50 protein-coding genes and 1 pseudogene are annotated in these 56,211 nt (G+C 71.3%); 23 read left to right on the top strand and 28 right to left on the bottom strand.

The window, feature by feature from the left end:
• Positions 1-64: 64 nt before the first annotated feature.
• From ABZ098_RS16495 to ABZ098_RS16480, 4 genes are all read right to left on the bottom strand, one after another.
• Complete coding sequence (locus tag ABZ098_RS16495; protein ID WP_356591545.1) at positions 65-1,732, bottom strand: ABC transporter substrate-binding protein; 1,668 nt, start codon at positions 1,730-1,732, stop codon at positions 65-67.
• A gap of 76 nt (positions 1,733-1,808) precedes the next feature.
• Positions 1,809-2,837, bottom strand: coding sequence for an ABC transporter permease (locus ABZ098_RS16490; RefSeq protein ID WP_356591543.1), 1,029 nt, complete (start codon positions 2,835-2,837; stop codon positions 1,809-1,811).
• 367 nt (positions 2,838-3,204) lie between these two features.
• Complete coding sequence (locus ABZ098_RS16485) at positions 3,205-4,245, bottom strand: NUDIX domain-containing protein (RefSeq protein WP_356591541.1); 1,041 nt, start codon at positions 4,243-4,245, stop codon at positions 3,205-3,207.
• A 227-nt stretch (positions 4,246-4,472) separates the two neighbouring features.
• Positions 4,473-4,667: a hypothetical protein gene (locus tag ABZ098_RS16480; RefSeq protein WP_356591539.1), complete on the bottom strand. Its 195-nt coding sequence runs from the start codon at positions 4,665-4,667 to the stop codon at positions 4,473-4,475.
• 153 nt (positions 4,668-4,820) lie between these two features.
• On the opposite strand from ABZ098_RS16480, the pseudogene ABZ098_RS16475 reads away from it, so the two are divergent.
• Positions 4,821-6,835: pseudogene (locus tag ABZ098_RS16475) on the top strand (NPCBM/NEW2 domain-containing protein).
• Between the two features lie 88 nt (positions 6,836-6,923).
• On the opposite strand, the gene ABZ098_RS16470 reads toward ABZ098_RS16475, so the two are convergent.
• Entirely contained in the window at positions 6,924-7,874 is a 951-nt protein-coding gene (locus tag ABZ098_RS16470) for an ROK family protein (RefSeq protein WP_356591537.1), read from the bottom strand.
• 195 nt (positions 7,875-8,069) lie between these two features.
• On the opposite strand from ABZ098_RS16470, the gene ABZ098_RS16465 reads away from it, so the two are divergent.
• Together ABZ098_RS16465 and ABZ098_RS16460 are read left to right on the top strand one after the other, a co-directional pair.
• A complete protein-coding gene (locus ABZ098_RS16465; RefSeq protein WP_356591535.1) occupies positions 8,070-9,119 on the top strand; it encodes a LacI family DNA-binding transcriptional regulator in 1,050 nt (349 codons plus the stop codon).
• A gap of 6 nt (positions 9,120-9,125) precedes the next feature.
• The gene (locus ABZ098_RS16460; RefSeq protein WP_356591533.1) at positions 9,126-9,950 is read left to right on the top strand and encodes a hypothetical protein; all 825 of its coding nucleotides are present in this window, start codon (positions 9,126-9,128) and stop codon (positions 9,948-9,950) included.
• On the opposite strand, the gene ABZ098_RS16455 is transcribed toward ABZ098_RS16460, so the two are convergent.
• On the bottom strand, positions 9,896-12,055 hold the full coding sequence (locus tag ABZ098_RS16455) for a protein kinase (protein ID WP_356591531.1): 2,160 nt from the start codon (positions 12,053-12,055) through the stop codon (positions 9,896-9,898). The genes ABZ098_RS16460 and ABZ098_RS16455 overlap by 55 nt on opposite strands.
• Positions 12,056-12,167: 112 nt before the next feature.
• On the bottom strand, positions 12,168-13,475 hold the full coding sequence (locus ABZ098_RS16450) for an aldolase/citrate lyase family protein (RefSeq protein WP_356591530.1): 1,308 nt from the start codon (positions 13,473-13,475) through the stop codon (positions 12,168-12,170).
• Positions 13,476-13,666: 191 nt separating this feature from the next.
• Between ABZ098_RS16450 and ABZ098_RS16445 the strand changes: the two genes are divergently transcribed.
• Complete coding sequence (locus ABZ098_RS16445; RefSeq protein ID WP_356591528.1) at positions 13,667-14,560, top strand: endonuclease/exonuclease/phosphatase family protein; 894 nt, start codon at positions 13,667-13,669, stop codon at positions 14,558-14,560.
• Between the two features lie 58 nt (positions 14,561-14,618).
• On the opposite strand, the gene ABZ098_RS16440 is transcribed toward ABZ098_RS16445, so the two are convergent.
• The 4 genes from ABZ098_RS16440 to ABZ098_RS16425 form a co-directional block, all read right to left on the bottom strand.
• Positions 14,619-15,581, bottom strand: coding sequence for an electron transfer flavoprotein subunit alpha/FixB family protein (locus ABZ098_RS16440; protein WP_356591527.1), 963 nt, complete (start codon positions 15,579-15,581; stop codon positions 14,619-14,621).
• A 72-nt stretch (positions 15,582-15,653) separates the two neighbouring features.
• On the bottom strand, positions 15,654-16,442 hold the full coding sequence (locus tag ABZ098_RS16435; protein WP_356591525.1) for an electron transfer flavoprotein subunit beta/FixA family protein: 789 nt from the start codon (positions 16,440-16,442) through the stop codon (positions 15,654-15,656).
• A gap of 225 nt (positions 16,443-16,667) precedes the next feature.
• On the bottom strand, positions 16,668-17,177 hold the full coding sequence (locus tag ABZ098_RS16430) for a flavin reductase family protein (RefSeq protein WP_356591523.1): 510 nt from the start codon (positions 17,175-17,177) through the stop codon (positions 16,668-16,670).
• Between the two features lie 208 nt (positions 17,178-17,385).
• Positions 17,386-17,799, bottom strand: coding sequence for a thioredoxin family protein (locus ABZ098_RS16425; protein ID WP_356592319.1), 414 nt, complete (start codon positions 17,797-17,799; stop codon positions 17,386-17,388).
• A 75-nt stretch (positions 17,800-17,874) separates the two neighbouring features.
• Between ABZ098_RS16425 and ABZ098_RS16420 the strand changes: the two genes are divergently transcribed.
• A complete protein-coding gene (locus tag ABZ098_RS16420; RefSeq protein ID WP_356591521.1) occupies positions 17,875-18,291 on the top strand; it encodes a DUF4395 domain-containing protein in 417 nt (138 codons plus the stop codon).
• A gap of 188 nt (positions 18,292-18,479) precedes the next feature.
• Positions 18,480-19,208, top strand: a complete 729-nt coding sequence (locus ABZ098_RS16415) for a lysophospholipid acyltransferase family protein (protein ID WP_356591519.1) — start codon at positions 18,480-18,482, stop codon at positions 19,206-19,208.
• Here the strand turns inward: ABZ098_RS16415 and ABZ098_RS16410 are convergent.
• From ABZ098_RS16410 to ABZ098_RS16385, 6 genes are all read right to left on the bottom strand, one after another.
• Positions 19,171-19,887 carry a phenylalanine--tRNA ligase beta subunit-related protein gene (locus ABZ098_RS16410; RefSeq protein WP_356591517.1) on the bottom strand — a complete coding sequence of 239 codons (717 nt, stop codon included), beginning with the start codon at positions 19,885-19,887 and terminating at the stop codon, positions 19,171-19,173. The two genes, ABZ098_RS16415 and ABZ098_RS16410, sit on opposite strands and share 38 nt — an antisense overlap.
• 7 nt (positions 19,888-19,894) lie before the next feature.
• Positions 19,895-20,467 (bottom strand): transglutaminase domain-containing protein, encoded by a 573-nt coding sequence (locus ABZ098_RS16405; RefSeq protein ID WP_356591515.1) that lies wholly within the window; start codon positions 20,465-20,467, stop codon positions 19,895-19,897.
• A 61-nt stretch (positions 20,468-20,528) separates the two neighbouring features.
• Positions 20,529-21,041 (bottom strand): GNAT family N-acetyltransferase, encoded by a 513-nt coding sequence (locus ABZ098_RS16400; protein ID WP_356591513.1) that lies wholly within the window; start codon positions 21,039-21,041, stop codon positions 20,529-20,531.
• Between the two features lie 304 nt (positions 21,042-21,345).
• A complete protein-coding gene (locus ABZ098_RS16395) occupies positions 21,346-22,416 on the bottom strand; it encodes a low specificity L-threonine aldolase (protein ID WP_356591511.1) in 1,071 nt (356 codons plus the stop codon).
• On the bottom strand, positions 22,413-23,162 hold the full coding sequence (locus ABZ098_RS16390; RefSeq protein WP_356591509.1) for an SDR family oxidoreductase: 750 nt from the start codon (positions 23,160-23,162) through the stop codon (positions 22,413-22,415). The genes ABZ098_RS16395 and ABZ098_RS16390 overlap by 4 nt, the downstream gene beginning before the upstream one ends.
• A gap of 83 nt (positions 23,163-23,245) precedes the next feature.
• Positions 23,246-24,643 carry a DUF6421 family protein gene (locus ABZ098_RS16385; RefSeq protein ID WP_356591507.1) on the bottom strand — a complete coding sequence of 466 codons (1,398 nt, stop codon included), beginning with the start codon at positions 24,641-24,643 and terminating at the stop codon, positions 23,246-23,248.
• Positions 24,644-24,914: 271 nt separating this feature from the next.
• Between ABZ098_RS16385 and ABZ098_RS16380 the strand changes: the two genes are divergently transcribed.
• Positions 24,915-25,598, top strand: coding sequence for a glycerophosphodiester phosphodiesterase family protein (locus ABZ098_RS16380; protein WP_356591505.1), 684 nt, complete (start codon positions 24,915-24,917; stop codon positions 25,596-25,598).
• 33 nt (positions 25,599-25,631) lie between these two features.
• Here ABZ098_RS16380 and ABZ098_RS16375 read toward each other — a convergent pair whose 3' ends face one another.
• A complete protein-coding gene (locus tag ABZ098_RS16375; RefSeq protein WP_356591503.1) occupies positions 25,632-26,168 on the bottom strand; it encodes a GNAT family N-acetyltransferase in 537 nt (178 codons plus the stop codon).
• A gap of 71 nt (positions 26,169-26,239) precedes the next feature.
• Here ABZ098_RS16375 and ABZ098_RS16370 point away from each other — a divergent pair, with 71 nt between their 5' ends.
• The 3 genes from ABZ098_RS16370 (at position 26,240) to ABZ098_RS16360 (ending at position 29,204) form a co-directional block, all read left to right on the top strand.
• Positions 26,240-26,632 (top strand): glyoxalase superfamily protein, encoded by a 393-nt coding sequence (locus tag ABZ098_RS16370; protein WP_356591501.1) that lies wholly within the window; start codon positions 26,240-26,242, stop codon positions 26,630-26,632.
• Positions 26,633-26,723: 91 nt separating this feature from the next.
• Positions 26,724-28,046 (top strand): diacylglycerol kinase family protein, encoded by a 1,323-nt coding sequence (locus ABZ098_RS16365; RefSeq protein WP_356591499.1) that lies wholly within the window; start codon positions 26,724-26,726, stop codon positions 28,044-28,046.
• Positions 28,047-28,151: 105 nt separating this feature from the next.
• On the top strand, positions 28,152-29,204 hold the full coding sequence (locus ABZ098_RS16360) for an aldo/keto reductase (RefSeq protein ID WP_356591497.1): 1,053 nt from the start codon (positions 28,152-28,154) through the stop codon (positions 29,202-29,204).
• 9 nt (positions 29,205-29,213) lie between these two features.
• Here ABZ098_RS16360 and ABZ098_RS16355 read toward each other — a convergent pair whose 3' ends face one another.
• The 3 genes from ABZ098_RS16355 to ABZ098_RS16345 all read right to left on the bottom strand — a co-directional run bounded on the left by ABZ098_RS16355 (position 29,214) and on the right by ABZ098_RS16345 (position 34,092).
• Positions 29,214-31,817 (bottom strand): cellulosome protein, encoded by a 2,604-nt coding sequence (locus tag ABZ098_RS16355; RefSeq protein WP_356591495.1) that lies wholly within the window; start codon positions 31,815-31,817, stop codon positions 29,214-29,216.
• A 125-nt stretch (positions 31,818-31,942) separates the two neighbouring features.
• The gene (locus tag ABZ098_RS16350; protein WP_356591493.1) at positions 31,943-32,482 is read right to left on the bottom strand and encodes a MarR family transcriptional regulator; all 540 of its coding nucleotides are present in this window, start codon (positions 32,480-32,482) and stop codon (positions 31,943-31,945) included.
• Complete coding sequence (locus tag ABZ098_RS16345; protein WP_356591491.1) at positions 32,479-34,092, bottom strand: FUSC family protein; 1,614 nt, start codon at positions 34,090-34,092, stop codon at positions 32,479-32,481. Before ABZ098_RS16345 ends, ABZ098_RS16350 begins: the two co-directional genes overlap by 4 nt.
• A 160-nt stretch (positions 34,093-34,252) precedes the next feature.
• Here ABZ098_RS16345 and ABZ098_RS16340 point away from each other — a divergent pair, with 160 nt between their 5' ends.
• The 5 genes from ABZ098_RS16340 (at position 34,253) to ABZ098_RS16320 (ending at position 37,934) form a co-directional block, all read left to right on the top strand.
• Complete coding sequence (locus tag ABZ098_RS16340) at positions 34,253-34,783, top strand: DUF5134 domain-containing protein (protein WP_356591489.1); 531 nt, start codon at positions 34,253-34,255, stop codon at positions 34,781-34,783.
• Between the two features lie 350 nt (positions 34,784-35,133).
• Positions 35,134-35,805 (top strand): phosphatase PAP2 family protein, encoded by a 672-nt coding sequence (locus tag ABZ098_RS16335; RefSeq protein WP_356591487.1) that lies wholly within the window; start codon positions 35,134-35,136, stop codon positions 35,803-35,805.
• Positions 35,802-36,320: a hypothetical protein gene (locus tag ABZ098_RS16330; protein WP_356591485.1), complete on the top strand. Its 519-nt coding sequence runs from the start codon at positions 35,802-35,804 to the stop codon at positions 36,318-36,320. The genes ABZ098_RS16335 and ABZ098_RS16330 overlap by 4 nt, the downstream gene beginning before the upstream one ends.
• A gap of 9 nt (positions 36,321-36,329) precedes the next feature.
• Entirely contained in the window at positions 36,330-37,022 is a 693-nt protein-coding gene (locus tag ABZ098_RS16325) for an HAD-IA family hydrolase (protein WP_356591483.1), read from the top strand.
• A gap of 237 nt (positions 37,023-37,259) precedes the next feature.
• Positions 37,260-37,934, top strand: a complete 675-nt coding sequence (locus tag ABZ098_RS16320; protein ID WP_356591481.1) for a helix-turn-helix domain-containing protein — start codon at positions 37,260-37,262, stop codon at positions 37,932-37,934.
• Here the strand turns inward: ABZ098_RS16320 and ABZ098_RS16315 are convergent.
• Complete coding sequence (locus ABZ098_RS16315) at positions 37,922-39,424, bottom strand: hypothetical protein (RefSeq protein WP_356591479.1); 1,503 nt, start codon at positions 39,422-39,424, stop codon at positions 37,922-37,924. The genes ABZ098_RS16320 and ABZ098_RS16315 overlap by 13 nt on opposite strands.
• 96 nt (positions 39,425-39,520) lie before the next feature.
• On the opposite strand from ABZ098_RS16315, the gene ABZ098_RS16310 reads away from it, so the two are divergent.
• Entirely contained in the window at positions 39,521-40,189 is a 669-nt protein-coding gene (locus ABZ098_RS16310; protein WP_356592317.1) for a DUF305 domain-containing protein, read from the top strand.
• Positions 40,190-40,216: 27 nt separating this feature from the next.
• On the opposite strand, the gene ABZ098_RS16305 is transcribed toward ABZ098_RS16310, so the two are convergent.
• On the bottom strand, positions 40,217-40,693 hold the full coding sequence (locus tag ABZ098_RS16305) for a DUF6214 family protein (RefSeq protein ID WP_356591477.1): 477 nt from the start codon (positions 40,691-40,693) through the stop codon (positions 40,217-40,219).
• 189 nt (positions 40,694-40,882) lie between these two features.
• On the opposite strand from ABZ098_RS16305, the gene ABZ098_RS16300 reads away from it, so the two are divergent.
• The gene (locus ABZ098_RS16300; protein ID WP_356591475.1) at positions 40,883-42,226 is read left to right on the top strand and encodes an FAD-dependent oxidoreductase; all 1,344 of its coding nucleotides are present in this window, start codon (positions 40,883-40,885) and stop codon (positions 42,224-42,226) included.
• Positions 42,227-42,319: 93 nt separating this feature from the next.
• Complete coding sequence (locus tag ABZ098_RS16295; RefSeq protein ID WP_356591473.1) at positions 42,320-43,708, top strand: nucleobase:cation symporter-2 family protein; 1,389 nt, start codon at positions 42,320-42,322, stop codon at positions 43,706-43,708.
• 112 nt (positions 43,709-43,820) lie between these two features.
• Here ABZ098_RS16295 and ABZ098_RS16290 read toward each other — a convergent pair whose 3' ends face one another.
• Complete coding sequence (locus ABZ098_RS16290; protein WP_356592315.1) at positions 43,821-45,083, bottom strand: PHB depolymerase family esterase; 1,263 nt, start codon at positions 45,081-45,083, stop codon at positions 43,821-43,823.
• Positions 45,084-45,140: 57 nt separating this feature from the next.
• Positions 45,141-46,256, bottom strand: a complete 1,116-nt coding sequence (locus tag ABZ098_RS16285; RefSeq protein ID WP_356591471.1) for a hypothetical protein — start codon at positions 46,254-46,256, stop codon at positions 45,141-45,143.
• Between the two features lie 373 nt (positions 46,257-46,629).
• Between ABZ098_RS16285 and ABZ098_RS16280 the strand changes: the two genes are divergently transcribed.
• Together ABZ098_RS16280 and ABZ098_RS16275 are read left to right on the top strand one after the other, a co-directional pair.
• On the top strand, positions 46,630-47,607 hold the full coding sequence (locus ABZ098_RS16280) for a polysaccharide lyase family 1 protein (RefSeq protein WP_356591469.1): 978 nt from the start codon (positions 46,630-46,632) through the stop codon (positions 47,605-47,607).
• Positions 47,608-47,651: 44 nt separating this feature from the next.
• Positions 47,652-48,455 carry a pectate lyase gene (locus tag ABZ098_RS16275; RefSeq protein ID WP_356591468.1) on the top strand — a complete coding sequence of 268 codons (804 nt, stop codon included), beginning with the start codon at positions 47,652-47,654 and terminating at the stop codon, positions 48,453-48,455.
• 63 nt (positions 48,456-48,518) lie between these two features.
• On the opposite strand, the gene ABZ098_RS16270 is transcribed toward ABZ098_RS16275, so the two are convergent.
• A complete protein-coding gene (locus ABZ098_RS16270) occupies positions 48,519-49,277 on the bottom strand; it encodes a PaaX family transcriptional regulator C-terminal domain-containing protein (protein ID WP_356591466.1) in 759 nt (252 codons plus the stop codon).
• A gap of 72 nt (positions 49,278-49,349) precedes the next feature.
• Here ABZ098_RS16270 and ABZ098_RS16265 point away from each other — a divergent pair, with 72 nt between their 5' ends.
• Positions 49,350-51,005, top strand: coding sequence for a DNA alkylation response protein (locus ABZ098_RS16265; RefSeq protein ID WP_356591464.1), 1,656 nt, complete (start codon positions 49,350-49,352; stop codon positions 51,003-51,005).
• A 137-nt stretch (positions 51,006-51,142) separates the two neighbouring features.
• On the top strand, positions 51,143-53,161 hold the full coding sequence (locus tag ABZ098_RS16260) for a HEAT repeat domain-containing protein (protein WP_356591462.1): 2,019 nt from the start codon (positions 51,143-51,145) through the stop codon (positions 53,159-53,161).
• 139 nt (positions 53,162-53,300) lie between these two features.
• Here ABZ098_RS16260 and ABZ098_RS16255 read toward each other — a convergent pair whose 3' ends face one another.
• Positions 53,301-53,888 (bottom strand): hypothetical protein, encoded by a 588-nt coding sequence (locus ABZ098_RS16255; protein ID WP_356591460.1) that lies wholly within the window; start codon positions 53,886-53,888, stop codon positions 53,301-53,303.
• Between the two features lie 228 nt (positions 53,889-54,116).
• Here ABZ098_RS16255 and ABZ098_RS16250 point away from each other — a divergent pair, with 228 nt between their 5' ends.
• Positions 54,117-55,259 carry an exo-alpha-sialidase gene (locus tag ABZ098_RS16250; protein WP_356591458.1) on the top strand — a complete coding sequence of 381 codons (1,143 nt, stop codon included), beginning with the start codon at positions 54,117-54,119 and terminating at the stop codon, positions 55,257-55,259.
• Between the two features lie 28 nt (positions 55,260-55,287).
• Here ABZ098_RS16250 and araD read toward each other — a convergent pair whose 3' ends face one another.
• The gene (gene araD / locus ABZ098_RS16245; RefSeq protein ID WP_356591456.1) at positions 55,288-56,016 is read right to left on the bottom strand and encodes an L-ribulose-5-phosphate 4-epimerase AraD; all 729 of its coding nucleotides are present in this window, start codon (positions 56,014-56,016) and stop codon (positions 55,288-55,290) included.
• Positions 56,017-56,211: the final 195 nt, after the last annotated feature.

Genomic DNA, 56,211 nt, shown 5'->3' with positions numbered 1-56,211 from the left:
AGGGGGTGTGCCCGCCGGCCGGGGCCGCCGGCGGGCATGGGAGGGAAGCGTCAGCTCTGGACGGTCAGCTCTTGACGTAGGCGTGGACCAGGCTGGGCTCGGCGAGGATGGGGTCCGAGATGACCCCGCCGACCTTGGAGCCCGCCAGTTCGCTGAAGTTCATGTACATCAGCGGGACCACGGCGGCGTCCTTCATGATCTGCTCGTCCAGGGCGCCGTAGGCGGTGTCGGCCTGCTTGATGTCGGTCATCTTGGCGATCTTGTCGATCTGGGAGTTGACCGCGGGGTCGTCGAGGTACGACAGGTCCTGGTTGGACTGCGGAAGCTTCGCGATCTGGCGTCCGTCGAAGAGCACGGGCAGCACGGTGGAGGCGTTCGGCCAGTCCGCGATCCAGTCGCCCCAGGTCAGGTCGTACTGGTTCTTCACGTTGTCGATGTTGCTGAAGTAGTTCGCCGCGTCGATCGGGGTGATGTTCACCGTGATGCCGATCTTGCCGAGCGAGGTCTTCACCGCGTCGCCGAAGTGCTCCAGGGTGGGTGTGTTCTCCACCGCCAGCGACATGGTGAGCTTGGGGTTGCCGGCCTGCTTCATCAGCGCCTTGGCCTTGGTGATGTCTCCGGCGGGGTTGGTGCTGTAGAGGTCGAACTTCTTGTAGCCGCCGATGCCGGGGCTGAGCATCGTGCTCGCGTAGTCGCCGTACGCCTTGCCGCCGAACGCGCCGCGGACGGTGGTCTTGTCGATCGCGTACTCGATGGCCTGGCGGACCTTGAGGTCCTTGACCCGGGTGGTGTTGATCGCGAGGTAGTTGATGCCCGGGGCCGGGATGTTGTAGAGGCGCGACTTCAGGGACGGGTCACCGGAGATGGTCGTCAGGTCGGAGCCCGCGATCGGCCACTGCATGATCGAGGTCTGGGCGCTGCCGGCGTCGGACTTGATCTGCTGGTCGATCGCCGACTGGTCCTGACCGAGCTGCACGTCGATCTCGTTGACGTTCTGCTGCCGGATCGGGTCCGTCGACTGCTTCCAGGCGGTGTTCCTGACGAGGACGAGTTCCTTGTTCTTGGTGTACGACTTGATCATGTACGGGCCGTCGGACCAGACGTGCGTGTCGTACGTGGAGCCCGTGTCGTGGGCCTTGGGCACCGCCGACCAACCGGGCATGGCGGTCGCCTGGTTGAAGTCGGTGACGGGCTGGTCGAGATGGAACACGATGGTGGACGCGTCCGGCGTCTGGATGGAGGCGAGCTCCTTGCCCGAGTAGGGCCCCTTGTAGGAGGAGCCGCCGACCAGCCACTGACTGGCGTACGGCGGGCCGCCGTTGATGTCGGGCGAGAAGAACCGCTCGACCCCGTACTTGACGTCCTGCGCGGTGACCGCCTTGCCGTCCTGCCAGGTGACGCCCTTGCGCAGATGGAAGGTCCACACCGTGTCGTTCTTGCTGGGCGTTCCGGTGTCGGTGGCGAGGTCGCCGACGAGCTTGGGCTGGGAGCCGGTCTCGTCCCAGCCGGTCAGGGTGCGCACGAGCTCCTGGTCCATGCTCGAACCCTCGGTCGTGTAGACGCGCTGGGGGTCGAGGTGGTCGAAGTCGGCGTGGTCCAGGACAGTCAGCGTGCCGCCCTTGGTCGGGGAGCCGCTCCCGGTGGTGCTGGAGGAGCCCCCGCATGCGGTGGCCCCCAGTGCGATCGCCACGGCGGTGGCCGCGAGCGCGATCGAGCGCCTTCTGCGCGTCATGAGGTAACACTCCGTTCTTGTACGGCTCGGCCGCTGCCCAAGTGGGGCCGTGCGCGCCGGTGTTGAGGGGACCGCGTCAGCCGCGGGCCGCGCGGGGATCCAGGGCGTCCCGGACGCCGTCGCCGAGGAGGTTCAGCGCCAGGACGAGCATCAGCAGCAGGACTCCGGGGACGAACAGGTACATGGGGTCCTGGAGGAAGAACTGCGAGGCGTCCGACAGGAGCGCCCCCCAGTCCGGGTTGGGCGGGATGACGCCCACGCCGAGGTAGGACAGGGCCGCCTCGGTGGTGATGTTCTGCGGGACGGCCAGCGCGAAGGAGATCAGGACCGGCGCCCACAGGTTGGGCAGCAGCTGCCGGAAGAGGATGTGCCACTTCCCGGCGCTCATGATCCGCGCGGCGTCGACGAACTCCCGCTCGCGCAGCGACAGGACCTGCCCGCGCACCAGGCGTGCGGTATAGGCCCAGGCGAACACCGCGATGTTCAGGACCAGGACCAGCAGCCGGAGGTTCTCGTCGGTGCCGCCGTGGCTGTTGGTCTGCATCGCGTTCTGGATGACGGGGGTCAGCGCGATGATGAACAGCAGCTGCGGGAAGGCCAGCATCACGTCCATGATCCGCGACAGCACGGAGTCGACCCAGCCGCCGGAGTAGCCCGCCGCGAGGCCGGCCACGACACCGACGACGGTGGACAGCACGGCCGAGGCGAAGCCGACGAACAGCGAGGTGCGCAGGCCGTAGACGATCCTGGCGAACAGGTCGTAGCCGGTGCCCGGTTCGACCCCGAGGAGGTGGGTGAGGGTGATGCCGCCCAGCGCCCCGCGCGGGAAGTTCCCGGTGTCGGGGTCGATCGCCTTGCCGTCGGGGGTGATCGGCCCCCAGCCGGTGATCGCCGTCAGGACCGGAGCCAGCAGCGCGATCAGGATGAAGAGCACCGTGATCACGAACGCGGCCATGGTGACCTTGTCCCGTCGGATGCGCCGCCAGGCCATCCGGGCGGGCGAGCGCCCGGTGATGGCCGTGCCGTCGCTCCGCGGTTCCGGCGTCGGTTCACCGGCTTGCGTGGTGCCGGTGTCGGCGGGCATCGGCTGCTGTTGCGTCGTCATCGTGCGGACGTCCCGGGTAGGTGCTGGGGCTGGCGCGGGGTTGTGGCCGTCGCCGGCGGACGGGGTCTCGTCATGGGGCTGTTCCCTGGGGGAAAGACGTCGGTCGCCGGCCGTTGTCGGCGCCGTGAGACTGAGCGGACTGTGGCAACACGCCGAGAGGCCGGTCAAGGCGGAAAATGACCGAAAAGGGGATTGTTTGCGCTCGTTGCCAAGAGTTGGCGAGGGCGAGAAGTTTCGTTAGCTCTGACATGGAGGTATCGCGACGATTCCCTTGGCGGGTTCTCGCACTCCACTTGCCTGACTCGAACGTGTCTCGAACACAGCGAAGCCCCGTCGACGGTCGCGCCGACGGGGCCCCATCCGGGTCTCAGCCGGTCGGAACCCCGGCTTCCAGGTACAGCGCCGCCCCGCGCTCCCGGGCCCGCAGCGCCCACCGCAACCGCTCGTAGCGGACCGGGGGCAGCAGCTCGGCGGCCTCCTCCTCGCTCGCGAAACACCAGCCGCGCAGTTCCGGACCCGGGAGCAGAACGGCCCCCGCCCGGGTGGAGTCGAGCCGCCCGCCGTCGAAGAGGAGGCGCAGTCCGCCGTATCCGGGAGGCGCGGGCGGTTCCCAGTCGACGACGAGGAGACGCGGTACGTCGTCCAGTCGGATGCCGGTCTCCTCGGTGACCTCGCGCATCCCGGCCCGCGCGGGCGCCTCGCCGGGCTCGACGACACCGCCGGGGAACTCCCAGCCGGCCTTGTAGGTGGGATCGACGAGCAGCACCCGGTCCTGCTCGTCGAAGAGGAGGACCCCGGCGGCCACCGTCTCGGCGGTGGGCTCCGGGGTCTGCACGATGTCGCACGCGGGCACGGTCCCGGCGCCGAGGTCCTCGGCGATGCGGACGGCCGTCTCGTACGGGGTGAGCGCACTGGTGTCGACCAGATGGGCGTCGGCGGTGAGCCAGGAGGCGAGGGCGGACCGGTAGGGCTCGATGCGGTCGTACGCCCAGTGCCCCTGTCCCATCTCGCCGAGCGGCAGGGTCGGCGGGGTCTCCCGCCCGGCTATTCGTTCACGCAGGATCGTTTCCGCCGGAGTGAGGAGAATGTGCCGGACGCTGATCCGGCGGGCGGCGAGGCCGCCGAAGATCTCGTCGCGGTACTCCTGGCGCAGCAAGGTCATGGGGACCACGAGGGTCCCGCCGAGCTCGGCGAGCATCGCCGCCGCCGTGTCGATCACCAGGCGCCGCCAGATCGGCAGGTCCTGGAAGTCGCCGACCTCGGCGAGGTGCTTGGGCGGCAGCAGACGCACGACCGCCGCGCCGATGTCCTCGGGGTCGAAGAGCGTGCTGTTCGGGATCAGTTCGATCAGTTCCCGTGCGGTGGTGGTCTTCCCCGCACCGAACGCGCCGTTGATCCAGACGATCACGGACTCCCCCTCTTCTGTTTGGCCCCCTGAGGCTTGCCCGTTCCACCCTGCCACGGAAACCAGCCGCAGATGAGGGCACACGGACACGGCACCGGGGCCCCTCGTCGGAGGAGCCCCGGTGCCGTCGGCGCCGTGCGGATGCCCGGCGCCCTTGCCCCGCACGTCGGCGGGGCGGGTCCGCTGTTCGTGGAACCGGTCGGCCCGTTCGCCCGAGCCGCGAGGTCTCGTCAGCCACCCTGCCCGAGGGCGGTCCCGTCCAGGCCGTCCAGGCTCTCGTCCGTGACGGTGTGATCGAGGGAGCTGAGGGTCTTGTCGACGTCGAGGTGGTCGAGTTCCTCGCCCAGGGCGTGCGAGGGAGTGACCGCCGCGACGACGAAGCCGGTGGCGAGGGAGGCGATGGCGAGCATGCTGCGCTTCTTCATGGCCTGATCAACGGCACCGGACGCAATGGGTCACGCTGCCGTGTGCCCGGCCGCTCCCTTCCACCACAGTCCGACACGTCCTAACGTGAACGACCACAAGATGACGCGTACATGCCGTCATGACGCCTTCCGCTGGTTCGGAGGAACGTAACGATGCGTCACCTTCACACCCGCACGACCCGCCGAAGGATGGTCACCGCACTCACGGTGCTGCTGTTCGCGGTGCGCTGGGCCGCTCCCGCGGTCGCGGACGAGGAGGGCGCGGACTCGCCCGCCCTGGCCGGCGGTCTCGCCCTCACCCCGCCCATGGGCTTCAACAACTGGAACTCCACCCACTGCCGGGCCGAGTTCGACGAGCCGATGGTCAAGGGGATCGCGGACATCTTCGTCGACAAGGGCCTCAAGGACGCCGGGTACCAGTACGTCAACCTCGACGACTGCTGGGCCCTGCCGGACCGGAACGCCGACGGCAAGCTCGTCCCGGACCCGGCCCGCTTCCCGAACGGCATCGAGGCCGTCGCCGACTACGTGCACTCCAAGGGCCTCAAGCTCGGCATCTACACCAGCGCGGGCACCAAGACGTGCAGCAACGTCGGCTTCCCGGGCGCGCTGGGCCACGAGTACAGCGACGCCCAGCAGTTCGCCGACTGGGGCGTGGACTACCTCAAGTACGACAACTGCAACAACCAGGGCGTGGACGCCGAGCTGCGCTACACGACCATGCGCGACGCCCTGAAGGCGACCGGCAGACCGATCGTCTACAGCATCTGCGAATGGGGCCAGAACAAGCCCTGGGAGTGGGCCTCGGGCGTCGGTCACCTGTGGCGGACCACCGGTGACATCAGCGACACCTGGGGCTCGATGCTGTCGATCCTCAAGCAGAACCTGCCGCTGGCGCCCTACGCGGGCCCCGGCCACTGGAACGACCCCGACATGCTGGAAGTCGGCAACGGCGGCATGACAGCCACCGAGTACCGCTCGCACTTCTCGATGTGGTCGGTCATGGCGGCACCCCTGCTCATCGGCAGCGACCTGCGCTCGGCCTCCGCGGAGACCTTCGAGATCCTCGGCAACAAGGAGGTCATCGCCGTCGACCAGGACCCGCTGGGCAAGCAGGGCGCCGTGGTCTCGTCCGAGGGCGGGCGCTGGGTCGTCGCCAAGGAGATGAAGGACGGCAGCCGTACGGTCGCCCTGTTCAACGAGTCGAGCCGCCCGCAGCGCGTCACCACCACCGCCGCGGCCGTCGGCCTGCCCGGCGCCGACGCGTACACCCTGCGCGACCTGTGGCAGCACAGGAGCTACAACACCGCGGGCACGATCTCGGCGACCGTCCCCGCGCACGGCACGGTTCTCGTACGGGTCACCGCCGACCGCAGGTGGCAGCAGTACCCGCCCGCCGCCGAACTCGGCCTGGACGGCAGCCCGTTGGTCCGGGCGGGCATACCCGCCGCGCTGACGACCACCGTCACCGACCTGGGACGCACCCCGGCCAGGCAGGTCTCCGTCCGGTTGTCCGGCCCCGAGGGCTGGGCCGTGAAGGCGACCTCGCCGACCTCCGCCGCTGCCCTGCCCACGGGCCGTTCCCTGCGCACGAGTTGGTCGGTCACCGCACCTCAGGGGACACCGACGGGGTCGTACGACCTGACGCTCAAGGCGAGTTACCGCTCACCGACCGGTGTCCGGGTCGACAGCACGCTGCCCTCGGCGCGACCGTGGTGGTCCCGCCGCCCACGGGCACCTCCGGCCTCGGTGATCTGCCGTGGCTGTCGACCGCCAACGGTTACGGTCCCGTCGAACGCGACACCAGCAACGGGGAGGCCGCCGCCGGCGACGGTCATCCGATCACCGTCGGCGCGGTCGTGTACGCCAAGGGGCTCGGGGTGCACGCGGAGAGCTCCGTCGAGTACTACACGGGCGGGGCCTGCGAGACGGTCTCCGCGCAGGTCGGCGTCGACGACGAGAAGGGCGCGGACGGCACGGTCGCCTTCGAGGTGTGGGCGGACGGCACCAAGGCGGCGGCCACCGGCGTGCTGACCAACGCCATGCCGGCCCAGCCGCTCACCGCCGACGTCACCGGCGCCCAGGTGGTCCGGCTGGTCGTCACCGACGGGGGCGACGGCATCGACTCGGACCACGCAGACTGGGCCGACGCGCGGTTGAGCTGCTGAGCGCCGCCGTACATGCGTGGCGGCCGGGCCCGTCTTCGGACCCGGCCGCCGCGTGAACGTTTCTCTCGCGCTGTCGGCCCAGGTGTCGTCAGACCACCGCGGCCGTGTCGGTCCGCTTCGCCAGCGCCGCCGCGGCCGCCCCGACCAGGCCGGCGTCCGTGCCCATCTGCGCGGGCACAATCGTCAGGCGCTGGACGAAGGACAAGGTGGCGTAGTCGGCCAGCGCCTTGCGCAGCGGTTCGAACAGGACGTCACCCGCCTTGCCGACCCCGCCGCCGACGACCGCGATGTCGATCTCCACGAGGGTCGCGGTGGCCGCGATACCGGCGGCCAGCGCCTGGGCCGCCCGGGCGAAGGAGGCCACGGCGACCGGGTCGCCGCCCCGGGCCGCGGCGGCCACCGCGGCGGCGGACGTGTCGCCGTCGGGACCGGGCCGCCAGCCGTTCTCCAGAGCGCGCCGGGCGATGTTCGGACCGCTGGCTATGCGCTCCACACAGCCGCGCGCGCCGCACGGGCAGGGGTCGCCGTCGAGGTCGACGCTGATGTGCCCGATGTGACCGGCGTTGCCGGTGGGCCCGGCGTGCAGCTCGCCGTTCAGCACCAGGCCGCCGCCGACGCCGGTCGACACGACCATGCACAGCGCGTTGTCGTGGCCGCGCGCGGCCCCCTGCCAGTGCTCCGCCGCCGTGATGGCCACACCGTCGCCGATCAGCTCCACGGGGAGCCCGCCGGCCGCCTCCTGGACTCTGCGGACCAGCGGGAAGTCGCGCCAGCCCGGCACGTTCACCGGGCTCACGGTGCCGGTGGAGGCGTCCACCGGGCCCGCGCTGCCGATGCCGAGTGCGGTGGCGCGTCCCCACAGCGGCGAGTCCGTGAGCTCGCCGAGGGTCTCCTCGACGGCACGCATCACGCTCTCGCCGTCCTCCTGCGCGGGTGTGGCGCGCTGCGCCCGGAGCAGGATCCGGCCGTGGCCGTCCACCAGCGCTCCGGCGATCTTGGTGCCGCCGATGTCGAGCGCAGCCACGAGGTCGGTGTGCATCAGTGTCAGTTCTCCCCGGTCAACCTTGAGGAATGGACAGGCCGGTCTCGCGGTGGGGGCGCTGGCCGACAGATTGCGCTGGACAGTCTCTCCCGCATCTGACAACGTTGTCCAGGCTCTATGCTCGACGCCACATCCTCATACAAAATCATGCACCGTCGCATCCCCGTCGACGACAGGACAGGACGCCGTATCGTGCCCGACACCCACAGCCGAGCAGACCGCCTCTCCACGACCCGGTACGGCAACCGCCCGACCATGAAGGACGTGGCCGCGCGAGCCGGCGTCGGACTCAAGACGGTCTCCCGGGTGGTCAACGGCGAACCGGGCGTCACACCCGAGACGGAACACCGGGTCCGGGAGGCCATCGAGGCCCTCGGCTTCCGCCGCAACGACAGCGCGCGCGTGCTGCGCAAGGGCCGTACCGCCAGCATCGGCCTGGTCCTGGAGGACCTCGCCGACCCGTTCTACGGCCCGCTCAGCCGTGCCGTGGAGGAGGTGGCCCGGGCCAACGGTGCCCTGCTCATCAACGGCTCCAGCGCCGAGGACCCGGAGCGCGAGCAGGAACTGGTCCTCGCGCTGTGCGCACGGCGGGTGGACGGCCTGGTGGTCATTCCGGCCGGCGACGACCACCGTTATCTGGAGCCGGAGCTGAAGGCGGGCGTCGCCACGGTGTTCGTGGACCGTCCGGCGGGCCGGATCGACGCCGACGTGGTCCTCTCCGACAACTTCGGCGGTGCCCGCGACGCCGTGGCCCACCTCATCGCCCACGGCCACCGGAGGATCGGCTTCATCGGCGACATGCCCCGCATCCACACGGCCGCCGAGCGACTGCGCGGGTATCGGGCCGCCATGGAGGACGCCGGCATCGAGGTGGCGGGCGCCTGGACGTCGCTGGGCGTCACCGACCCGCAGCGAGTGCGCCGGGCGGCCGAGGAGATGCTCTCCGGGCCCTCCCCCGTCACCGCGATCTTCACCGGCAACAACCGGGTGACGGTCACCGTGATCCGGGTCCTCGCCGAACACTCCCGCCGGGTCGCCCTCGTCGGCTTCGACGACATCGAACTCGCCGATCTGCTCCAGCCGGGTGTCACGGTCGTCGCCCAGGACGCGGCGACGCTGGGGCGTACGGCGGCGGAGCGGCTGTTCCGCCAGCTGGACGGCACGCTGCTGACGCCGGAGCGGATCGAACTGCCGACCCGGCTCATCACCCGGGGCTCGGGCGAGCTGCCGCCGGCGGACTGAGCAGCCGTGGACGACGTCACCCTGGAATTCACCCTGGAGGCACTCGGCCTGGCCGAGGCTCCTCGCGACCATCCGCTGCTCTACCCCGGCGCCTGGCCGACGGTCTCCGCTCTTCTCGACGGTGACCGGCTGGTGCCCCTCGACGGACCGCTGCCCCTCGACCGGTGGTGGGACGAGGGCCGCGCGCCCGTCCTCGCGGTCGGCTCCAACGCCAGTCCGGGGCAACTGCGGCACAAGATGGCCGAGTTCGCGATCACCTCGCCGATCCCGATGGTCAAGGCGCGGGCGAGAGGCGTCGACGTGGGCGTGTCCGCGCACGTGAGCCGCATGGGGTACGTGTCCGCGTCGCCCTTCGAAGCGCCGGACTCGGTACGGGAGTTGTTCGTCATCTGGCTGGACGCCGAGCAGCTCGCGGTCATCGACGCGAGCGAGGGGGTGCCGCTGCCGCACGGCAACTACGGACGGGCCTGGCTGCCCGCGCCCGAGGTGCGGGTCGAGCTGCCCGGCGGTGTCACGCTGCCGGGCGTCCACGCGTACGTCAACCGCCACGGCGTCCTGCACGACGGCACCGGCGCCCCGCGCACCCACCCCGGTCAGCGGGAGCTGCTGACCGAACTCCTGGTGGGATCGGCCCGGTTGCGGGCGCTGTTCGGCGTCACCCCGGAGGAGTTCGTGGCCCGGGCGCGCGCCGACCGGCACCTGTGTGCGGCGGGCACCCGGCTGTTCGCCGACGAGAAGCGGGTCGCGGAGTCCGGCCTGGAGCGGTACATGACGGTTCAGCAGACGGGGAGTCCCGGCACCGGCTCGTCGTTGTTCCCGCCCTTGATGTAGACGTCGCTGACGTAGACGCCGGTGTTGCCGCTGTCGTCGTCCGTCCTCGCCCACCAGACGTTGGTCCACTCGCCGGAGGTCTCGCGGCGCCCCAGGTTCGACTGGCAGAAGAAATAGTTGGTGCCCGCGTAGAGGACACCAGCCTCGGCGCCGGAGGCGGTGTAGGACTTGGCGGTCTTCCAGACGGTGCAGTTGTACTTGCCGCCGCCGATGGCGGTGCAGGCCGGGGCCGGGGCCGGAGTGCCGGCGTCGCCGTCCCCTGAGGTACCCCCGCTCCCGGAGCCGCTCCCGCCCTCGTCCCCGCTGTCGCCGCCGTCGCCGCCGTCGCCGCCGTCGCCGCTCGAGCCTCCGCCGGACTTCCCCGTCGCGGACGCGGAGGCACGGCCCGTGGGCTTGGCACCGCCCTCCTTGCCCGGCGTCGCCTTCGCGCCCGGGGTCTTCTTCCCGGCCTCCCCGTCCGTCAGCGCGGCGTTGCCGGAAGGGTCGGCGTCGGTGCCGGTGGAGGTGGCGGCGGAGGCCGCTGAACTCGTGCCGGCCGCGCTCGGGCGGGCGTCGGCCTCGGCCTTGCCCGCGTTGTTCATCAGCGCGACGACCGTGCCGGCCACCGCGAGAACGACCGTGACGGCCGCGGCGGCGAGCAGGGCACGCTTGTTGCGACGGGACGTACGGGCGGGCTCCATGGGGGCCGTGTCTCGGGACATCCCGAAGCTGTGCGCCGAAGGTCCCGGAGGGGCGATGGACGCCCCTGGGCCGTGTGCCGGACCGCCGCGCTGAGAAGGGCCACCGAAGCCCTGCTCCGGCGAACCGGCCCGTCCAGCGGCATCGTCCTGGGGAGCGGACCCCACCCACCACTGTGCCGGGGCCTCGGCCTGCCCCGAAGCGCCCGCGGCGGGCTGCCCCTGACCGTGCTGCCCGAAGCCACCGCTGCCCTGGACACCCAGTGTGCCGTGCCCGGGAGTCCCGGGCCCCGGAGCCGCCGCGTGCGCGGTCGGCTGCGCGGCCCCCGGTCCGGGTGCGGCCACGGTGCCCGCCGTCTCGTGCCGCCCGGTCCCCGGGGCCGGCTCGGCCGCCTCGGTCGCCTGTGATCCGGGTCCCGGCGCCGCCCCCGGTCTCGTCGGATCCGCCGCCCCGGAACCGGCCGATGCCGTCGCCGCCGCCGGGGCGTCGGGAGCTGTCTCGCCCTGCCCCGCTGGTCCCGCCGTACCCCGCAGGGTCGTCGTGGCACTGTCCGCCCCGGGCTCGGGCCCGTCCGCCACGGCCTGTAGCAGCGCGCGTGCCTCCTCGGCGCCCGGGCGGGCTTCGGGCCGCTTGTCCAGCAGGCGCTGGAGGACGGGCCCGAGGGGGCCGGCCCGGTGGGATTCGGGGAGCGGTTCGCCGACGATCGCGGTGAGCGTGGAGAACGTCGACGTACGGCGGAACGGCGAGGCCCCCTCGAGGGCCGCGTACAGCGTGGCGCCGAGGGCCCATACGTCGGAGGCCGGTCCCGGGTCGGCGCCCTGGGCGCGCTCGGGGGCCATGTAGTCCAGGGAACCGACGAGATGGCCGGTGCGGGTCAGGTTCGTGGCCGAGCCGTCGCCCGGGTCGTCCATGGTGGCGATGCCGAAGTCGGTGAGCAGAACGCGGCCGGAGCGGTCGAGCAGGATGTTGCCGGGCTTGACGTCCCGGTGCAGTACGCCGGCCGCGTGGGCGGCGGCCAGCGCGTCCATGACCTTGGCGCCGATGCCGGCCGCCTCACGCGGGCCGAGGGTCCCCTGCTTGCGCAGCACCTGGTCCAGGGAGGGGCCCTCGACCAGCTCCATGACGATCAGCGGGCGCCCGTCGACCTCGGCCACGTCGTGCACCGCGACGACGCCGGGATGGCGGACCCGGGCCGCTGCCCGGGCCTCGCGCTGCATCCGCAGCCGCAAATCGGCCAGTTCGGGCCCGTCGGCGTCGGTGTAGGTGCGCAGTTCCTTGACCGCGACCTCGCGGCCGAGGACCTCGTCGACGGCCCGCCAGACCACGCCCATGCCGCCGCGCCCGAGCTGGGCCACGACACGATAACGCCCGGCCAGGAGCCGACCCGCCTCGTCCTGGCCCTTTCCTTTGGTCTCCCCCGAAGACACCGCTGCCCCGTTCCTGTGACACGTCAATGCGTGCGGTACAGACTACGGGGCAGGAGTGACAACTCCAGTCGGCGGTTGCGACTGTGACAGGGCCGCTACGTCTTCCGGTGACCTAATCGCGAAGCGAGACGGTCAGATCACCGCGCCGGGGCCCCGCGTACCCCTCCAGATCGGCCCGGGTCAGGCCGGTCAGCCGCGCCACCTCGCCGATGTCGAGGGCGCCGCAGTCGAGACCGCGCAGCAGATAGCCGCTGAGCGCCTTGGCGGTGGCGGGCTCGTCCATGACGTCGCCGCCGGTCCGGTTGGCGTAGCGGGCGAGCCGGCCGGCCGCCTGCTCGAAGCCCTCGCGGTAGAACGCGAACACGGCCGCGTACCGGGTGGGGATGTGGCCGGGGTGCATGTCCCAGCCCTGGTAGTAGGCGCGGGCCAGGGCTCGGCGGGTGAGGCCGTAGTGCAGCCGCCAGGCGTCGTGGACCTTCGACGTCGGGCCGACCGGCAGGACGTTGGTGGAGCCGTCCGAGACGCGTACGCCGGTGCCGGCCGCCGCGACCTGCATGATCGCCTTGGCGTGGTCGGCGGCCGGGTGGTCGCTGGCCTGGTAGGCGGCGGAGACACCGAGGCAGGCGCTGTAGTCGAAGGTGCCGTAGTGCAGTCCCGTGGCTCGGCCCTCGGCGGCCTGGATCATGCGGGCGACCGTGGCGGTGCCGTCGGTGGCCAGGATGGACTGGCTGGTCTCGATCTGGATCTCGAAGCCGATCCGGCCGGAGTCCAGTCCGTGCGCCTTCTCGAAGGCCTCCAGGAGCCGGACGAACGCGGTGACCTGCTCGGCGTACGTCACCTTCGGCAGGGTCAGCACCAGCCCCTCGGGCAGGCCGCCGACCGCCATCAGACCGGTGAGGAAGACGTCGAGGGTCCGGATGCCCCGGTCCCGGACGGCCGCCTCCATGCACTTCATGCGGATGCCCATGTACGGCGCCGCCGTGCGGTTCTTGTACGCCTCGGCGATCAGCCGGGCCGCGCGGGCCGCCGTCTCGTCCTCCTCGGCGTCCGGGCGCGGACCGTAGCCGTCCTCGAAGTCGACGCGCAGGTCCTCGATCGGCTCGTGCGCCAGCTTGGCCCGCACGCGCGCGTAGACGGGTTCGGCGAGTTCGTCGGACAGGCCGAGGACGGCGGCGAAGGACGCGGCGTCCGGGGCGTGCTCGTCGAGGGCGGTGAGGGCCTTCTCGCCCCAGGAGCGGACGGTGTCGGCGGCGAACACGTCACCGGGGACGTAGACGGTGTGCACGGGCTGGCGGCTGCCGGGGTCTCCGGGGTAGCGGCGCTCCAGTGCGGCGTCGACCGGCGCGAGGGAGGCGCTGATCTCCTCGCTGACGGCTCCCGCGAGGCTCGTCGCCACCTGCTCCTGCTGGCCCTGACCCATCCCACACCCTCCAGTTTTCCGCTCTACGGAATCAACAATCCGTAGAGCGAAGTTATCCGCGAAGCTTCCCGACGGTCAACACCCCGTCCACAGCATGAGCAGCCGCGTTCACGCAAGGTGCCGAGATCCGCTACGCCGTCTACCGCACTCCGGCTCGAACATTCATCCTGTCCCGTCGGGAGGGAAACAACATGTCGGACACCCACAGAATGACGCGTCGCATGGGCCTCAGAACCGCCGTGGCCGCCGCCGTCACCGTGCCGCTGATGGGCACGCTGCCGGCCTCCGCCGCCAAGCCGTACCACCGCCGACTCGATGTCATGACGTTCAATCTGCGCTTCGCGAGCACCTCCGAACCCAACAGCTGGGCCGTTCGCCGCCCGGTGATGCGCCGACTGCTGCGCCAGGAGTCCCCCACCCTGATGGGCACGCAGGAGGGCCTCTACCAGCAACTGCTCGACATCCACTCCGACCTCGGACCGCACTACGACTGGATCGGCACCGGCCGCGAGGGCGGCAGCCACGACGAGTCCACGGCGATCTTCTACGACACCCGCCGCCTGGCCCCCGTCGAGCACGACACGCACTGGCTCTCCGACACACCCGGGGTCATCGGCTCGAACACCTGGGGCGCCGCGCTCCCCCGGATCGTCACCTGGGTCCGCTTCCGCGACCGGGCCGCCCGCGGACGGGAGTTCTACGTCCTCAACACCCACTTCGACCATGTGGGCCAGTACGCGCGCGAGCGTTCCGCGCAGTTCCTCGGCCAGAAGATCGCCGGGTTCGACCGGGCGTTACCGGTCCTGGTGACCGGGGACTTCAACGCCGAGGCCCACGACAACCGGGCGTACGACATCCTGCTCGCCACGGGACTCGTCGACACCTGGGACGCGGCCGCCGAGCGCGGCAAGCTGTACGCCACCTTCCACGGCTACAAACCCCTCACCCCGGACGGCGACCGCATCGACTGGATCCTCGCCACGCCCGGCACGACCGTCCACCGGGCCACCATCAACACCTTCTCGGTGAACGGGCAGTTCCCGAGCGACCATCTGCCGGTGCAGGCCACGCTCACCCTGGGATGAGCAAAGGCCCCCGCGACCGCGTCGGCGGTCACGGGGGCCTCGTACACCCGGAGCGGGATCAGCCCTTGCGGGCCTTGATCTCCTCGGTGAGGGCGGGGACGACGTCGAAGAGGTCGCCGACGACGCCGTAGTCGACGAGGTCGAAGATCGGGGCCTCGGCGTCCTTGTTCACCGCCACGATCGTCTTCGAGGTCTGCATGCCCGCGCGGTGCTGGATCGCGCCGGAGATGCCGTTGGCGATGTAGAGCTGCGGCGAGACGGACTTGCCGGTCTGGCCGACCTGGTTGGTGTGCGGGTACCAGCCGGCGTCCACCGCGGCACGCGAGGCACCGACGGCCGCGCCGAGCGAGTCGGCGAGGGCCTCGATGATCGCGAAGTTGTCGGCGCCGTTGACGCCACGACCACCGGAGACCACGATCGCGGCCTCGGTCAGCTCGGGGCGACCGGTCGACTCGCGCGGGGTACGGCCGGTCACCTTGGTGCCGGTGGCCTGCGCGGAGAAGGTCACGCTCAGCTCCGACACCTCACCGGCGGCCGGGGCGGCCTCCACGGCGGCGGAGTTGGGCTTGACGGTGATGACCGCAGTGCCCTTGGAGACACGGGACTTGGTGGTGAAGGACGCGGCGAACACCGACTGGGTGGCCACCGGGCCGGAGTCGCCGGCCTCCAGGTCGACGGCGTCGGTGATGATGCCGGAGCCGATGCGCAGCGCCAGACGGGCGGCGATCTCCTTGCCCTCGGCGGAGGACGGCACCAGCACGGCGGCCGGGGAGACGGCCTCGACGGCGGCCTGGAGGGCGTCGACCTTGGGTACGACGAGGTAGTCGGCGTACTCGGAGGCGTCGTGGGTGAGGACCTTGACGGCGCCGTGCTCGGCGAGCGTGGCGGCGGTGTCGGCGGCGCCGTTGCCCAGCGCGACGGCGACGGGCTCGCCGACGCGGCGGGCCAGGGTCAGCAGCTCCAGCGTGGGCTTGCGGACGGAACCGTCCACGTGGTCGACGTAGACGAGAACTTCAGCCATGGGAATGCTCTCCTGCGGATTGCGAAGTCTTAAGGGGCGGAAGGGGGTTTGAGCCTCAGCGGGCCAGGACCCTTAGATGAACTTCTGGCTCGCGAGGAACTCGGCGAGCTGCTTGCCGCCCTCGCCCTCGTCCTTGACGATCGTGCCGGCCGTGCGGGCCGGACGCTCCGCGGCGGAGTCGACCGTGGTGTAGGAGCCCTCCAGGCCGACCTGCTCGGCGTCCAAGTCCAGGTCGGACAGGTCCCAGGACTCCACCGGCTTCTTCTTCGCCGCCATGATGCCCTTGAAGGAGGGGTAACGCGCCTCGCCCGACTGGTCGGTGACCGAGACGACGGCCGGCAGGGAGGCCTCCAGCTGCTCCGAGGCGGCGTCGCCGTCGCGGCGGCCCTTGACGGTGCCGTCCTCGACGGAGACCTCGGACAGCAGGGTGACCTGCGGGACGCCCAGGCGCTCGGCCAGCAGGGCCGGGACCACGCCCATGGTGCCGTCGGTGGAGGCCATGCCGGAGACCACGAGGTCGTAGCCGGCCTTCTCGATCGCCTTGGCCAGCACCAGGGAGGTACCGATCGCGTCGGTGCCGTGCAGGTCGTCGTCCTCGACGTGGATGGCCTTGTCGGCGCCCATGGACAGCGCCTTGCGCAGCGCGTCCTTGGCGTCCTCGGGGCCGACGGTCAGGACCGTGACCTCGACGTCGTCGTCGGAGTTCTCCGAGATCTGCAGCGCCTGCTCGACCGCGTACTCGTCCAGCTCGGAGAGCAGACCGTCCACGTCGTCCCGGTCGACGGTCAGGTCATCGGCGAAGTGCCGGTCGCCGGTGGCGTCGGGCACGTACTTCACAGTGACAACGATCCTCAAGCTCACGCCGGCTCTCCTACTGCATCGTCATTTTCGGCTGCCTCTTGCAGGCAGCATAGGCGCCCCAAGCGGCCGATCCCGGTCGGGGCGGGCTGTGCTCCGACCGCAATATTACTCACCAGTACATACAGTTCCTGCCCGCTAAGCAAGCGCTTTGAACTGTGACCTTCGCAACGCAGCGTAATCGGAACTCGACGGCCCCGCACACCAGCGGAAGCGCTGATGAGCCGATCAGTCGCGCAGGCCGTTGAACCGGCCCTGGTGGTACAGCAGAGGCCGGCCGGAGCCCGCGGGGTCACCGAGCCGCACCTCGGCCAGGACGATGCGGTGGTCACCGGCGGGCACGCGCGTGTGCACCCGGCACACCAGCCAGGCGAGCACGTCGTCGAGGACGGGGACACCCTCGGGTCCCTCGTGCCAGGCGGTGGGCGCGGCGAAGCGGTCGGCTCCGCTGCGGGCGAAGGTGGCGGCCAGTTCCTCCTGGTGCTCGCCGAGTATGTGCACGCCCACGTGTTCGGCCCTGGATATCGCGGGCCAACTGGAGGCGCCCGTGCCGATCCCGAAGGAGAGCATGGGGGGCTCGGCGGAGACCGAGGCGAGGGAGGTGGCGGTGAAGCCGACCGGGCCGGCGTCGCCGCTCGCGGTGATCACGGCGACCCCCGCCGCGTGCCGCCGGAAGACGGAGCGCAGGAGGTCGGGAGAGGCGAGGTGAGGGGTGCCGAGTGCGGACGTGGCCGTCATGCGGGGTTCCTTCTGCGCGGAGTGTCGAGCTGGACCGTGGCTGCTCAACAGGCCGGACAGCGCGCGCTGGCGGTGCGGGCGAGGTCGACGTGGACCCGCCCGAACAGAAGGAGTTCCGTAGGCATACGGTCAGGCTGACGATAGGTGCCGTGCACAGTCAAGTCGGTTCCGGCATATGGGAGCTGCCTCACCGTGAGCCCACCCGACGTCAAACCGCCTCCCCGATCGCCGCGATGACGTCCGCCTTGCGCGGCTGACCGGTGGCACGCCGGACGACCCTGCCGTCGGCGTCGAGGACCAGCACGGTCGGCGTCTTGAGGATGTCCAGTGCACGGACCAGGTCGAGGTTCTTCTCGGCGTCGATCTCGACGTGCGCGACGCCAGGGACCATGCCGGCGACCTCACCGAGCACGCGCCGGGTCGCCCGGCAGGGCGCGCAGAAGGCGCTGGAGAACTGGACGAGCGTGGCCCGCTCACCGAGGTCCTCCCCCAACTCGGCCGCACCGAGCCGCTTGCCGTCGTCGCGCCCGCGCACCCTCACCCTCCCGTTCCGCCGCCGTTGCAGCACCCCGTAGGCGCTCGCCGCCGCGAGCACCGCCACGCACACCACGAGTCCGGTCATCATCCGCATCAGCATTCATGAGACTGCAAAGATTCCCGCCTCCCTCCAGTCTGTCCGATGCGGAATGCTTGATTCATGGACATCGACGCAAGGGGGCCGCGTTTCGGCGCGGCCGTGACGGCCGTCGTGCTGGCGGCCGTTCTGATCACGGGCAACGTCTGGCTGCTGGCCTGGCAGACGCTGGCGTTCGCGCTGGGTGCGGCGGGCGGGGTGGGTCGCTCGCCGTACGGCTGGGTGTTCCGCAGGGCCGTGCGGCCGCGGATCGGCCCGCCGACCGAGTTCGAGGCACCGGAGCCGCCGCGGTTCGCGCAGGCGGTGGGCCTCGCCTTCGCGGCTCTCGGGCTCGTGGGATACGCGATCGGTCCGCAGTGGCTCGGGCTCGCCGCCACCGGCGCGGCGCTCGCGGCGGCGTTCCTCAACGCCATGTTCGGGTACTGCCTGGGATGCGAGATGTACCTGCTCGTTCGGCGGGTGGCGGTACGCGCGGAGTAAAGGCGGCTTAAAACCCCGAGGTGGATCACCGGACGGACGTGACGAGAATCTCGCCCCCAGCGGGCACCAGGGCTGGCTCCCCGCCCGTTCTTGGGGCACGATCTGCGAGATGCCGTAAACCTACGGCTGCGTAACTTGACGCCGGGAGTCGGCCTCCCCCGGCAGAGCAGGAAGGGCTCACCCCGCCCATGGCAGAGTTTGTCTACCGCCCCGTCGTCGGATTCGCCCAGGCCCTGTTCAAGGCCTGGGATCTCAAGATCGACTGCAAGGGGTCGGAGAACATCCCGCGCTCGGGCGGCGCCGTGCTGGTGAGCAATCACATCAGCTATCTGGACTTCGTCTTCAACGGCCTGGCCGCGCTCCCGCAGAAGCGTCTCGTGCGTTTCATGGCGAAGGAGTCCGTCTTCCGCCACAAGGTCTCGGGTCCGCTGATGCGCGGGATGAAGCACATCCCGGTCGACCGCAAGCAGGGCGAGACGGCGTACGCCCACGCCCTGGAGTCGCTGCGGTCGGGCGAGATCGTCGGCGTCTTCCCGGAGGCGACGATCTCGCAGTCCTTCACGCTGAAGAGCTTCAAGTCGGGTGCGGCGCGGATGGCCCAGGAGGCCGGCGTCCCCCTGATCCCGATGGCCGTCTGGGGCACCCAGCGGCTGTGGACCAAGGGGCACCCCCGCAACTTCAAGCGCAGCCACATCCCGATCACGATCCGGGTCGGGGAGGCGATCGAGGCGTCCCGGGACAAGTACGCGGGAGCGATCACCCGCCAGGTCCGGGAGCGTGTCAACGAGTTGCTGGAAGCCGCCCAGCGGGCCTACCCCGTGCGCCCCAAGGGGCCGGACGACACATGGTGGATGCCGGCGCATCTCGGGGGCACGGCGCCTACTCCGGAGCAGGTGCGCGAGGCAGAGGCTCGGTAGTCACGTCGATCCTCGCTCCCGGACTGAACTTCTCCAGCAGTTCGGCCAGTTCGGTGGCCGCCTTCTCCACGTCGGCGTACGGCATCGGGGCCATGCTCTCCAGCAGGAAGATCCCCGAGACCGTCTCCTCCGTCAGCCTCGTGCGCGGGCCCTGGCGCCAGTTCCAGCGACGGCAGGTCACCCCGGCCTCGTCCTGCCAGATCACCTCGCCGGGGTCCGGGTGCTCGACGGTCTCCTCGCCACCGGCCACGGTCACGAAGTCCTCGTCGCCCGTGGCCCGTACGAGGCGCATGCCGCCCTGGACGCGGTCGAGGTCCTCGCCGCCGACCGGGATGAGGTGCGCGACGCTGATCGCGTTGTAGAGGTCGACCAGGACGTTGATGCGGGGCAGACCCGCGTCCGTCAGGGCCCTCTTCGCCAGCGCCTCCGCCGAGTTGCGGGTGCGTGAGGGCTTCGAGCCGAACGCCGTGTAGACCTCCCGCCAGGCCGCCATGTGCGGGTCCTCGTGCGGGGCGCGTCCGTCCAGTCGTACGGCGAGACGGCGGGCCGCGTCGTCGAGCAGCGCCGAACTGGCTTCGGTGCTGGGCCCGTTGACGAGTCCGTGGGCCTCGATGGCGAGGTGCGTGAAGCCGGGCGCGAGGGCGCGCACTTCGTCGGACACGGTCAGAGAGAGGGACATCGGTGCCTCAGAGTGTCGTGGGGAGCGTCTTCCAGAGGTACGGCCGGTCGGGGGCGGCCTTGAGGACGCTCAGGACGGCCGGGTGCGGTTCAGCGTACAGGACCGGGTGGTCCATCTCGTTGGACTCCGGGTCGGGCGTGAAGGCCAACCGTTCGCCGTCCAGGGAGAACTGGGCGTCCACGCCGGGCTTGTTGCCCCGGGGGTCCTGGCGGTGCCAGGCGCCGTTGAACCGCACGGCGACCAGGCCGTGCACCTCACCCAACTCCTGGTAGCAGAGGGCCGTCGGAATGTCCTCGGCGCGCAGCAGCGCGGCCAGCGCGTGCGCCTTGGCGTAGCAGATGCCGGTCCCCTGTTCCAGGACGTCGGAGGCCCGCCAGGTGACGCGGAGGTCGCCGGAGTCCTGGGAGTGCGGAATCGTGTCGCGGACGAACTCGAATGCCAATCGCGCATAGGCATACGAGTCGACCGCCTCCTTGGCGAGACGTGCGGCCGTCTCCCTGACCACCGGGTGGTCATGGTCGATGACCTCGTCGGCGGCCAAGTACGCGGAAAGGTCGGGGGTGTTCTGGATCAGCTCCATGCCCGCAGAGCATAGGAAGACGATCACCCGCGCGTCAATTGTTTTACGTTGGTCGGTATATTTATGCGGAGTAGCAGTGGACGGTCACCACCTGGTCCGCGCTCCACCGCTGTTCGACCGTGGCGAGCCTGGTCCAGCCCAGCCGTTCGTACAGGGCCGTCGCGGCGGCGTCGGACGCGACGACGTCGAGCACTGGATGCAGTCCGCGGTGCCGTGCCTCCTCCACCGCCCGCCCCATCAGCAGGGCACCGATCCCGTGCCCTCTCGCCCGCGGGGCGACGAACAACCGGCCGACCACGGCGGCCCGTTCCCGGCTCGTTCCGTCGCGCTCGCTCCAGAGGGCCGGCGCCAGATCGCCTTCACCGGCGCGGGAGAGGCTGACGTGGCCCGCCACCCGACCGTCCAGTTCGGCGACCCAGCTCCCCAGCGCCGCGTCCGGCGCCAGCCACTCGCCGGGCCTCGCGGGCCAGTTCACCGGATAGCCGTCGCGGTGATGGACCGCTGCCAGTGCCCGCACGCAGGCCTCGACGTCGTCATCGGTCCTCGGCCGGACCCGGGGCTTCGCTCTGTCCACACCGGCATGCAAGCACAGGCGGCCACCGACCCGGCACGCGCGTGACCGACATCCAGGGACAGCACGCCCAGGGCCTGTCGCTTGGACCAGGTCGGCACAGAGAGACTGCTGCGCTCAACCGACCCGAACGGGGCATGGTGCGTGCAGCGGCAAGGCGGCGGAGGGCGGCGACGCGAGGGGGCCCTCCCGCGCGAGGCCGTTCGAGTCCGGGGGGAGTCGGCAACCGACGACAACGCGGCCGCAGCACCCCTTCTGGGGGCGCGTGCCACGCCTCGCGACGCCGGCCCGAGTCAAACGACAGGTCCTAGCGCGCCATCTCCTCCTTCAGCGCCGCCACAAAGGCGTCCACGTCGTCCTCGGTGGTGTCGAAGGCGCACATCCAGCGGACGACGCCCGCGGGCTCGTCCCAGAAGTAGAAGCGGAAGCGCTTCTGGAGGCGCTCGCTCACGTCGTGCGGGAGCTTGGCGAAGACGCCGTTGGCCTGGACCGGATAGAGGATCTCGGCACCGTGGACGGCACGCACACCCTCGGCGAGGCGCTGGGCCATCTCGTTGGAGTGACGGGCGTTGCGCAGCCACAGGTCCTTGGCGAGCAGGGCCTCCAACTGCACCGACACGAACCGCATCTTGGAGGCGAGCTGCATGGACAGCTTGCGCAGGTGCTTCATGTGGGAGACCGCGTCCTGGTTGATCACCACGACCGCCTCGCCGAACAGCGCGCCGTTCTTCGTCCCGCCCAGGGAGAGGATGTCGACGCCGACCGCGTTGGTGAACGTCCGCATGGGGACGTCCAGGGAGGCGGCCGCGTTGGCTATGCGAGAGCCGTCCAGGTGGACCTTCATCCCGTGCGCGTGGGCGTGGTCGCAGATCGCGCGGATCTCGTCGGGCGTGTAGAGCGTGCCGAGTTCCGTGCTCTGGGTGATCGAGACGACCTGCGGCATCGCGCGGTGCTCGTCGTCCCAGCCGTAGGCCTGCCGGTCGATCAGCTCGGGCGTGAGCTTGCCGTCGGGGGTGGGCACGGTGAGCAGCTTGAGGCCGCCCATCCGCTCGGGAGCGCCGCCCTCGTCCACGTTGATGTGCGCGCTCTCGGCGCAGATCACCGCGCCCCAGCGGTCGGTGACCGCCTGGAGCGCGACGACGTTGGCGCCGGTGCCGTTGAAGACCGGGAACGCCTCCGCCGTGGCCCCGAAGTGGCTGCGGATGATCCGCTGGAGGTTCTCGGTGTAGTCGTCCTCGCCGTACGCGACCTGGTGCCCGCCGTTGGCCAGGGCCAGGGCGGCGAGCACCTCCGGGTGGGCCCCGGCGTAGTTGTCGCTGGCGAAGCCGCGGACCTGCGGGTCGTGATGGCGACGGGCGTCGGTCTTCGGGGGGTTCACGGCTTCTCGGTGAGCCACAGACGGTTTCCGTTCACTTCGGCGGCGGGCTTGTCCCAGACACCGGCGATGGCCTCGGCGAGGTCCTTGACGTCCGTGAAGCCCGCGAACTTCGCGTTGGGCCGCTCGGCGCGCATGGCCTCGTGCACCAGTGCCTTCACCACCAGGATCGCAGCCGCGGACCTCGGCCCGTCGGCGCCCCCGGCCTTGCGGAAGGCGTCGGCGAGAGCGAGCGTCCAGGCCTCGGCGGCGGCCTTGGCGGCGGCGTACGAGGCGTTGCCCGCCGTCGGCTTCGTCGCGCCGGCGGCGCTGATCAGGACGTAACGGCCCCGCTCGCTGCGCTGCAGGCCCTCGTAGAAGGCGAGGGAGGTGTGCTGCACGGTGCGGATGAGCAGCAGTTCCAGGAAGTCCCAGTCGTCCAGGCTCGACTTGATGAAGGTCTCGCTGCCCCTCCAGCCGCCGACGAGGTGGACCAGGCCGTCGACCCGGCCGAAGTCCTTCTCGATGTGCGCGGCCCAGTCGCGGGTCGAGTCCAGGTCCAGCAGGTCGACCGGCTCGCCGGTCACGGTGGCACCGCCCGACGCGTAGCGTGCCGCGTCCACGGCCTCCGCGAGTCGCTCCGGGTCGTTGTCCGCGCCGACGACGGTCGCGCCCGCCTCGGCCAGTCGCAGCAGTGTCGCGCGGCCCGCGGGCCCGCCCGCGCCGGCCACCGCGATCACGGCACCGTCGAGAGCTCCGTTCCCCACCATGTGCTTCGCCTCCTGAGCTGCCGCGGAAGCGGCCTGAGCTGCCGCCGGAACGGCCTGTGCAGTGTTCTCGGTGCCACGCTCGCTCACGCGGCGACCCGCTCGGCGTTCGCGGCCGTGATGCCCCGGGTGGAGGCGATCACATGGCGAAGCTTCTTGGAGAGGGCCTCATAGAACATGCTCAGCGGAAACTCGTCCGGAAGCACGTCATCGACGAGTTTCCGCGGCGGCAGCGACAGGTCGAGGGCGTCGGGGCCCTTGGCCCACTTGGATCCCGGGTGCGGGGCGAGGTAGGTGGAGACGAGCTCGTAGCCGGCGAACCAGTGGACGAGCTTGGGGCGGTCGATGCCGTCGCGGTAGAGCTGCTCGATGTCGGCGCAGAGCTGGTTGGTGACCTGCGGGGCGCGCTGCCAGTCGATGAACAGCTTGTTGTCGGTCCAGCGGACGACGTCGTGCTTGTGCAGGTAGGCGAAGAGGAGCTGGCCGCCGAGACCGTCGTAGTTGCGCACGCGCTCGCCGGTGACCGGGAAGCGGAACATGCGGTCGAAGAGGACCGCGTACTGCACGTCACGGGCCTGCGGGACGCCGTCGGACTCCAGCTTCACGGCCTCCTTGAAGGCGGTGAGGTCGCAGCGCAGCTCTTCGAGGCCGTACATCCAGAACGGCTGGCGCTGCTTGATCATGAACGGGTCGAACGGCAGGTCGCCGTGGCTGTGGGTGCGGTCGTGGACCATGTCCCACAGGACGAAGGCCTCCTCACAGCGCTTCTGGTCGTGGACCATCGCGGCGATGTCCTCGGGCAGCTCCAGGCCCAGGATGTCGACGGCGGCGTCGGTGACCCGCCGGAAGCGGGCGGCCTCGCGGTCGCAGAAGATGCCGCCCCAGGAGAAGCGTTCCGGCGCCTCGCGCACGGCGATGGTCTCCGGGAAGAGGACGGCGGAGTTGGTGTCGTAACCGGCCGTGAAGTCCTCGAACTTGATGCCGCAGAACAGCGGGTTGTCGTAGCGGGTGCGCTCCAGTTCGGCCAGCCAGTCGGGCCAGACCATGCGCAGCACGACCGCTTCGAGGTTGCGGTCGGGGTTGCCGTTCTGCGTGTACATCGGGAAGACGACCAGGTGCTGGAGGCCGTCCGCGCGGTTCGCGGCGGGCTGGAAGGCCAGCAGCGAGTCGAGGAAGTCGGGCACCTCGAAGCCGCCGTCGCACCAGCGTCCGAGGTCCTTGGCGAGGGCCGCGTGGTAGTCGGCGTCGTGCGGCAGCAGCGGGGACAGCTCCTGCACCGCCTCGACGACACGCCGTACGGCGGCCTCGGCGTCGGCGCGGGCGGGGGCGCCCTCGGCGTCGAAGTCGATCGACCCGTCCTTGGACTGCCATGGCCGGATCCGCTCCACGGCATCCTTGAGCACGGGCCATGCCGGGTGCTCCACCACCCTGGTCACGGGAGGAAGCTGGTCCCCCGAAGCCGCCTGCACAAGAATTTCCGTCATGTCCCATCCTCCACGGGAGAAGCTCGCGTATGGAGACCGTATACATACGAGCTTCCGCCCAGCAAGAGCGGTCACGGGAAGTTATCCTGCGCACCCCAATGGTCACCGAACTTTTTCCTGTCGAGTGCCATGAACACCGCGATTCCGGGTAACAGTTCTCGCTCCCCCACACGTCACCGCGATCCCTCGCGTACGCACGGGTCCATCACACCGTGTAGCCGTTAGGCTGCGGCTCTGCACCGAGCCGCCGTCGACGGAAGCGAGTTGAACCTTGAACTTCCTTACCATCGGTCATCGCGGAGTCATGGGTACCGAACCCGAGAACACCCTCCGTTCCTTCGTCGCCGCCCAGCAGGCCGGCCTCGACGTCATCGAACTCGATCTGCATCTGAGCAAGGACGGCGCCCTCGTCGTCATGCACGACACCGACGTGGACCGCACGACCGACGGAACCGGCCCGATCGCCGAGAAGACCCTCACCGAACTGCGCGCCCTGGACGCGGGCCGCGGGGAGCGCGTCCCGGTGTTCGAGGAGGTCCTGGACGCGGTGCGCTCGCCGCTCCAGGCCGAGATCAAGGACATCGCGGCGGCCCGCGCGCTGGCCGAGGTCATGCTCCGGCGGGACCTGGTCTCCCGGGTCGAGGTGTCCTCGTTCCACGACGAGGCGATCGCCGAGATCGGGCGCCTGGTGCCCGGCGTACGGACCGCGCTGATCGGCAGCCGGTTCGGCCCCGACATCGTGGAGCGCGCCGTCGAGGCCGGTGCGGGGACGGTCTGCCTGAACATCCGGCGGCTGACCCTGGAGGTCGTGGAGGCGGCCCGCAAGGCGGACCTGAAGATCATCGGCTGGGTGGTGAACACCCAGGACCATCTGCGGCTGGTGCGCGCCCTGGAGCTGGACGGCGCGACGACCGACTACCCGGAGATCAAGCGCACCGGCCGCTTCACGGCCTGAGCCGCGTCAGCCGCGGACAGCGCGGCAGGAACGTCACACCAGCGGCTTGACCAGCAGCTCGAACTGCAGGTCGTCGCGCTGCGGAACGCCGAAGCGCTCGTCGCCGTACGGGAAGGGCGTCATCTGACCCGTACGGCGGTACCCGCGCCGCTCGTACCAGGCGATGAGGTCGTCGCGCACGGAGATCACGGTCATGTGCATCTCGGTGACGCCCCAGGTCTCCCGGGCGATCCGCTCCGCCTCCGCGATGATCACCTTGCCGAGGCCGCCGCCCTGGAGTGCGGGGCTGACCGCGAACATCCCGAAGTAGGCGTGGGTGCCCCGGTGTTCGAGCTGGCAGCAGGCGACGACCCGCCCGTCACGCTCCACCGCCAGCAGCCGGCTGTCGGGCGACTTGATGACCGCGAGCACGCCCTCCGGATCCGTCCGCTGCCCTTCGAGGATGTCCGCCTCGGTGGTCCACCCGGCCCGGCTGTCGTCCCCGCGGTACGCCGACTCGACCAGCGCGACCAGCGTGTCCACGTCGGCGTCGGTGGCGTCACGGAACGTGAGGCCGGCGGTGGTCTCCATGGGGCACATCTCCACTTCAGGGGCACGACTGGGGCACGGTCGAGAGTAGCGCCCCCGATAGGCTCGCCCGCATGGTGCACGTACTGAGCGGCCGCGTCCTGCTGCGGCCCACGGATCCGGAGCGTTCCCGAGTCTTCTACGGCGACCAGCTGGGCCTGGCGGTGTACCGCGAGTTCGGCACGGGGCCGGAGCGCGGCACCGTCTACTTCCTCGGCGGCGGGTTCCTGGAGCTGTCGGGACGCTCCGAGGCTCCCCCGGCCGCGGATGTCCGGCTGTGGCTCCAGGTCGCGGACGTCACCGCGGCGCACGAGGAGCTGCTGGCCAAGGGCGTCGAGATCGTGCGGCCACCGGTGCAGGAGCCGTGGGGGCTGGTCGAGATGTGGGTGGCGGACCCGGACGGCACACCGATCGTGCTGGTGGAGGTGCCGGCGGACCATCCGATCCGGTACCGGCCCGGCATCTGACCGGACCCCGCGCGACGCCGTCCGTTCCACGGGCTCGGATATGCTCCGCCGATCGCCGTGGCCCCAGGGGCGCGGAGCAGTGGAGGAGCACATGAGCGTGGACCTGAACGCCCCGGCCTGGCGCGGACAGCGATGGGCCGCCAGGACGTCCCTGGCGGCCGCCGCGCTCGCGGTCCTGCTCCCCCTCGCCCACGGCGGTCTCCGCGGCGTTCTGCTGCTGGCCGCCGGGCTCGCGGGCGCGGCCGTCACCGCGGCGGCGGTGTGGTGGACACTGACCCGGCGCGGACCGGTGCGCTGGCTGGCGGCGGCGCTCGCGGCCGTCACCCCCGCCCTCGTGATCGTCCTCTTCGTGGTCGCCCTGGGGTGGGTGCTCGTGCTGTCACCGGTGCTGTGGAGCGCCGCCGTGTGGAGCGGGCGGTACGCGCTGCGCAGCACCGGCACCCGCCCGAAACGCATGAAGGAGCACCGAGCGCGGTCCGTGCGGCGGCCCTTCCTCATCATGAACCCCCGCTCCGGGGGCGGGAAGGTCGAGCGGTTCCGGCTGCGGGAGAAGGCCGAACGCCTGGGCGCGCGCGTCGTGTTGCTCGACCCCGAGGAGCACCAGGACGTGACCGCGCTGGCCCGGGCGGCCGTCGCGGAGGGCGCGGACCTGCTCGGCGTCGCGGGCGGCGACGGCACCCAGGCACTGGTCGCCGCCGTCGCCGCGGAGCACGACCTGCCGTTCCTGGTCATCTCCGCCGGCACCCGCAACCACTTCGCCATGGACCTCGGCCTGGACCGCGCCGACCCGGCGGCCTGCCTCGACGCGCTCACCGACGGGGTCGAACTCCGGGTGGATCTCGGCTTCGTCGCGGACCGTCCGTTCGTCAACAACGCCTCCTTCGGCGCGTACGCGGCGGTCGTCCAGAGTCCCGCCTACCGCGACGACAAGATCGGCACCACTCTGGAGCTGCTGCCCGATCTGCTGACCCGGCAGCGCGGACCGCATCTGACGGCGCGCGTCGACGCGACCACGATCGACCGCCCGCAGGCCGTGCTGGTGAGCAACAACGCCTACCGCACCGGTGACCCCGTGGGCCTCGGCCGCCGCGAGCGGCTCGACTCGGGGTTGCTCGGCGTCCTAGGCGTCAGGGTGGACAGCGCGGCCGAGGCGGCGGCGCTGCTGCTCGGCCCCGATCCGGAGGGCCTCGCGGTCCTGTCCGCGCGGGAGGTGGTCGTCGACGCCGACCATCCGGAGATCGAGGTCGGCGTCGACGGCGAGGCCCTGGTGCTGCCCACCCCGGTCCACTGCCGCATCGCACCCGGGGCGCTCCGGGTCCGCGTCCCGAGAAAGCGACCTGGCGTGCCGACGGCCCAACCCCGCCTGAACTGGCGCCGGTTGCGCAAACTGGCGGGGCCGGCCGGGCGCACGTGACGCGACCCCGTCGGCCGTACCCGGCTCTCCCGGAAACGGCTTGCGTTGAAGTGCGCTCCAGCTTCTAGCGTCATCCGCACGACCTGCCTGAAGGGGAAACTGATCGTGCGGTACACACTGTTCGGCAAGACCGGTCTGCGCGTGAGCGAGCTGAGCCTCGGCGCGATGGTCATGGGCGAGGATCCCGCCTACGGCTCCGACAAGGAGACCAGCGCCAGGCTTCTCGACGCCTACGCCGACGCGGGCGGCAACTTCGTCGACACGGCGGACATCTACTCGGGCGGGGCCTCGGAGCGCATCCTCGGCGAACTGCTCGACGGGCGGCGCGAGGACTTCGTGCTGGCCAGCAAGTACACGTGCGCGACCCGTACCGGGGACGTCAACTCCGCCGGCAACCACCGCAAGAACCTGGTGCGGTCGGTGGAGGCGAGTCTCGGGCGGTTGCGCACCGACCGCCTGGACATCCTGTGGGTGCACGCCCGCGACAACTTCACGCCGGTGGAGGAGGTCATGCGGGCGCTCGACGACCTCGTGCGCACCGGCAAGGTGCTCTACGTCGGGGTGTCGGACTGGCCCGCCTGGGAGATCGCGCAGGCCAACACGTCGGCGGAGTTGCGGGGTTGGACCGCCTTCGCGGGGTCGCAGTTGCGCTACAACCTGCTGGAGCGCACCCCGGAGCGTGAACTGCTCCCCCAGGCGCGGGCGTTCGGCCAGGCGGTGCTGGCGTGGTCGCCGCTGGCGGGCGGGAAGCTCACCGGCAAGTACCGGCGGGGTGAGACGGGCCGCCTGGACGCCTGGGGCGACAAGCCGAGCCCGCGGGAGGAGCGGATCGTCACGGCCGTCGTGGAGATCGCCGAACAGGGCGGCTGGAGCCCGGCCCAGGTGGCGCTGGCCTGGCTGCTCGGCCGACCCGGCAACGTGGTCCCCATCGTCGCGGCCACCAGGGAGAGCCAGCTCGCCGACAACCTGGGCAGCCTCGACGTCCGTCTCGACGCGGACGCGCTCACCCGTCTGGACGAGGTGAGTGCGGTGCCGCTCGGCTTCCCGCACGACTTCGTACGGGAGCCGGCCATCGTCGGGAACATCTACGGCGACCGCTGGCAGGCCATCGACGACCGGCGCTCGGGATACCGGCGTACCGCGACCGACGTGCTCTAGAGACGTCGTTCAGAGGGGACGCGCGTCGGCCTCCGTGGGGGCCAGCGGTGTCACCGTCACCTGGTCGATGACGGGAGCGTGCGCGGAGCGCTGACCGAACTCGTTCCTGGTGTCGCCCGCGAAGTCGGGGAGTTCGTCGGCGGTGAAGGTCAGCGTGTTGAGGCCCGGGCGCAGGGTGACCGGTATCGACAGGTTCCAGAAGTTGTTGAAGTGGAAGGTGGTGGGGAACAGGACGCGGTGCGCGGGGCCGCCGTTGACGGAGACGTCGGCGTGGCGGCAGACCGGGTCCGGGTTGTAGTGCGTGGACGGGGGCTGCTCGCCGTTGGAGTAGCGGATCGTCAGCGCGTGGCGTCCGGCGCGGTCGGCCGTGACCGTCAGGGTGAGGGCGTTCGCGGGTCCGGCGCCGACGCCGTCGACCGCCTTGCCGCCCGTGGCGTACGGGTGTCCGGTCACCCTGGCCGCGCCGGTCAGGACGCCTTCCTCGGCCGCGTACGAGGTGGTGGGCAGCAGCCCGCGCGAGGGCGCGATCCGCAGTCGGTCGACGATCAGTCGGTCCGAAGTCCCGGTCACCGTGACCTTGTTGACGCCTCCGGCCAGGAAGAGCGGTACGGCGCCGCGCTCGACGCGCCCGACCTCCTCGCCGTTGACGCTCAGCACACCCTCGCCGGGCCCGAGGACGTCGACGGTCACGGAGGCCTCGCCGTCGTCGGCCGCGTACGCCCAGAAGGTGACGGTGCCGCCCCGCGGCAGCACGGCGACTCCGGGGCCCGAGGCGCCGCGGTGCGCGTGGCTCACCCGGGCGCCGCCGCGGAGGTCCGCGAACTCGGCGTCGTACAGAGCGGTTTCGTCCTCCTCCCGCAGGACGAGGTCCAGCTTGTCTACGGACGCGTCGCCCTTGGTGACCCCGAGGTCGGGGTCCTGGGCGGCAAGGGTGATCCGGTGGCGGCCCGCGGTCAGCTCCACCCGGGTGTCGGTGTGACCCCACACCGCCGGCTTGTAGCCGAGCGGCAACCGCAGTTCGCGCGGGTCCTCGCCGTCCACGCGCAGGAAGACGTTGGTGGGACCCTGCTCGCGCACCAGGTCGGCGAGGTTGTGGGAGCCGGCGAACACCATGAGGTCGTAGGTCCCGTCCTGCGGGACCTCGACGTCGAAGGCGAGCACGCCGTCGGAGCCGGTGCGCAGACCGCCCACGTGGTAGCCGCCGGAGGTGGCGAACCGGTCGACGGCGGACGGGGACCCCTCGGGCCCGCTCTTCGAGTAGCCGCCGCCCGTGTAGGCGGCGTCCTCGGCCTCGTACGTGCGCCTCCAGCGCACCGCGGACGGCAGGAGTGCGGCCCCGTTGCCGCCCGGTGACAGGATCACCTGATACGCGGACATCGCGTCGAGGCCGGTCGGTCTCAGCGTCACCTTGCCGTCCACGACCGGCAGTTCCTCGTCCCGCAGCCGCAACGGCTGTGCACAGTCGCCCACTTGGCCCGACCAGGGAAACTCCACGAGGCGCGCGTGGACCACGGCCCCGAACACCTCCGCGTCCACGCCCTCGAACACGATGTCCGCCGTACCGTCCGCGCCCCCGAACAGGGCCCTGGCCTGGCGCTTGTCCCGGTCGAGCGTGGCCACGCCCTGGAGGGTGTACTGCACGTTGGGGTGCGGGGCGACGACCCGGACGGTGTTCCCGGTCAGCTGTCCGTAGGCGTTGTAGAGCCACCACTGGCCGTTGGCCCTGTTCGCCTCCACCGCCGAGTCGTTGAGGTTGCCGGCGATGTTCCAGTAGGCGAGGTCGGCGTCGACCTTCGACTCCTCGATCGCGGCGATCCACTGGATCATCTGGCCGGGGACGGAGACGTGGTAGTTGTGCGCGTACTCGTTGATGTTGACGGGCAGCGGGCCGATGCCCAACTCCCGCTCCAGCTGCCGGTACTCGGCGATGTTGGTGCGGACCTCGGCGGGCGAGGACAGCTCGTGCCAGGTGACGATGTCGGGCAGCACGTCGTGCGCCTTCGCGAACTCCAGGAACCCTCTGACCTCGGGGTACAGCACGCAGGTGTTGGGTCCGGCCACCCGGGCGTCCGGGTCGAGGTCCTTGATGAGGCGGTAGGCGGCTTCCCAGGCGGCGAAGTAGGGGGCCGGTTCGGTCCGCCAGGAGACCCCGTCGTAGCTCCACTCCCCCTCGCCGAACATGTTGCCCTCGGGTTCGTTGAACGGCACGTACACGACGTGGGACCTCAACTCCCCCAGGGCCAGGACGTGTTCGACCTGGCGACGGATCACGTCCAGGTGCCCGGCGAGCCGCTCCTCGCCGGTGGCACCCGGCCACTCGTACGGAAACCCGCGGTAGAAGTCGGGCAGGTAGACGTAGACGTCCTTGCCGCCCGCCGCGACGAAGGGCGGCAGGATCTCCAGGGCGTCGCCGCCGGGGTGCTGGGTGCCGTCCTGGGCCTTGGTCGTCACCGTCCGCGGGTACATGCCCTCGACCACGACACGGCTGGGCACACCGTCGCCGTAGAGGCCGTAGAGCGTGCCGCTCGCTCCCCCGTGGAAGGGTCCGGTCTCGGTGCCGAGGTCGATGGTGAGCTGGTCGGGGGCGGGGCCTTCGGCTGTCACGGCATCCATCCTTCGTTCGGCATCTCGTACGACGATCGATGATCCGCACCGACCTGGACGAACGTAGGAAGCGCGGGTCGACCGCGTCAACAGGCAGCAGGTCCCGAGACTTCCAGAACCGCAGGTCGCAGGCGTCAGGCGCGCAGCACGCCCAGGCTGCCCTCCAGGCGGCCGAGCAATTCCCCCAGCCGGGCGGCGAGTTCGTCCCGTGCCTCGGGGGTCAGGACGGACAGCACGGCCGTCTCGTACTCCAGCTGCTCGGGCAGGATCCCGTCGACCAGCTCGCGGCCGGCCTCGGTGAGCCGGACGTGGGCGACGCGCCGGTCGCGGGTGTCGCCCCGGCGCTCCACCAGGCCCCGTTCGGTGAGCTGCTTGAGGCGCTTGGTGACGGCGGCCCCGGAGGAGAAGGTCTCGCGGGCGAGGTCGCCGGGGGTGAGTTCGTGACCGGTGCGGCGCAGCGCGCCGAGCAGGTCGAACTCGGGACGGCTGAGCCCGGCCCGGCGCAGCGGGGCGTCCTCGGCCTGCTGGAGGAGGGCGGCGCAGCGGTTGACGCGGCCGATGATCTCCATGGGGCCGGTGTCGAGGCCGGGGTGGACGGTCTGCCACTGCCGGACGACGGCGGCGACGGTGTCGGTTCTCGTCGGGTCCGCCGGTCGTCCGTTCGGTGCCGTCATGCGCGTGCGCCCTCCGCTCTGTGGTGCCGGACCGTCGCGGCGAGCGTACGGTGTGCGGCCTGTTCGGCGTGCACGACCCTCTCCTGGGGCAGGTCCCGCTGCCACCATTCGCCGGACGCGGCCTCGACGGTGGCGCGCAGGTCGACCAGAGCGGTGGCGAGGCCTCGGCGGGCGCCGTCCAGGGCGCCGGGAGCGGGATGCGGCTGGGCCAGGAGGCGGGCCGCGCGTTCCCGGGCACGCTCCACGGCGGCCAGCGACTGCTCGACCCGGTCGCCCGCGCGCCGGTTGGTGACGGCGATGGCGGCGACGAAGCCGACCAGCGCCCCGACGAGGGTGTCCAGGACCCGTTCGGTGATCAGCCTGCCGGGTTCCTGGTATCCGGCGAACTCGGTGATGAGCAGGGCCATCGGGGTCACACAGACGCTGCCGAGCAAGTAGTTGCGGGCGATGAGCGCCTCGGCGCCGAAGTTGAGGGCGAGGCAGCACAGGACGAGCGCGGCGGGCCCGAGGTGGGCGAGCGGGACGACGGCGGCGAACACCAGCACCCCGACGAGGTTGCCGACGACCCGCTGGACGCCCCGGCTCCAGGTGAGGGTGACGTTGACCTGGTAGAGGGAGGCCGCGGTGACCAGGGCCCAGTAGGGGCGGCCGACGCCGAGCGCCAGGGAGGCGTAGCCGGCGAGGGCGCAGCCCAGGGCGGTGCGTACGGCGATCGGGGCGAGCATGCGCCACACCGGGTGGGCGGGGGCGGCGCGTTCGATCTCCACCCCGAGGAGTTCGTCGTCGTACGGCGCCCGCGGGACCGCTGCCGTGCCGCGCAGCTCGCGGGCCCAGGCACGGAGTCGGTCCGGGTCGGCGTCGGCGGGGGCGGCGAGGGCGACCTCGGCGCGGACGACGAGGCGGCCGAGGGCACGCCGGGTCCCGGAGCGGGATCCGGCCGACAGGAGGGTCTGCCAGGCGGCCTGGACGGCGGCATGGGCGGTCCCGCTCGCACGGGCGCGCGGGTTCTCGGCGTACGCGGCGGCCGCGTCCAGGGCACGGGCGGTGGCCCGCCGCTCCGGGCCGTGCGGCCGCAGCAGGCCGGGGGCCATCCCCACCAGCCAGGCCCAGGCGCCCGTCGCGAGGGCCAGGGCGAGGTGACCGGGGACCTGGCCGAGGCCCTGCGGGGCGAACAGGGCGGCGGAGCTGATGAAGGTGAGGACCACATGGCCGGGCGGGCCGATCCGGGTCGCGTCGCAGAGCGTCTTCTGTACGGCGGCCACCAGGGCGCCGACGGTGACCAGCACCACCGCGCTGCCGGTGAGCGAGGCGGCGACCAGGCCGACCCCCAGACCGGCGACCATGCCGAGCACCACCCAGGCCAGGGCGCGGGCCCGGGCGGCGTAGGGGCGGTTGTGGGCGTACAGCGCGCACAGGGACCCGGCCATGGTGTACATCGCCAGGTCGAGGCGGCCGAGGGCCAGCAGGGCAAGGTTGGGCGGGGCGACCGCGACCACCACGCTCAGGGCGGGCTTGAACCAGATGTCGGAGGGCCTGCCCAGGCGCAGTACGCCGGCCAGCGGGAGGGCGCGTACGCGCGGGGTGTGGGGGCGAGGGGTCGCACTGCTCATGTGGCAATACTTTAGCAGGTGTTTTACCTGTAAACGATACTCGGACCCTCCCCGTGACCTGCTGTGCTCCGTCGCACGCTCCCCGCGTACACCCTTGCGCTCGATTGCGCGCCGCACGGCCCGGGCATGCCTTGCCCGACCGTCGAGCGGGGAGGTGGGCGTGCACGGACCGGCTTCGCCCGGCTGGCTGCTGGTCGCGCTCTGCGCGGCGACCGGGGCGTACTGCCTGCTGCGGATGCGCAGCAGCGTCGAGGAACAGCGCCGGGCCGCGGGCGGTGAGGCGCTGATGGGCTTCGGGATGGCCGCGATGGCCGTACCGGCTGCCGTGTTCACCCCGCCGACTTGGGCCTGGCCGCTCTGCGCGGTGGTGTTCGGCGGGGCCGCGGTGCGCGCGCTGTGGGCGGCGCGCACGAGCACCCCTCACCTGCACCACCTGGTGGGGGCAGCGGCCATGGTCTACATGGCGGTGGTGATGGCGGCCTCCCCCGGACACCACGGCGGTTCGGGAGTGCCCGTGGTCACGGGCGTACTGCTCCTCTACTTCACGGGATACGTCCTGCTGTCCGGCGCCCGCCTGATACCGGTGACCGACGGTGGCGGCACCGGCGGCTGGGGCGACCGTCCCGAACTCTCGCGCGCGTGCCGGTTGTCGATGGGCATCGCGATGGTGGCCATGCTGCTGACGCTCTGACACGCGCGGGGACGCGCGCCTTGCTCGGCCCGAGGGTGCACCGGTTGCGGGTGTGGCCGACGGCCGCGGGCGCTCGCGGGCCGCCAGCCGAACTTCTGACGCGAGCACCGGTGTTGCCGCTCTGCGAGAAGCCATGAGTTCTGCTCGTGTCGCCGCGGAGCAGGAGCGGGGTGACGGCCGGGTGCGGTCCGCGTGCGGTCCTGGTGCGGTCCGTCCGCCGAAGCCGGGACGGGACGGTGCCGGGCGGGCGGGCATACACCCGCGGAGGACAGGGAACCCGGCAACGGACCGTCCAGCACGCCCAGCCCCGGAATTCGCCTCACACCACATCGGTCGGCGAGGATCGCACTATGCACACCCAGTCCGTCGACGCCCCGCCCCGTCCGCCGGAGCACCGGACCGCCGCCCGTGCGACCGGTGTCCTCGCCCTGTGCTCGGCGCTGCTGCTCGTCCTGGTCCTGGCCGAGTGGCATCCTCTGCTCACCGTGGACGACGACATCGCCGACACCACCCACCGGTGGGCGGTCGACGAGCCCGGACTCACCCACGCCTTCCGCATCCTGACGGACTGGGTCTGGGACCCATGGGCGATGCGCATCCTCGCGGCGGTCGCGGCGATCTGGCTGGTGTGGCGGCGCAATGCCCGCTGGATCGCCGCATGGCTGGTGGCCACATGTGCGCTGGGCACACTGGTCCAGCAGGTCCTGAAGGCCGCGGTCGGCCGCGAACGCCCCGTCTGGCCCGACCCCGTCGACACCGCGCACTTCGCGGCCTACCCGTCGGGCCACGCCCTGACGGCCACGGTCGTGTGCGGTCTCCTCCTGTGGCTCCTCCACCACTACGGCGTCGGCCGCGCGCTGTGGTTCACGGCCCTGGCACTCGCCGTGATCTCCGTCGTGGGCGTGGGCCTCACCCGCATCTGGCTGGGCGTCCACTGGCCCTCCGACGTGCTCGGCGGGTGGGTCATGGGCGCGATGCTGGTGTCCCTGGCGGTGCTGGTCCACCAGCGCTACCGGCCGTGAACGACGGCCCGGACCGGGTCTACGGCTACGTGGGCCCGCCCGAGCTCCGCTCGTCGGTACGGCCGGGCAGCGAGGGCCGGACCATCCGCTCCGCCGCCGAGCTCGACAGCTGGCTGTCCGGGCGCGGCGCGGCCGAGACCGCGGAGCCCTTCACCTTCGTCGTCGCCCTCGACGGCTTGCTTCGGCTCGCGCCCCGCAGGAGTGAGCACGTGGCCTGCGCGGGCGGCGCCGATGTGCTGGCGGCCGGTGAGATGGGCTTCGCCCCGGCCGACGGCCGCTGGGCGGTGCACGAGGTGACCAACCACTCCACGGGCTACTGCCCGGATCCCGGTTCGTGGCGGGCGGTCGGGAGCGCTCTGGACCGGGTCGGCGTCGCACATCCCGGCCGGTTCACGCACGAAGTGGTGTTCCGGCGCTGCGAGGGGTGCGGGGAGCGGTCGATCGTGCGCGAGGCGGATTTCGTCTGCGTGTTCTGCGGGGCCCAGCTGCCCGTCGAGTGGAACGCGGGCACGTAAGATCATCGTATGGCTGCCGTCCTGTTCGACTTCTCGGGGACCCTCTTCCGTATCGAGTCCACCGACTCCTGGCTGAGGGCTGTCCTCGACGAGGCGGGACTCACCCTCGCCGAGGCCGAGTTGACGCGGGCAGTGCGCGAGCTGGAGCACGTGGGGGCGTTGCCCGGTGGAGTGGCGCCCCGGGTGGCGATGCCGGACGAGCTCGCCGCCGTGTGGGGCGTCCGGGACGAGAGCGCCGAGCTGCACCGGGCCGCCTACACCGGGCTCTCGCGGCTCGTCACACTGCCGGACCCGGCCCTGCACGACGCGCTGTACGACCGGCACATGCTCCCCGCCGCCTGGCAGCCCTACCCCGATGCCGCCGAGGTGCTGCGCGCACTCCGCGAGCGCGGGATCAAGGTGGGCGTGGTCAGCAACATCGGCTGGGACCTGCGTCCGGTGTTCCGCGCGCACGGGCTCGATCCTTACGTCGACGCGTATGTGCTGTCCTATGAACACGGCATCCAGAAGCCGGACCCCCGGCTGTTCAAGACCGCCTGCACGGCGCTCGGCGTCGAGCCCCGGGACGTCTTGATGGTCGGCGACGACCGGCGGGCGGACGGCGGCGCGGCGGCCCTGGGCTGCGGCGTGCACTTCGTGGACCATCTGCCGGCGGCACAGCGGCCCGACGCGCTGCGGCCCGTCCTCGATCTGATGGGCTGAGACCGCGATCGGCGCCCGCAGTCGATGCCCGCTCGCCCTCAAGAAAGTGTCCGAAAACGGGGTGGCCACCCCGCCACGGTGGTCGCCTGAGGACACCATTGGGGCTTGTGCTCGCCCACCCTGGACGATCCCCCGCGTCGCCCAGAGCAGGCGGCAGTCCCGACCAGGCCTTTTTCGGACCGGTCCGGACGCACTGAGTATAGTTGGCTGAGAGCCAGTCAACGCAGGAGTTCCAGCATGTCCCCGCGCAGCGCCTCGGTCAACGAAGAGCTGCGCCGTCGTTCCCGGGAGCGTCTCCTGCAGGCGGCTCTGGAGCTGGTCTCCGAGCGCGGTTACGAGGCCACGACCCTCGGCGACATCGCGGACCGGGCCGGTTCGGCGCGCGGTCTGGTGTCGTACTACTTCCCCGGCAAGCGCCAGCTCGTGCAGTCCGCCGTGCACCGGCTCATGCACCGCACGCTGGAGGAGGCCCTGGAGCGCGAGCCACGGACCGAGGACGGCCGGGAGCGGATGGCCCGGGCCATCGACGCGGTCCTGGGCCTGGCCCGGGACCGGACGGTACTGATGCGCCAGCACATGGCGGGCCTGCTGGACAGCGTCGGCTTCGTGGAGTGCCCCGAGCAGCAACGCCTCGCCGAACTGCTGCGGGAGACGATGGAACGGCACGGTTCGCAGACGGTGGAGACCGACTATCCGATGCTGCGCTCCCAGCTCATGGGCGCGGTGTACGCGATGGTGCTGCCGAACGTCCCGTTGCCGATGACGACCCTGCGCGCGGAGTTGTTCACGCGCTACCGGCTCGACTGGGAGCAGGGCGTCCCGCCGGGCACCGAGGTGCCCGGCGGAACGCACGACACGGATCTGTCGCGTTTCTTCCGGACGGGCGACGAACCCGGGGGTCAGTCGAAGTAGTCCGGCTGCGTCTGGACGTTGAGCTCGCCGAGCCGCACCTTCCTGGCCGCGTCCGTCCGCTTGTCGGCGATCTTCAGGACGTCGAAGCCCTTGGCGATGTCGTTGGAGTAGATGTAGCCGTTGTAGTAGTACGCCGACCAGGAGCCGGCGGTCGTCAGCCGCTCGGTGGTCACCGGACCGCGCTCGAAGTAGCCGATCTCCTTCGGGCGCGAGGAGTCGGTGAAGTCCCAGACGGAGACACCGCCCTGGTACCAGGCCTGGACCATGATGTCCCTGCCCTTGACCGGGATCAGCGAGCCGTTGTGGGCCACGCACACCTCGACGTCCGCCTGGTGGCGGGGGATCTTGAAGTAGCTGCGGAAGACGAGCTTGCGCTTGTCGCCCTTGCCGACGATGTCGTAGATGCCGTCGGCACCGCGGTTCGGCCCGATCTCCGCGTTGCAGGTGGCCGCACCGCCGCCGCCCAACTCGTCGGTGAAGACGACCTTGTTCGCCTTCTGGTTGAAGGTCGCCGAGTGCCAGAACGCGAAGTTCACGTTGTCCTGCACCCGGTCGATGACCTTCGGGTTCTCCGGGTCCTTGATGGAGAACAGGATGCCGTCACCCATGCAGGCGCCCGCCGCCAGGTCCTTGTCCGGGAGCACCGTGATGTCGTGGCAGCCGGTGGTCTTGGCGACACCCGGGTTGGTGGGCGAACCGGGGTTGCCTCCGCCGTCCGGGCCCTCGCCGGGGAAGAGCACCGGGAAGCCCACGACCGCGGCCTTCTCCGGGGCGCTCCGCGGCACCTTGATGACGGAGATCCCGTCGTGCGGCGGCTGGCAGTCCGGGTAGGTGGCGTTCGGGGAGTACGAGGAGACGTAGATGTAGACGTTCCTGCGCTCGGGCACCAGCGTGTGGGTGTGCGAGCCGCAGGCGGTCTCCACGGCGGCGACGTACTTGGGGTTCCGCTTGTCGCTGATGTCGAAGACCTTCATGCCCTCCCACGACGACTTCTCGGTCGCGGGCTGGGTGGTGCTGCTGCAACTGCTGTCACTGCGCGAGGAGTCGGTGGAGAGGAACAGCAGGTTGCCGGAGACGGAGATGTCGTTCTGCGAGCCCGGGCAGAGCACCTGGGCGACGGTCTTCGGCGCCTTCGGGTTGCTGATGTCGAAGATGCGGAAGCCGTCGTAGTTCCCGGAGAAGGCGTACCTGCCCTGGAAGGCCAGGTCCGAATTGGTGCCGGGCAGCGCGTCCTTGGGGATGTTGACGAGGTGCTCGATGTTGTCGGAGTGGACGATCTCGTCCTGGCCGGGTATCTCGCCGTCGGCGATGGCCGCCTTCACCTCGGCCTCGGTGCTCTTGGACACCCCCTTGCCCGCCGCCGGGCCGTCCCCGGGGTCGGGGGTCGCGACGGCGGGACCGGCGGTCAGCAGCGCGGCCAGGAGACCCGCGGCGGCCGCGGCAACTCCCAGACGTCTGTGCCGGGTTCGGGACTCACTCAACAGGATCACTGTTTTCCTCCCTGTGCCGTTCATGTGGAACGGTTCACGCGTCACCGCAGTATCGTCTTCACCATGCACAGATCAACAGGGGGCAACGAACTCGTCATGAAAGGACCACGGGTGACCACTGTGCTTTTCCGCCGCGCTCCGTACGCGACGGCCGCCCTGGCCGCACTGGCAGCCCTGGCCCTCGGGGGCTGCGACTCCGACGCGGACGCGAAGTCCGCCTCGGCGACCGGGCCTTCGGTGCTGGCACCCGGCAAGCCCGGTGAGGCGAACCGCACGTTGTCCGCTGAGGACGCCCAGGAGCAGCGGACCGACGACGACACCCCGAACGCGGCGGACGTCTCGTACGCGCGGATGATGATCACGCACCACGCCCAGGCCCTGGAACTGACCGAACTCGCCCCGAAGCGGGCCGAGTCGGCGAAGCTCAAGGCCCTCGCCGAGCGGATCTCGGCCGCGCAGGGGCCGGAGATCGACGCGATGAGGGCCTGGCTGAAGGACCACGGCCAGTCCGAGAAGGGCGAGGGCCACACGCATGTCGCGATGCCCGGCATGGCCACCGAGGCACAGCTGAAGAAGCTGCGCGCGGTCAAGGGGAAGGCGTTCGACGAGCTCTTCCTCACCCTGATGATCACTCATCACGAGGGAGCGATCACCATGGCGACGGATGTGAAGGGTCAGGGCAACAACATCCGGATCGAGGAGATGGCGGACGACGTGGTGGCCCAGCAGACGAGCGAGATCAACCGCATGCGGAACATGCTCTGAACGGACCGGCCGACCCGACCGTCCGTCTCAGCGCCGTGCGTGACGTGGCGTCAGATAGCCCGCGTCGCGCGCCTGGGAGATGAGCCTGAGCGACTTGCGGCGGCTGTGCCCGGTCGCGCACATCACGGCGAGGACCGGGTCGACGCCGTCCTCCTGGGCGGCCCGGTACTCCTGCGCCACCAGCCACCGCCCCTCCGGTCCGCGCGGCCACGCGGGGCGAGCACGTCGCGGTCCGCCCGCCTCGGCCTCGGCTTCCGTCGCGGGTTCCCTTCCGGGAAGCCTCCCGCATGCCTCGAACAACGGCCCTTCGATCCAGTCCGCGAGCGCGCCCAGGTCGTCCAGCGACAGGGCCGGCACCGCGCGTACGTCCTCCAGCAAGACGCCCCCCTCGGCCACCACGGCGAGCGCGTCGACCCGGGCGCCGTCGGAGAAGACCAGCCGGACGGTGAACCACGCCATCGCGCCGTCGTCCTCCCGCACTTCCCACGCGGGCCACACGGACACGCTGCCGTCCGTCGGACAACGATCAGAAAGATTAAGAAAGGATGCTTCTAGCACACACGCAACGTAACCGCATGATCACATTCCATACGAACGGACACGCGTGCCCGGGCCACTGCGGCACCCTGTCAGAGCAGCACCGAGGGTGCGATCCTGGAGGTGTCAGCGACTCCTCTCGTAAGGAGTTCCGCCGTGCTGCGTGTCGCCGTCGTCGGCTCCGGGCCCAGCGGGTGCTACACCGCCCAGAGCCTCGTCCAGCAGGACCCCGACGTGCTCGTCGACGTCCTGGACCGGCTGCCGTGCCCGTACGGCCTGGTGCGCTACGGAGTGGCACCGGACCACGAGAAGATCAAATCGCTCCAGAACAACCTGCGGACGATCCTGGAGCACGAGCGGGTGCGGTTCGTCGGCGGTGTCGGGATCGGCCCCGGCGGGGTGCCGGCCGCGCGGCTGCGCGAGCTGTACCACGCCGTCGTGTACTGCGTGGGCGCCGCCACCGACCGGCATCTCGGGATCCCGGGCGAGGAGCTGCCGGGAAGCTGGTCGGCGACGGAGTTCGTGTCCTGGTACAGCGCGCACCCCGACTCCACGGCCGACGGTTTCGTGGCCGGCGCCCGGTCGGCGGTGGTCATCGGTGTCGGCAACGTCGCCGTCGACGTGACGCGGATGCTGGCACGCGGGACGACCGAGCTCAGCCCGACCGACATCCCGCATCCGGCACTGACCGCGCTGGCGGCCAGCCGGGTGAGGGAGGTCCACATGGTGGGTCGGCGGGGTCCCTCCCAGGCCCGTTTCACCACCAAGGAGCTGCGCGAGCTGGGTTCACTCCCGGGCACCGAAGTGGCCGTACGTGCGGAGGAGTTGGCGCTGGATCCGGCGTACCTCGACCCCTCCGCCCTGTCCGCGCCACAGCGCCGGAACGTGGAGGTGCTGCGCGGCTGGGCGGCCACGGAGTCGCGGCCGTCCTCCCGGAGGATCTCGTTGCGCTTCTTCCTGCGTCCCGTCGAAGTCCTCGCCGACGGCGGTCGCGTGGGCGCGGTCCGCTTCGAGCGGACGGTGCCGGACGGACGCGGCGGCGTGCGCGGCACCGGTGAGTTCGAGGAGATCGAGGCCCAGTTGGTGCTGCGCTCGGTGGGGTACCGGGGCATGCCGGTGGAGGGGCTGCCGTTCGACGCGGAGAGCGGCACGGTGCCCAACGTCGACGGCCGTGTCGTGCGCGGCGGTTCCCCCGTCCCGGGCGAGTACGTGGCCGGCTGGATCAAGCGCGGCCCGACCGGCGTCATCGGCACCAACCGCCCGGACGCCAAGGAGACGGTGACCTCGCTGCTCGAGGACGCCCCCGGACTCGTACACGAAGAACTGCCCGGGGACCCGCTGGACGCCCTGCGGGCGGAGGGGATCGAACCGGTGGAGTGGGCCGGTTGGTGCGCGATAGAGCGAGCGGAGGCGGAGCTCGGTGCATCCCTGGGCCGAGGCGTGGTGAAGCTCCCCGACTGGCAGTCCCTGATGAACGCGGTGCGGGGAAACGTCCACTAGGGGCCCGCCAAACCACGGCGGGCCCGTACCGGGCAACGAACCGGCAACACCCCCGAAATCAACAAACTGTTCAACACCCCTACGGTCTCGGACATGGCCCAAACCACCCCTGTGCACCCCGTCGACGACATACCCCCGGTACGGCAGCTCGCCGCCTTCGGACTCCAACACGTCCTCGCGATGTACGCGGGCGCCGTGGCCGTCCCCCTGATCGTCGGCAGTGCGATGAAGCTGTCGCCGGCGGACCTGGCGTATCTGATCACCGCCGACCTGCTGGTGTGCGGCATCGCCACCCTCATCCAGTGCGTCGGCTTCTGGCGCTTCGGCGTACGGCTCCCGATCATGCAGGGTTGCACCTTCGCCGCCGTGTCCCCGATGGTGCTGGTCGGCACGACGGGCGGCGGACTCCCCGCGATCTACGGCTCGGTGATCGTCGCCGGCCTCGCGATCATGCTGCTCGCACCGGTCTTCGGCAAGCTGCTCCGCTTCTTCCCGCCGCTGGTCACGGGCACGGTGATCCTGATCATCGGCATCTCCCTGCTGCCGGTCGCGGGCAACTGGGTGGCGGGCGGCGCCGGATCCGCCGACTTCGGCGCGCCGAGGAACATCGCGCTGGCCGTGTTCGTGCTGGCGGTGGTGCTGGGTGTGCAGCGGTTCGCGCCGGCGTTCCTGAGCCGGATCGCGGTACTGATCGGCATCGGGGTGGGCCTGGCGGTGGCCGTCCCCTTCGGGTTCACGGACTTCGACGCGGTCGGGGACACGGACTGGGTCGGCATCAGCACGCCGTTCCACTTCGGGGCGCCGACCTTCGAGTTCTCGGCGATCGTGTCGATGCTGGTCGTGGCACTGGTGACGATGACCGAGACGACCGGTGACCTGATCGCGGTCGGCGAGATGACGGACCGCCGGCTCGAGCCGCGCTCCCTGTCGGACGGCCTGCGTGCCGACGGCCTGTCGACCGTGCTCGGCGGCGTCTTCAACACCTTCCCGTACACGGCGTACGCCCAGAACGTGGGCCTCGTCGGCATGACCCGGGTGCGCAGCCGCTGGGTCGTCGCCACGGCCGGCGGCATCCTGGTCCTGCTGGGCCTGCTGCCCAAGCTGGGCGCGGTGGTCGCGGCGATACCCGCGCCGGTGCTGGGCGGGGCGGGCCTGGTGATGTTCGGGACGGTCGCGGCGAGCGGCCTGAGGACCCTCACCGAGGTGGACTTCAGGGGCAACAACAACCTGACGGTGGTGGCCGTGTCGGTGGCCATGGGCGTGCTGCCGGTCGGCGTGCCGACGATCTACGAGAAGTTCCCCGACTGGTTCCAGACGGTGATGAACAGCGGGATCAGTGCGGGCTGTCTGACGGCGATCGTGCTGAACCTGCTCTTCAACCACCTGTCGGCGAAGGGGGGGTCAGTCGCTCCCGATCCGGACGGCCTGGCGGGCGGCGGCGCCGAGGAGGGCGTCGAGAAGCCCCGGGAAGAGATCGTCTAGTTCGTCCCGGCGCAGGACGTTCCTCTCGACTCCCCTTGGCACGCCCTCCGGCGGGACGCCCGCGCACTGCGCCGGAACGTCCCGCCGGAGGGCCACTACCGCCGGTGAGTCCTCAACTCGCCGTACAGGCCGTCCCGTTGAGCTTGAAGGCACCCGGCGCCGCGCTGTTCCCGCCGTGATTCGCCTGATAGCCGATGCTGACACTCGCGTTCGGCGCGATCGTGCCGTTGTACGTCGCGTTCGTCGCCGTCACCGCGCCGGAGGACGGGGAGTACGTGGCGCCCCAGCCGTTGGTGATGGTCTGGCCGGTGGGCAGGGTGAAGGCCAGTTGCCAGCCGTTGATCGGGGTCGTGCCGGTGTTGGTGAGGGTGACCGAGGCCGTCAGACCGGTGCTCCAGGCGCTGGTCGTGGCCGTCACCTTGCAGGCGCCCGGCTGGGGTTGGGGCGCCGGGCCCGACCTGTCCAGACCGAAGAAGGTGAGCGCGCGGGCGGCCATCCCGTTGGCGTACAGGTTGTGGCCGACGCCCTGGAGGCTGATCGCCTCGACGGGGGCCCGGTCACCGGTGGCACCGTAGCGGGTGCGGGTCCAGCCGGACTGCGGGGTGTCCGTGGCCGCCGGGGTCTGGCTGACGCCGAGGACGTTCGTCCACTGCTTGATCTCCTCGCCGAAGTTGGGGTAGCGCAGCACGTCGTCCTCGGTGCCGTGCCACACCTGCATGCGCGGCCGGGTGCCGGTGTAACCGGGGTAGGCGGCGCGGACCAGGTCGCCCCACTGCTGCGGGGTGCGGGTGATGGTCCCGCCCGAGCAGGCGCTGTTCCACTCGGAGCCGTCGGTCGTGGCGAAGCAGCCGAACGGGACGCCGGAGAAGGCCGCGCCCGCCGCGAACACGTCCGGGTAGTCGCCGAGCAGGACGTTCGTCATCATCGCGCCGGAGGAGATGCCGGTGGCGTAGATCCTGGTGGTGTCGGCGGAGTAGGTCCGTACCGTCCAGTCGATCATCGACTTGATGCCGACCGGGTCGCTGCCGCCGCCCCGCTTCAGTGCCTGCGGCGAGGACACGTCGAAGCACTTGCTGGACCGGGTGACCGAGGGGTAGACCACCACGAAGCCGTAGGTGTCGGCCAGTCGGGCCCACTCGGTGCCGTTGTACATGGCCGGCCCCGAGCCGGTGCAGTAGTGCACGGCCACGACGACCGCCGGGTGCGCTGTGACGTTGTCCGGCACGTACAGGTACATCTGGAGATTGCTGGGATTCGTGCCGAAGCCGGTGATCTCGGTGAGGGTCGCCGTGGGGGCGGCCGCCGTGCGGGCCGACGCGGTGGGGACGGCGGCGAAGAGCGCCGCCGCGACTAACGCCAGCAGGGCTGTCAGCACCGAACTCAGCGGTCGTCTGGGGGTGGTGGGCACGTCCTTGCCCCTCTCTCGGAAGGATCAGCAGGATGGGTTGGTCTGGGTCGACAGGGGCGGCCGGCACGGCAGTCGGGAGCAGTCGTCGCTCACGGTCGGGGCCGGGCCCCGGTCGGGATGGCACAGTCGGCAGGGGCTGAGGGCCGAGGTCCGGTGGGCTCCCTCGTGGCTCGTCCCGCCCAGGCTGAAGTGCTTGGTCCGAGCGGGGCGGACGGGCTGAAGCGTCACGTTGTCGGAGCGGGTGAAGGTGTCCGTCTCGGTGTCGGCGCGTGGCGTCGGCGTGCCGCCCGGACTGTCGGCGGTCCCGGGACGAGCCCGTCGGCGTGCGTCCTCGCCGGCGTCCCGGACCGCCGCCGGCACCACATACCCCGGCATCATGGCTTCCGCGAGGACCTGGGGCTCACGGTCGAGGAGAGGGGCGCCCCGGCGTCTCCCACTGCCGGGATCCGTCGGTTTCTTGGACGTGGCGTACGCGGGCGAACCGGCTCGGTGGACCGGGCACGGGAGCTTCCTCGGCGCGGCTTCGTACCGGTCACCGACGCTCTGGTGGGCGGCCGGGAAGTTCAGGGGCGCCTCAGCTGCCCGGGCGCGGTCGGCGCAGCTCGCGCGGGCGGGACCCCACGCGTCGGCGATGTCCGCGGTCGGCCCGTGGACGTGCCGACGGTTCCGGTACCGGAAGGCCACCGGGTCCTTGACGGGGGCGGCCGAAGGGCCGGCGTACGGCTCGACGCCGGTCGAAGCGCCGAGGCACGGCTCCAAGGCGGTCGAAGCGCCGACGCACAGCTCCCGGCCCGCCCGATGACCGACGCCCAGCTCGAAGCCGATCGAAGCGCCGACGCCCAGCTCCCGGCCCGCCCGATGACCGACGCCCAGCTCGACGCCGGTCGAAGCGCCGACGCCCAGCTCGAAGCCGGTCGAAAGGCCGGCGCACGGCTCCGGTGCCGCCGGATGACCGACGTGCGGCTCATGGCCCTTCGGCTTGCCGGTGGAGGGCCGGCCGAAGGTCCCCGGAAGCAGGGCGGCTCGCTCACCCGCGTCCACCTGCCCGCCCCCGCCATCCCTCCCGCCCTTCCCGTCGATGAGCCTCGTGATGTCCTGGGCGAGCGTGGTGAGCACCAGGCCGCTGGCGAACGTACGCATGTGTGGAGGCAGCACCGACTCACCCCTCGATGGTCTCGGAACGTACTCGGAAGGTCTCGGAACGTACTCGGAAGGGAAGCGTCCGGCGAGCATGGTGGCATGCACATGGCCGCCATGGAAGCGCTCCCACACGTCGAAAGAATTCGCCCGCACCGACACACCCCTCCCCCGCCCGAGTGGCCGAATGTCTTCTGCGCAAAGCGTTGACCAGAAAGCGCTTGCCCTCTACGTTCCGTTCAGCGATGTGACCGACTCCGTACACCGGGGCCGCACATTGCCGCTCTGCACTGCATGCACGGTTCACCATGGAGAACAATCTTCACGTACATGACCAACCAGGTGTCAGGCAGGCACCACGAAGGGACGCACCCGCATGCGTACTCGCCCCCCACGTACACACGCGCAAAGATCCGCTCTGGCCGCCGGTGCGGCCGCGCTCGCGACGGCGGCCCTCCTGGCCATCCCGCAGCCGGCCGGGGCCGCCGAGACCTCCCCCATCGGTTTCGGCGCCGGAACGACCGGCGGCGGCAGCGCTTCCGCGGTCACCGTCTCCACGCTGAGCGCCTTCAAGACGGCCGTCACCGGAAGCACGGCGAAGGTCGTCAAGGTCAACGGTCTGATCCCGCTGAGCGGGACGGTCGACGTCGGCTCCAACACCACGGTGCTGGGCGTCGGTTCCTCCTCCGGGTTCACCGGCGGCGGGCTGCGGCTGAAGAAGGTCACGAACGTCGTGGTCCGGAACCTGAACATCAGCAAGCCCCTCGCGCCCGCCGACGGCATCGAGGTGCAGGCCTCGACGAAGGTGTGGATCGACCACAACTCCTTCTCGGCGGACCGAAATCACGACAAGGACTACTACGACGGGCTGCTGGACATCAACCACGGCTCGGACAACGTCACGGTCTCCTGGAACACCTTCAAGGACCACTTCAAGGGCTCGCTCGTCGGCCACAGCGACAACAACGCGAGCCAGGACACCGGTCACTTGAAGGTGACGTACCACCACAACTGGTTCAACAACGTCAACTCGCGCATCCCCAGTCTGCGCTTCGGCACCGGGCACTTCTACGACAACTACGTCGTCGGCGCCGAGACCGCGGTGCACTCGCGCATGGGCGCCCAGATGCTCGTGGAGAACAACGTCTTCCGCAGTACCGGAGTCGCTGTCACCACGAACCGGAACAGTGACGTGGACGGTTACGCCAACCTGCGCGGCAACGACCTCGGCGGAGCCGCCACCGAGGTCTCCCAGGTCGGCACCTTCACCACCGCTCCGTACAGCTACACCGCCGAGCCCGCGTCCTCCGTCGTCACCTCGGTGACGGGCGGCGCGGGCGCCGGAAAGCTCTGACCACCCCCAACCCATCCCCCCCACATGGAAGAAGGAATCGGGACATGACTTCTTCGGCACGTCCACGCGCGCGTAGGCGCGCGCTGACCGGCGCCGCGGCCGCGTTCGGCCTCTCGGTTGGCATGATCATGACTCTCAATGCGCCGACGGCGAGCGCCGCCACCTGGCCCACCGCGAACGGCAGCCAGGGCGTCTCCTCGACCATCCAGCTGTCCGGCACCAAGGACTACGGGATGAAGCGCCTGTACGGCACGGGCGACCTCGGCAGCGGCAGCCAGGACGAGGACCAGGGGCCGATCCTGAACCTGGCCGCCGGCACCGTCCTCAAGAACGTCATCATCGGCGCCCCCGCCGCCGACGGCATCCACTGCGCGGGAAGCTGCACGCTGCAGAACGTGTGGTGGGAGGACGTCGGCGAGGACGCGGCGACCTTCCGCGGCTCCTCGTCGTCGAACGTGTACACCGTCTCCGGCGGTGGCGCGCGGTCGGCCAGCGACAAGGTGTTCCAGTTCAACGGCGCCGGCACGCTGAACATCTCCAACTTCGCGGTGCAGAACTTCGGCACCTTCGTCCGCTCCTGCGGCAACTGCTCGACGCAGTACAAGCGGACGATCAACCTCAACACCATCGAGGCGACCTATTCGGGCAACAAGCTCGTCGGCATCAACACCAACTACGGCGACAGCGCGACCCTGAAGAAGATCACGATCGTGGGCGACTCCAGCAAGAAGATCGTCCCGTGCCAGAAGTACATCGGCAACAACACCGGTAAGGAGCCGACCACCAACGGCTCAGGACCCGACGGTACTTACTGCAAGTACGCGACGTCGGACATCACCTACAGGTAGCCGCTCGGCAGTGAAGGCGGCCGTACGAAGCGTCCCCGCACGGCGCTTGGCACGGCCGCCGTGTCATGTCCTGAGGCGGTCCTGGGGCACCGTGTCCGCCAGCTCCCGCTGATAGGCCGCGTACGCGGAGCGCAGTTCGGCGCCCGGCCAGCCGGGCGGCAGGAGCTCGGGCGGCAGTACCGGATCGGTCAGCAGATGGCGTACGACCGCCGCGAAGCCGGTGAGCCGGTCCGCGGGCAGGTCCGCGCGGGCGACATGGGTGAGCAGCGCCCGGGAGCCGGCCGCCCAGTCGTCTAGGGGCCACAGCGCGGCCGCAAGCTCGGGACCGGAACCGGCCGGGCGGGCCGTGCAGCGCTGGGCGACCCCGTCGAGGTCGTCCGGGAGCGGTCGGAGCAGATTGGCGGGACGCAGCCAGACGCCCTCGCGGAGTTCGGCGAGCCGCAGGGCGGTCAGCCGTCCGCGCAGTTCGGCGCGTTCGGCCGGTCCGCGCCCCGTCGCGGTGATCACGACCATCTCCCAGTCGCCGCTCCACGCGCGCGTGCGGGGGTGCACCGAGTCGTCCTGACGGCGCTGACGGGCGAGAAGCCGGTCGCTGAGGCCGTAGACGGTGTCGGCGCGCCGCAGGTCACCGGCGCTCACCATCCGGCTGAGCGCGGCACGCAGCGTGGACCCTCCGACCCCGAACGGCTCCACCGCGCGGACGAGGTCCTTCACCGGCATCTCCGGCGGGTGCGCGCCGAGCAGCAAGCTCAGCACGACCGACCGGGCCGACAACGGCCGCAGGTCGACCTCACCGGCCTGCTCCGACACGTTCCTCCGCATGGTCACGTACTGTACGGCTCCCTTCTTGTTGCACTATTGCTACGACCGCAGACCAAGTGCAACATTGAGCCCATGGTCTCCCTCCCCGCGCCCGAACAGGCCGCCACCCACACCGTCACCAACCAGCCCCCTCCCCTGGCCCCCTATGACGCCTCCGACGACACCGCCCTGCTGGAAGGACTGCGCCGCGAGGGCGCCGACTGGGCCGAGGAGGGCATCCGTCGGCTCGGTCTGCGGGCCGGCAGCGTCGAGGCGCAGGAGTGGGCGGATCAGGCCAACCGGCACGAGCCGGTGCTGCGCACCCACGACCGGTACGGCAACCGGGTCGACGAGGTCGACTTCCACCCGAGCTGGCATCACCTCATGCGAACCGCCGTCGCCGAGGGCCTGGCCGGCTCACCGTGGGCGGAGGACCGTACGGGTGCCCATGTCGCGCGCACGGCGGGCGGCCTGGTGTGGGGTCACACGGACGCGGGCCACGGATGTCCCACGTCGATGACGTACGCGGCGGTCCCGGCGCTGCGCAAGGAGCCGGAGCTGGCGAAGGTCTACGAACCCCTGCTGACGGGTCGGGAGTACGAGCCGGAACTCAAGGTGCCGACCGAGAAGCTGGGCCTGCTCGCGGGCATGGGGATGACTGAGAAGCAGGGCGGCTCCGACGTCCGGACGAACACCACCGCGGCCACGCCCACCTCGGAGTCCGGGCTGTACACGCTGCGCGGGCACAAGTGGTTCACCTCGGCGCCGATGTGTGACGTGTTCCTGGTGCTGGCACAGGCGCCCGGCGGACTGTCGTGCTTCCTCGTCCCGCGCGTCCTGCCGGACGGCGGCCGCAACACCTTCCGCATCCAGCGCCTCAAGGACAAGCTCGGCAACCGGTCGAACGCCTCCTCCGAGCCCGAGTTCGACGCGACCGTGGCGTGGCTGGTCGGACCGGAGGGCCAGGGCGTCAAGACGATCATCGAGATGGTCAACTGCACGCGGCTGGACTGCGTGATGATGTCGGCGACCCTGATGCGGAAGACGCTGGTGGAGGCGGGACATCATGCCCGGCACCGCAGCGCGTTCGGCGCCCGGCTGATCGACCAGCCGCTGATGCACAACGTCCTGGCCGACCTGGCGCTGGAGTCCGAGGCCGCCACCACACTCACACTGCGGCTGGCGGGCGCCGCCGACCGGGCCGTGCGCGGCGACAGCGGCGAGCAGGCGTTCCGCCGTATCGCCACCGCGGTCGGCAAGTACTGGGTCACCAAGCGGGGTCCGGCCTTCACCGCGGAGGCCCTGGAGTGCCTCGGCGGCAACGGCTACGTGGAGGACTCGGGCATGCCCCGGCACTACCGGGAGGCGCCCCTGCTGTCGATCTGGGAGGGCTCCGGGAACGTCAACGCCCTGGACGTCCTGCGGGCGTTGCGCCGCGAGCCGGACACCGTTCAGGCACTGTTCGGCGAACTCGCCCTGGCCCAGGGGGCGAACGCCCGCCTGGACTCGGCCGTCGCCCGCCTCAAGGGCCTGCTGGACACGGCGTCGGAGGCGGGGGCGCGCCGACTGGTGGAGCACATGGCCCTGACGCTCCAGGCCTCCCTCCTCGTCCGGCACGCCCCCTCGGCGGTCGCCGACGCGTTCTGCGCGACCCGGCTCGGCGGCGACTGGGGGCACTCCTTCGGCACGCTGCCCGACGGCGCGGACGTGGACGCGGTCCTCCGGAGGGCCCTGCCCGGGGACAACTGAGGCCGTTCCAGGGCCTCCTGGCGAAAACCGGACCACCTCCCTGTCCGGATCGCTCAGCGTCACACGATGATTCCGCTTCGTTGTCGGTCCCGTGGTGCAGACTCCGATCAGTTGGCACTTCGCCTGGGGAGGACAACGTGTTCACGGGGATCGACGAGGTCGACTGGGCCTCGCTGCGGCATGCGTACGGCAGTGCGGCGGACGTGCCCGGACTGCTGCGGGGGCTCGCCTCCGCGGACCCGGTCGAGCGGGAGACCGCCCTCGACGGGGTGTACGGCGCCGTGCACCACCAGGGGGACGTCTACGACTCGACCCTGGCCTGCGTTCCGTTTCTGCTCGCGCTCGTGGCGAGCGGACAGGTCGCGGACCGGGCCGGCATCGTCGAACTCCTCGTCAGCATCGGGACGGAGAGCGAGTGCCGGGACGACGGCACCGAGGGCGTCCGCACGCGGGCCCTGGCCGGGGTGCGCGCCGGCGCCGAGGTGTTCGTCCGCCTGGCGGGGGACGCCGACCCCTGCGTCCGCCGGGCCGCCCCCGGGGCCCTCGTGCGGTTCCTGGACGAACCGGACCGTGTGCTCGGCCTGTTGCGGGAGCGCTGCGCGCAGGAGCGGGACGACCGGGTCCTGCTGGCCCTCACCGAGAGCCTGGGCCTCTTCGTACGGCGGCATCCCGGGCACGCGGCCGGGGCCCTGGAGCTGCTGACGGCACAGAGCCGCGCGCCCTACGGCCCCGGGTTGCGGCTCGCCGCCCTCGGCCAGCTCGCCGGCTGCGCCCCCGAGCGGCTCCCGCCCGACCTGGTGACGGTCGCCGTCGGGCTGCTCAGGGAACGGTCCGCGCTGCGGTCCACCGGACGCGACGGCATCGGCTGCGCCCACGCCGACACCCTCGCGCGGCGGTTACGACGGCTGCGACCCTCGGACGAGGAGGGCTCGCAGTTGCTGCGGACCCTGCACCGCGGGCTCGGTGACCGGCTCGACGAGCGCACTGCCCTTCTGAAGGGGCAGTTGACCGCTCCGGACGCCGTCGACCGCTGCAACGCCGTGTGGATGTCGGCGGGGCTGTTCCGCGAGTGGCGCGGCGACTGGGCCGAGCCCGTCACCCTGATCGGCGCCCAACTGGCCGCGGAGGAGGACAGGTTGCGCGATGCCGCGGTGTCCGTCCTGGAGGACCTGTTCGGGTTGGCCGCCCCCGCCGCCGACGATCTGGCCGCCCTGGTGACGTCCCGGCCGGACCTGTGGGTGAGGCGTCGGGAGCGCGGGGCACCGACACTGGGCGGTCCGCTCAAGGCTCTGGCCAGGAGCGGGGACTCCCGGGCGACGCCGGTGCTGGCGCAGGTGCTGGCCGGTGCGGTCGTACCCGCCGACCTGGGCCATGTGATCGGCCACCTGGGCCCCGGGGCGGCCCCGCTCGCGCCCGCACTGCGGCGACGGCTGGGCGAGGTCGTGCCGGACTCCGCCGGGGCACGCGAGCGGGCCGTGCCGCTGTTGTCGGCGCTCACCGCGCTGGGCGACGCGGAGGCCGTACCCGAGGTGCTGCGGCTGGTGCGGGGCCTGCCGGTGCGGCTGCGGTCGCGGGACGCCGTGGTCGAGGCGGCTGTCCGCGCTCTGGGGGTGTTCGGGAGCGCTGCGCCCTCCCTGGTCGTACCCGTGCTGCGTGAGCTGCTGGAGACCGAGTACGCGGTGGCCGCCGCGAGGGCGCTGTGGTCCGTTGAGGGGGACGCGTCGGCCGTACTGCCCGTGTTGACACCCGAGTTGGCGGAGGGGCGGCCTGGGCGGCGCGCGGCCGCGGAGGCGTTGGCGCGTTGTGGGCCGAAGGCCGGTGACGCGCTGCCGGGGTTGCGGCGGATGGTCCTGGCGGACGACCTGTGGGAGCGGGTGTCCGCCGCGTGCGCGGTGTGGCGGATCTCCGGGGACGGGGAGCGGGTCGCGCCTGTCCTGCGCACGGCCTGGACGGAGAATCCGTACACCCGCCGGGCCGTGACCGCCTGCCTCGCCGCCCTAGGACCTGCCGGAACGCCACTCCACGATCTCCTCCGTGCCGAACTGGCGGCCCGGCGACGGCATCTGGCATCGGCGTCCGGCGGGTACGGCAGCCGTGACGTGCGGGACGACGAGCGGTTGGTGCGGGCCTGCGCGGAGGTGCTGGGGGCCGGGTAGGGGCGGCTCACGCGGGGGAGGGGGAGGGCGGCGGGATCCCGGTGTGCGGTTCGCGAGGTGTCACCCGCGAACCGCACACCGGGCGGGTCCGCCCGAGGGACGACCCATTCACTCCACGCCGGGAGCCCCGCCTGCCGGGCTACCTCCCGTCGGCCCGCCTCCCGCCCCACAGCGGTCCGAAGTGCGCCCAGTCCGTGTCCCACTGGTCGAGGCGGCGGCGTTCCATCCGGCCGCGGAGGACTCGGCCCCCCACGAAGGGGACGGCCGCGGTGCTCACGCCGACCAGTACGCCGATCATCGCGGCGCGGATCCTGGCCTGGCCCTCGGTGGCGGGCTGGGTCATCAGGCGGCCCTCGGGGTCGGTCCAGACGGTGACGGGAGTGCCCTGGGTGCTGCCGGGCTCGACGCGCACCTGACCGGTGTGGGCCGAGCCGTCGGCCCCGGTCCAGGCCACCTTGCCCCACACCCGGTCACCGCTCGACGTGGCCGGGTCGGCCGCGCCGGGCGCCCGGTCGGCGAGACGGGCCACGACGGGCCGCCACTCGACGCGCTCCAGCGCGAGCTGGTGCTCGACGGCCCCGCTCACCCCCAGACCGGCGAGCACCCCGGCCGCCACGGTGAGCAGCCAGGCACCGAGCACGACCCACGCCTCAACGGCGTCGGCGCGGCGTCTGAGCGGATTGCGTCGCCAGCGCCACAGCCAGACCTTGGGACCACGGAACGCCATCGAGGGCATCCTCCTCACGAGCGACGGGCGCACGAACATGCCGGACCGACCTCCCATACGGGAGAGCCCCCCTCGATGCTCACGGCTCACGGCGAGTTCTCCGTCACGACGGTCCCAGGGGCCGCCCACCGCCGCGGGCATCTTGCCGAAAGCCGCCCGTCAATCGCCGCAGCCGGTTACCATCCCCGCCCTGACCTGCGGTGAAGCCGTTTCCAGAGGTGACTGTCAGTGGCGGGGTGCAGACTGGCCGGTGTCTGGGACAAAGACGTCACGGAGGTGATCGGTATGGCTGAGAAGCTGCTTGCCGTGGGGACGCGCAAAGGCCTGTTCATCGGGCGCGAGCGAGGCGGCACCTGGGAGTTCGACGAGAGTCCGTATTTCAACGCGCAGGCCGTGTACTCGGTGGCGATCGACACCCGGGGCGAGCGCCCGCGGCTGCTGGTCGGCGGCGACAGCGCGCACTGGGGGCCGTCGGTGTTCCACTCCGACGACCTGGGCCGCACCTGGACGGAGCCGGGCCGGCCCGCCGTGAAGTTCCCCAAGGACACCGGCGCCTCGCTGGAGCGGGTCTGGCAGCTGCACCCGGCGGCGGCCGAGCCGGACGTGGTGTACGCGGGCACGGAACCGGCCGCGTTGTACCGCTCCGAGGACCGCGGGGAGAGTTTCGAGCTGGTCCGGCCCCTGTGGGAGCATCCGACCCGTTCGAAGTGGGTGCCGGGCGGCGGCGGTGAGGGTCTGCACACCGTCCTGACGGACAAGCGGGACCCGCGCGCGGTGACGGTGGCCGTCTCCACGGCGGGGGTGTTCCGCACCCAGGACGGCGGCGCGAGCTGGGAGCCGTCCAACTCCGGTGTCTCCGCGGTGTTCCTGCCCGACCCGAACCCGGAGTTCGGTCAGTGCGTGCACAAGGTCGCCCGGGACGCGGCCGATCCGGACCGGCTGTACCTCCAGAACCACTGGGGTGTGTACCGGAGCGACGACGCGGGGGCCCACTGGACGGACATCGGCGAGGGACTGCCGTCCACCTTCGGTTTCGCCGCGGTCGCCCATCCCCACCGCGGCGAGACGGCGTACGTCTTCCCGATCAACGCCGACGCGGACCGCGTCCCGGCAGGTCGCCGGTGCCGCGTCTTCCGCACGGCGGACGCGGGCAAGACCTGGGAACCGCTCACGGCGGGCCTGCCGCAGGGGGACCACTACGGCACGGTGCTGCGGGACGCCATGTGCACGGACGACGCGGACCCGGCCGGCGTCTACTTCGGCAACCGCAACGGCGAGGTGTACGCCTCGGCCGACGACGGCGACAGCTGGCGGCAGTTGGCCTCGCACCTGCCGGACGTGCTGTGTGTGCGGGCGGCGGTGGTCGCGTGATCCTGACGGGGCCGCTCCGGATTCCCGGTCACCGTTTCGGGAGTGGCGCCTCCGGGTTGCCGTAGTAGGCGTCGGGGCCGTGTTTGCGGGTGTAGTGGCGTTCCAGGAGGTGGGCGGGCGGCGGTGCCGTCGGGTTCAGGGACAGCGTGTGCAGGGCGATGTCGGCGACGGCTTCGCAGATGATCGCGTGTTCCAGGGACTTGCGGGCGCTGGTGCCCCAGGTGAAGGGGCCGTGGCCGGCGACCAGGGCGGCGGGGACCTCCACCGCCCGCTCGTCCGCTCCTTGAAGCGTGTCGACGATGACGACGCCGGTGTTGTACTCGTAGTCCTTGGCGCACTCCTCGGCGGTGAGGTCGCGGGTGACGGGGATGGGTCCGTTGAAGGTGTCGGCGTGGGTGGTGCCCAGGACCGGGATGTCGCGGCGGGCCTGGGCGAAGGCAACCGCATGCGTGGAGTGGGTGTGGGTGACCCCGCCGACCGACGGGAAGGCCCGGTACAGGCAGCGGTGGGTCTCGGTGTCGGTGGAGGGGCGCAGGTCGCCGTGGACCACGGCGCCGTCGGACAGGCGCACGGTGACCAGGTCGTCGAGGGTCAGGGCGTCGTAGGGCACCCCGGAGGGCTTGATGACGAATACGCCCGCCTCGCGGTCGACGCCGCTGACGTTGCCCCAGGTCAGGGTGGCGAGCCCGACCTGGGGGATGGCGAGGTTCGCCTCCAGTACCTCCTGGCGCAGGCCCTCGCGGACGGGCACGCTCATCGGTGGTCTCCTTCGGTGCCGGTCGTGGGGGTCACAGGGCCTGGGCGAGTCGGTGGTAGGCGGCGTTCCAGCGGATCTCCTTGGCGAACTGCTCGGTGGAGGTGTGCTCGTCGATGGTGAGCAGTTCGACGCCGGTCATGGCGGCGTAGTCGCTCAGGGTCTCCAGGTCGACGGCGGAGCTGAGGACGGTGTGGT

The sequence above is a fragment of the Streptomyces sp. NPDC006335 genome (assembly GCF_040612795.1).
In the GTDB taxonomy this organism is placed as follows: domain Bacteria; phylum Actinomycetota; class Actinomycetes; order Streptomycetales; family Streptomycetaceae; genus Streptomyces.
The sequence above is the reverse complement of the archived record's forward strand: the minus strand, read 5'-3'. Positions and strand labels throughout refer to the sequence as shown.

What these genes read in the sequence shown, in the direction of transcription:
- ABZ098_RS16495 (WP_356591545.1), bottom strand. Translation starts at nt 1,732, where the DNA reads ATGACGCGCAGAAGGCGCTCGATCGCGCTCGCGGCCACCGCCGTGGCG.
- ABZ098_RS16490 (WP_356591543.1), bottom strand. Translation starts at nt 2,837, where the DNA reads ATGACGACGCAACAGCAGCCGATGCCCGCCGACACCGGCACCACGCAA.
- ABZ098_RS16480 (WP_356591539.1), bottom strand. Translation starts at nt 4,667, where the DNA reads ATGAAGAAGCGCAGCATGCTCGCCATCGCCTCCCTCGCCACCGGCTTC.
- ABZ098_RS16470 (WP_356591537.1), bottom strand. Translation starts at nt 7,874, where the DNA reads ATGCACACCGACCTCGTGGCTGCGCTCGACATCGGCGGCACCAAGATC.
- ABZ098_RS16450 (WP_356591530.1), bottom strand. Translation starts at nt 13,475, where the DNA reads ATGGGTCAGGGCCAGCAGGAGCAGGTGGCGACGAGCCTCGCGGGAGCC.
- ABZ098_RS16445 (WP_356591528.1), top strand. Translation starts at nt 13,667, where the DNA reads ATGTCGGACACCCACAGAATGACGCGTCGCATGGGCCTCAGAACCGCC.
- ABZ098_RS16440 (WP_356591527.1), bottom strand. Translation starts at nt 15,581, where the DNA reads ATGGCTGAAGTTCTCGTCTACGTCGACCACGTGGACGGTTCCGTCCGC.
- ABZ098_RS16430 (WP_356591523.1), bottom strand. Translation starts at nt 17,177, where the DNA reads ATGACGGCCACGTCCGCACTCGGCACCCCTCACCTCGCCTCTCCCGAC.
- ABZ098_RS16425 (WP_356592319.1), bottom strand. Translation starts at nt 17,799, where the DNA reads ATGACCGGACTCGTGGTGTGCGTGGCGGTGCTCGCGGCGGCGAGCGCC.
- ABZ098_RS16420 (WP_356591521.1), top strand. Translation starts at nt 17,875, where the DNA reads ATGGACATCGACGCAAGGGGGCCGCGTTTCGGCGCGGCCGTGACGGCC.
- ABZ098_RS16415 (WP_356591519.1), top strand. Translation starts at nt 18,480, where the DNA reads ATGGCAGAGTTTGTCTACCGCCCCGTCGTCGGATTCGCCCAGGCCCTG.
- ABZ098_RS16410 (WP_356591517.1), bottom strand. Translation starts at nt 19,887, where the DNA reads ATGTCCCTCTCTCTGACCGTGTCCGACGAAGTGCGCGCCCTCGCGCCC.
- ABZ098_RS16405 (WP_356591515.1), bottom strand. Translation starts at nt 20,467, where the DNA reads ATGGAGCTGATCCAGAACACCCCCGACCTTTCCGCGTACTTGGCCGCC.
- ABZ098_RS16390 (WP_356591509.1), bottom strand. Translation starts at nt 23,162, where the DNA reads ATGGTGGGGAACGGAGCTCTCGACGGTGCCGTGATCGCGGTGGCCGGC.
- ABZ098_RS16385 (WP_356591507.1), bottom strand. Translation starts at nt 24,643, where the DNA reads ATGACGGAAATTCTTGTGCAGGCGGCTTCGGGGGACCAGCTTCCTCCC.
- ABZ098_RS16375 (WP_356591503.1), bottom strand. Translation starts at nt 26,168, where the DNA reads ATGGAGACCACCGCCGGCCTCACGTTCCGTGACGCCACCGACGCCGAC.
- ABZ098_RS16370 (WP_356591501.1), top strand. Translation starts at nt 26,240, where the DNA reads ATGGTGCACGTACTGAGCGGCCGCGTCCTGCTGCGGCCCACGGATCCG.
- ABZ098_RS16365 (WP_356591499.1), top strand. Translation starts at nt 26,724, where the DNA reads ATGAGCGTGGACCTGAACGCCCCGGCCTGGCGCGGACAGCGATGGGCC.
- ABZ098_RS16355 (WP_356591495.1), bottom strand. Translation starts at nt 31,817, where the DNA reads ATGGATGCCGTGACAGCCGAAGGCCCCGCCCCCGACCAGCTCACCATC.
- ABZ098_RS16350 (WP_356591493.1), bottom strand. Translation starts at nt 32,482, where the DNA reads ATGACGGCACCGAACGGACGACCGGCGGACCCGACGAGAACCGACACC.
- ABZ098_RS16345 (WP_356591491.1), bottom strand. Translation starts at nt 34,092, where the DNA reads ATGAGCAGTGCGACCCCTCGCCCCCACACCCCGCGCGTACGCGCCCTC.
- ABZ098_RS16335 (WP_356591487.1), top strand. Translation starts at nt 35,134, where the DNA reads ATGCACACCCAGTCCGTCGACGCCCCGCCCCGTCCGCCGGAGCACCGG.
- ABZ098_RS16325 (WP_356591483.1), top strand. Translation starts at nt 36,330, where the DNA reads ATGGCTGCCGTCCTGTTCGACTTCTCGGGGACCCTCTTCCGTATCGAG.
- ABZ098_RS16320 (WP_356591481.1), top strand. Translation starts at nt 37,260, where the DNA reads ATGTCCCCGCGCAGCGCCTCGGTCAACGAAGAGCTGCGCCGTCGTTCC.
- ABZ098_RS16310 (WP_356592317.1), top strand. Translation starts at nt 39,521, where the DNA reads ATGAAAGGACCACGGGTGACCACTGTGCTTTTCCGCCGCGCTCCGTAC.
- ABZ098_RS16295 (WP_356591473.1), top strand. Translation starts at nt 42,320, where the DNA reads ATGGCCCAAACCACCCCTGTGCACCCCGTCGACGACATACCCCCGGTA.
- ABZ098_RS16285 (WP_356591471.1), bottom strand. Translation starts at nt 46,256, where the DNA reads ATGCGTACGTTCGCCAGCGGCCTGGTGCTCACCACGCTCGCCCAGGAC.
- ABZ098_RS16280 (WP_356591469.1), top strand. Translation starts at nt 46,630, where the DNA reads ATGCGTACTCGCCCCCCACGTACACACGCGCAAAGATCCGCTCTGGCC.
- ABZ098_RS16275 (WP_356591468.1), top strand. Translation starts at nt 47,652, where the DNA reads ATGACTTCTTCGGCACGTCCACGCGCGCGTAGGCGCGCGCTGACCGGC.
- ABZ098_RS16270 (WP_356591466.1), bottom strand. Translation starts at nt 49,277, where the DNA reads ATGCGGAGGAACGTGTCGGAGCAGGCCGGTGAGGTCGACCTGCGGCCG.
- ABZ098_RS16265 (WP_356591464.1), top strand. Translation starts at nt 49,350, where the DNA reads ATGGTCTCCCTCCCCGCGCCCGAACAGGCCGCCACCCACACCGTCACC.
- ABZ098_RS16255 (WP_356591460.1), bottom strand. Translation starts at nt 53,888, where the DNA reads ATGGCGTTCCGTGGTCCCAAGGTCTGGCTGTGGCGCTGGCGACGCAAT.
- araD (WP_356591456.1), bottom strand. Translation starts at nt 56,016, where the DNA reads ATGAGCGTGCCCGTCCGCGAGGGCCTGCGCCAGGAGGTACTGGAGGCG.